The following is a 57,671-nucleotide window of genomic DNA, read 5'->3' as shown; positions in this document are numbered from 1 at the left end:
CGACAAGCCCGCCCGCCACATGAGCGAGTACCTGTCGGTGCTGCTGCCGCTGGTGCGCGACGGCGAGGTCAGCTTCCAGGGCGAGACGCTCAAGGCCGACGTGCGCCTGAGCACCCCCGGGCGTGGCCTGCAGGTCCTCATCGCCGCCCTGGCCCCCCGCATGCTCCACCTGGCAGGCGCCGTCGCCGACGGCACCGTCCTGTGGATGACCGGCCCCAAGACCGTCGTCGAGCACGTCGCGCCCGCCGTGACCGCCGCCGCCCGGGAGGCCGGCCGTCCCGCGCCGCGCATCGTCTGCGCCCTGCCCGTCTGCGTCACCGACGACCCCGCCGCCGCGCGGGCGCGCGCCGAGGAGGTCTTCTCGGTGTACGGTCAGCTGCCCTCCTACCGGGCGATGCTCGACAAGGAGGGCGCCGGCGGCCCCGGCGACGTGGCCGTGGTCGGCGACGAGGACTCCGTCCACGCCCAGATCCGGCAGCTCGCCGAGGCGGGCGTCACCGACTTCATCGCCTCGGAGTACTCCGGGCGGGAACGTACGCGACAGTTCCTCAAGGGCCTAGTTCAATAGGGCGTACGGCGCGGCGCAGGGTCGGCCGGAGTATGGCTCAATAAGATCCGGCAAGGTGAGCGGGCGAAGCGGCAGGCAGGGCAGGACGGGCTTCGCCGCGCCGACGAAAGGGGCGCGGTGAAGCGCTTGCTGCATGGGATCGACGTGTCCAACTGGCAGGGGACGGTGGACTGGGGCGCGCACGCCAAGTCGGGCGTCGCCTTCGCCTTCGCCAAGGCCACCGAGGGCGGAGACTGGAGCGACCGGTTCTTCCGCCGCAACTGGAACGGCATGCGCGAAAGCTGGATCGTCAGCGGCGCCTACCACTTCGGGCGGCCCAAGGGCGATCCGGCCGAGCACGCCCGGCACTTCCTGCGCACCGTCCAGGCCGCCGGCGGCCTGCGCAGGGGCGACCTGATCGCCCTCGACCTGGAGACCAACGACGGGCTGCCGCCCGACCGGGTGGCACGCTACGCGCGCCGCTGGTGCCGCTTCATCGAGCGCGAGGCGGGCGTGCGGCCGTTCATCTACACCTTCCTGTGGTTCGCCAAGTCGGGCAACTGCGCCGGCCTGGGCGAGTACCCGCTGTGGATCGCCTCGCCCCAGCAGCCGCGCGGCCAGCCGATCGTGCCGGGACCGTGGACCCAATGGACGATCCACCAGCACTCCAACAGCCCGCTCGACCGCAACGTCTTCCACGGCAGCCGGGAGGAGCTGACCAGGCTGGGCTTCGACCCGCGATAGCATTCGGTGCACCCGTTTCACCGTCATCCAAGGGAGTCACCGTGTCAGCCGAGCTACGCATCACCCTCGCCGGAGCCGAGCGTGTGGTCGCGGCCGGCACGACGTACGGCGACGCGCTGGAGGCCGACGGCCGCTCGGTCGTCGCCGCCCGGGTCAACGGCGAGCTGCGCGACCTGGCCGCCCACGCGGTGCCCGGCGACGTGGTCGAGCCGGTCGAGGTCGGCAGCGCCGACGGGCGGGCCATCGTCCGCCACTCCACCGCGCACGTCATGGCGCAGGCGGTGCAGGAGCTGTTCCCCGAGGCCAAGCTGGGCATCGGCCCGCCGGTCGAAAACGGCTTCTACTACGACTTCGACGTCCCGCAGGCCTTCCACCCCGACGACCTCAAGCGCGTGGAGAAGCGCATGCGGGAGATCGTCAAGCAGGGGCAGGTGTTCTCGCGCCGCGTGGTCTCCGACGACGAGGCGCGGGCCGAGCTGGCGGCTGAGCCGTACAAGCTGGAGCTCATCGGGCTCAAAGGAGCACGTGCGGCAGACACTGCCGACGAGCACGCGAGTGTCGAGGTCGGCGGCGCGGAGCTGACCATCTACGACAACCTCGACCCCAAGACGGGCGAGCTGTGCTGGAAGGACCTGTGCCGCGGGCCGCACGTGCCCTCCACCAAGTCGATCCCGGCCTTCAAGCTCATGCGCACCGGCGGCGCCTACTGGCGCGGCAGCGAGAAGAACCCGCAGCTCCAGCGCATCTACGGCACCGCCTGGGAGTCCCGCGACAAGCAGGACGACTACCTCAAGCTGCTGGAGGAGGCCGAGAAGCGCGACCACCGGCGGCTCGGCGCCGAGCTCGACCTGTACAGCTTCCCGCCGGAGCTCGGCTCCGGGCTGCCGGTCTTCCATCCCAAGGGCGGGATCATCCGCAAGGAGATGGAAGACTACATGCGCAAGCGGCAGCTGGAGGCGGGCTACGAGTTCGTCAACACGCCGCATCTGACCAAGTCATCGCTGTTCGAGACCTCCGGGCACCTGCCCTGGTATGGCGAGGACATGTTCCCGCCCTTCGAGCTCGACGGCACCGAGTACCGCGTCAAGCCGATGAACTGCCCGATGCACAACCTGATCTTCCGGGCCCGCGGGCGGTCCTACCGGGAGCTGCCGCTGCGGCTGTGCGAGTTCGGCTCGGTCTACCGGTATGAGAAGTCCGGTGTGGTCCACGGCCTGACCCGCGTACGGGGGATGACGCAGGACGACTCGCACATCTACACCACCAAGGAGCAGATGGGCGACGAGATCAAGTCGCTGCTGGCCTTCGTGCTGAGTGTGTTGCGCGACTTCGGCCTGGAGGAGTTCTACCTGGAGCTGTCCACCCGCGACGACTCCGACAAGTTCATCGGCGAGCAGGCCGACTGGGACGAGGCCACCGAGTCGCTGCGGCAGGCGGCCGAGGAGTCCGGCCTGGAGCTCGTGGCCGACCCCGGCGGCGCCGCCTTCTACGGGCCCAAGATCTCGGTGCAGGCCAAGGACGCCATCGGGCGCACCTGGCAGCTGTCGACCATCCAGCTCGACTTCAACCAGCCCAAGCGCTTCGGCCTCGAATACCAGGCCGCCGACGGTTCGCGGCAGACGCCGGTCATGATCCACCGGGCGCTGTTCGGGTCGGTCGAGCGGTTCATGGGCGTGCTCGTCGAGCACTACGCGGGCGCCTTCCCGGCGTGGCTGTCGCCGGTCCAGGTGGTCGGCATCCCGATCGCCGAGGCGCACATCGCCTACCTGCAGGACGTCGCCAAGAAGCTGCGCGAGCGCGGCATCCGGGTCGAGGTCGACAGCGCCGACGACCGCATGCAGAAGAAGATCAGGAACGCGCAGAAGGCCAAGGTGCCGTTCATGCTGCTGGCCGGTGACGAGGACATCGCCGCCGGCGCGGTCTCCTTCCGCTACCGCAGCGGCGAGCAGAAGAACGGCGTCCCGGTCGAGGTGGCCGTGGCCGAGATCGTCGACGCGGTGGAGCGCCGCATCCAGGTGTGACGGCGAGCTCCTGGGCCGCTGGACCCAGGAGCAGCTTCACCACGTGGCTGGTTACTCCGGGTGGCAGTGCCCCCCGGTCGAGCGGGGCACGTCCAGCGTCGGGTTGCGGTCGAAGAAGCCGGTCGGCTTGAGCGAGAACCCGATGTGGTCCACCGGCATGACCGGCCAGTCCTCGGTGCGCGGGAAGTGCGTCACGCCGAAGGTGTGCCACAACACGATGTCCTCGCCGTCCAGGCTCCGGTCGGCGGCGGTCCAGGCGGGCAGGCCACCGCCGCCCGGGTGCTGGTTGATCAGGTCGCCGGCCGGGAAGCGCTCGTCGTCGGCGTGCCGGGTGACCCACAGGTGGCGGGTGGCGAAGGCGGCGCGGGCGGCGATGGAGGAGGCCGGGTCGGCCAGCAGCGTCGGGCGCGGCTCCGGGATGAGCGTGTAGCCGACCGGCGCGCCCAGGCGGTTGGTGACCTGCGGGTTGACGACCTGCCAGACGCGGCCGCGCGACGGGTCGGCCAGGCGCTGGGCCTGGCTCTCCGTGGCCAGGCGGGTGACCTGGCGGGCGAAGGCGTTGCCGTACGGGTTGCCCTCGCCCATCGGCACGCTCACGGCGTCGATCTCGTCCACCGCGTTCGTGTGGCCGTCGACCGCCATGTCCAGGCGGGCGGAGAAAAGGTGCTGGTGGAAGGGGGCGGCCAGGCCGGGGGCGACCTGGGCGGCGTACTCGCGGCCCTCGGGCGGGTAGGCGGAGGTGAACAGCACGCCGGTGGCCTTGCACTCACAGCCGATCGTGCCGTCCAGGTAGAGGTACCAGTAGAAGCCGTAGTCGTAGTTGCCGACGGTGGTGAAGAACGAGATCACCAGGCGGCGCTGGCGGCGGGTCTCGTTCGAGCCGGCGAACATGTCGGAGTGCTTCCACAGCACGCCGTAGTCCTCTTCGTGCATGCAGATCGCGTTGCGGATCGTGGCGGGCTCACCCTGCTCGTCGGCGACGACGACGTCGGTGTAGTGGATCTCGCCGACGCAGTCGCAGCCCAGTTCGAGGGAGTTGGTGAAGCGGCCGAAGAGGTACTCGCCCTGGTCGAAGTAGTTCTGCCAGAACCGCACCGGTGACGGGTCGGCGTACGGGACGACCATCTCGGCGATCGAGGCGCGATGGATGACCGGCCGGTCGCGGCCCTGGTCGCGGAAGCTGATCTGGTGCAGCGTGAGGCCCTCGCGCACGTTGAAGCCGATGCGCAGGCTCCAGTTCTCCCAGTGCACGAGCCCGTCCTCGACGGTGAAGCTGGGGCCCTCCGGCTGGGTGATCTCGATGGGGCGCAGGCTGGTGCGGGCGGGGCCGGTGTAGCCGGCGTCCTGGAAGTTGCCGGGCTCGCGCGGCACCTCGGTCAGCTCCTCGTCGATCACCTTCATGACCGTGCCCGCGACGAGGTCCACGTAGGCGACCAGGCCGTCGACCGGGTGGGCCCACGGGTGGTCGTGCTCGTGGTCCTGGTGGAAGCCGAAGCTGCGGATGACGCGGCGGCCCGACTCCTCCGGGTAGGCGTAGTGCCCGGCCGACAGCGGGCAGGCGCGTACGGTCTCCGGAGTGAGGCCGCGCCTGGCCAGCGCCTTGCCCCACGCCGGGTCGTCGTCGAGGATGCGCTGCACCGCCTCGAACTCCTCGACCATGATGGGCGACTGGCCCGACACGGCCGGGTCGAGCTTCTCGACGTGGTCCACGACGCCGCGGGTGACGGAGACGAGCAGGGAGGAGGCGGCGCCGGTGGACCGGTCGAGCAGCAGCACGCGCAGCCGCCGGTCCACGAGGTCGCCCGGGTTGTGGGCCAGCAGGTCGGCTTTGGCGGGTTCTTCCGGGCCGAGGTAGGCGAAGCGCACGTCCGGGCCGAGGTGCCCCGCCGTACCCAGGATGCGGCGCGCGGCTTGGACCTCGTCGGCGGTGACCATCGCAAGCGGGTGCACGGCCATGGGGCACTCCTTACGTCAGAGGGACTTCCATCGTGCGCGAAATGATGTTCCCGGTGAAGTGCCGGATGCCCGGAAACCAAGGTTAAGGTCATTCGCACGGCATCCCGATCTACGGAGAGTGTGTGATCCCGCTCGTTCCCACCCCCCACCGGCTCAGCGCCGCGGGCGCCCGCCTGCGCCTCGGCCCGCACGCCACGATCAGCCCCGGCGCCGGGCCGCTGCTCGCCGAACTGCGCGCCGCGACCGGGCTGCCCCTTCCCGAGCGTGTACGCGGCGCCGACCTCGAACTCGCCACCGACCCCGCGATCCCGCCGCAGTCCTACGTCCTGGAGATCGCCGACCGGGTCCAGGTGCGCTCCTCGGACCCGGCCGGCGCCTTCTACGGCCTGCAGACCGTGCTGAAGCTGCTGTCGGGCCCGGAACTGCCCAAGCTCACGATCACCGACGGCCCTGCGGTCGCCGTCCGCGGCGTCATGCTCGACCTCGGCCGCCGCCACTGGGACCCCGCCTACCTGCGCCGCTTCGTACGCCGGATGGCCTGGCTCGGCTACAACCGCCTCCAGCTCCACCTCACCGAGTGGAACGGCTTCCGCGTCCGCCTGCCCGGCTACGAGGACCTGGCCACCGAGCCCGCGTACAGCATCGACGACCTGACCGAGCTGATCGGCTACGCCCGTTCGCTGCACATCGAGGCGGTGCCGGAGATCGACCTGCCCGCGCATGCCTCCCACCTCATTGCCCGCCGTCCCGAGCTGCGTCCGGCGGACTCCGCCCTCAACGACGGCGCCCACTGGACCGGGCACGCCACCGACGCCTGGACCATGGACGTCACCCGGCCGGCCAACCGCGAGTGGATCAAGGGCCTGCTGGCCGCGTTCTGCGCCGCCTTCGACACCCCCGCCGTCCACATCGGCGCCGACGAGTGGCCGGTCGAGCCCGCCCTGTCGGCCGCCCCCGCCCTGGTGGCGTACGCCCGCTCGATCCACCCCGACCACGGCCCCAGCGACGCGCTCATCGCCTTCGTCAACGAGCTCGCCCAGGTCGTCCGGGATCATGGCAAACGGCCGGAGATGTGGAACTGGTGGGAGTACGCCTCCGGCGGCACCCACCGGATCAGCCCCGACCGCGACATCCGCCTCACCGCCTGGCCGGACACCGAAGCCGAGGTCCGCGCCTTCTCCGACGCGGGCTACGACGTGATCGCCGCCCCGGCCGTCAGCCACTACATCACCCCACGCACCGCCCCGGGCAACCGCATGGGCGTCAACTACGTCACCGCCGACCCCCGCCACCTCTACCACGACTGGGCCCCCTCCCAGATCAGCGGCTACCAGCTGTGCGTGTGGGCCGACTGGGCCGAGGAACAACCCGACACCTACTTCGGCTGGTACGCCACCCGCCCGCTCGCCGTCCTGGCCGACCGCTTGTGGGGCGGACCCCGTCTGGCCGATGTGGACGACTACCTGTCGGTGGTGGACGCGCTGCCCTGCCCGGGAAACGCGCCGCAGCGGCCGGTTGGTGAGGTGGGGCCGAGCGGTGAGGTGCAGCCGGTCAGGGGGCTGCGGCCGGTCGGCGGGCTGGAGGCGGTCGGTGAGGTGGGGTGGGTCGGCGGGGTGGGGGCGGTTGTGGCGCTGGCCGAGCCCGTCCGTATCCGGCGGGTGCGTTTCCGGCCTGCGGTGCCCACCGGCGCGCGGGCGGTGGGCGGGAAGTGGCCGGAGCCGGTGTGGCGGGCGCTGGACGCGGTGCGGGGGACCAGGTTCCAGGGGGCTGGAGCGGCCGAGGGGCCCTGGGAGGATCTCGCGGTGGTCGAGTGGCTGCCCACCACCACCTGGAACGTGCTGGACATCGAGGCCGACGGGGCATACGCGTGCCTGCGGGTGGTCGACGCGCCCGACGGGCTGGACATCGAGTGGTGGAGCGAGTAGCGACCGGTGGTTCTCCGCGGCCGGTTCCGCGTGTGGGCAGGCGGGTGGTCGCGGGCGGTTGTGTATCTGGACAGGGGGTGGGTTGCGGCAGGTTGTGTGTGGGAATGGGGGCGCGGCCGGGTGGTGGTTAGCGGGGGTAGAGGCGGAAGGTGACGGCGGGGCGGTCGCCGAACTGGGGGGCGCTTTCCTTGGGGAAGCGTTCGACGATCGAGCGGGCGTAGGACTCGACGTCCTCGTCGGTCAGGGCTTCGATGTAGGCGCGGTGCTCCATGAGGGAGGCGACGCCGCGCTCCAGGCCCGTGGTGACGTCGACGGCGTGGGTGGCGTCGGGGGTGCCGTTGATGGCGACCCAGCGGACGCCGTCCCAGCGCTCACCGGCGTCCGGAAAAATCCATCGATTTCCGGCGTCACCGGCGGCGTCCAGGACCGCACGGCCGACGGCCCGGTGGTCGGGGGTGTTCCAGATCGTGCCGCCCCAGGTGTCGTCGGGGTTGAGCGTGATCACCAGCTCCGGACGATGCCGGCGGATCGCCGCCGCGATGTCCCGGCGCAGCGGGAGTCCGTACTCGATCACCCCGTCCTGGTAGCCCAGGAACTCCACGCTGGACACCCCGACCGCGGCCGCGCTGGCCCGCTCCTCCTGCTCGCGCAGCGGCCCCGACTTGGCCGGTTCGATCGAGTCGATCCCCGCCTCGCCGCTGGACACGATCACGTACGCGACCTCACGGCCGGCGTCGGTCCAGGTGGCGACGGCTGACGCACACCCGTACTCGAGGTCGTCGGGGTGGGCGACGATCGCGAGCGCACGGGTCCAGTCCTCGGGCATGGGCTCCAGCTGATCAACCATGCCCACACCTTAGACGCCCACCCCCACCCCCGCGCACCCCCGCGCATCCAGCCCACCGAAGACCCACCACCCGAGACCGCCCACCCCGCAGGTGGGTTCGACGTTCTGGGTGACGACTCGCCACGGCCGGGGGTTCCGTGCCGCGTTACGGCGGCGCGGCGTCATCACCGGAGGAGCGTGGTTCGGCAGAGCCCGGCCATGGTCGGCGGGAGGCGCCAGGGTGGCTTGCCGTAACGGATGGGCGGGACAGAGGGACTTACGGCGGCTTGGCGGGGCGGGCGGGGCGGAAACAAAGCGAAAGATCAGGAGGTAAAAGTGTCGGGGTCCGGGTCGGGGGCGGGGCGGGGCTCGCCGGGGAGGCGGACGTCGTCGACAGTGACGTTGACTTCGGTGACGCGCATGCCGAGCATGCGGCCGACCGTGCGGGCCACGTTGGTCTTGACCTCGGCGGCGACCTCCATGACCACGTGGCCGTACTCCACGACGATCACCAGGTTGACCGCCACCTGCCGGTCCTGGATCTCGGCGCTGACGCCCTGGTTGCCGCGACGCGAGCCGATGCCGATCCGGTCGCGTACCGACTCGAAGGCCCTGGCCAGGTCGCCGCCCATGTCGGCCACTCCGGGGACTTCCAGGGCGGCCAGGGCGGCGACCTTTTCCACGACCTCGTCGGCGACCTTGATCCGGCCCTTCACGACGGCGGGGGAGGAGGAGGGAGTGGGCTCCGTCTGTTCCGTCTGTTCCGCTAATACTTCGCTCATGGGGGGATTGTGGCGGATATGTGCCTCGGTTGTCCGGTAAGCCGGGGGCCTATGCTGCTACCTATGCACGATCAGGCTGGGGCCGGGGAGCCCGACAACTTCCAGCGGCTGTGGACCCCCCATCGCATGGCCTACATCAAGGGCGAGAACAAGCCGTCCGGCTCCGGACCGGGCGACGGCTGCCCGTTCTGCGAGATTCCCAAGATGAGCGACGAGGACGGCCTGATCGTGGCCCGCGGCACCGTCGTGTACGCGGTGCTGAACCTCTACCCCTACAACTCCGGTCACCTGATGGTGGTGCCGTTCCGGCACGTGTCCGACTACGACGAGCTCGACGTGACCGAGACGGCGGAGCTCGGTGACTTCACCCAGCGTTCGCTGCGCGCCCTGCGCAAGGCCAGCGGCGCCCAGGGCTTCAACGTCGGCATGAACCTCGGCCACGTCGCGGGGGCCGGCATCGCCGCCCATCTGCACCAGCACGTGGTGCCCCGGTGGGGCGGCGACACGAACTTCATGCCCGTCGTCGCGCAGACCAAGGTCCTGCCGCAGATGCTGCGCGACACCCGCGAACTGCTCGCCGACACCTGGAACGCCTGAAACCGGCCTCAGGTGCTGCTGGTGGCCAGGTGTTCGTCGGGGTCCTTCACGGGCTCGCGGGTCCCCGGCAGTACGGCGATGCCCACCGACAGCAGCAACGGGATCGCCATGGCCAGCGCCATCGACAGGATCGCCGCCCCCGAGTCGTTGACCAGCATGCCCACCACGCCGCTCACCAGCGTTCCGATCAGCCCGGCCTTCAGCGCGGGCGAGTAGGTGAAGGCCGCGGGCACCACGCCCGCCGACGCCTTCTCCGGGCGCAGGATCGCGTAGATCAGGAATCCCAGCGCGGCCAGCACGATCGGCACCAGGTTGGGGTTGATGAGCGTGCTGATCATCGCCTCGAACTTGCGCCAGACCACCTCGACGGCCTCGCCGTTGAGCACCTGGCCGACGAAGCGCCCGAGGTGTGACTGCTCGCTGGGCGGCCGCAGGTAGTTGGCGACCGCGAAGGCCGTGACCGCCAGCCCGCCCGCCACGCAGAACAGCGCCAGCTTCAGCACCGAGATCCGCTTGCCCAGGATGAGCAGGGCGGTCACCGCGATGCCGGGCACGAAGGCGATGACGCCGCCGAAGTCACTGCCGAGCCCCGAGCCGCCCAGCACCATGGCGAACGCGCCGAGTACCGCCACGACGGCGGCCCCGATCCTGCCGGGGAAGCGGTGGGCGATCACGGTCGTGGTCAGCAGCGTGCCGGTGGCCAGCAGCGCGAACGGGATGTTGCCGAGGCCGTAGTAGCGGGCGCCCTGCTCGGCGCTGAAGCCCATGAAGCTGTTGAGCTGCAGTGTCGTGCCGGTCAGCAGGTCTCCGGCGAGCGTCAGCGTCGTGGCGCCGGCGACGACGGCCAGCGGGCCCAGCGGGTGGCGGCGCCACGGGCCGGCCAGCGCCAGCACGGTCAGCGCCGCCCAGAAGGCGGCCATCCCGCCGAACAGCTCCACGTGCGACGACCACGGCAGCAGGTTGACCAGGAACGAGGTGACCGGGAGCGCGGCCAGGGCGACCGCGGCCAGCCGTACCCAGGGAAGGCCCTTGCGGCGGCGCAGCAGGAGGAAGGCGAGCACGTAGAACAGGACCTGCAGCACGGCCAGGACCGTGAAGTAAGGGCCCTTGACCGAGCGCATGGTCTGGGCGCTCTCGTCGGCGTCGGCCATGTGCCGCGGGGTCGCGCCCGTGGCGCCGGTCTCCCACAGCTGCCCGATGATCGTCGCAGGTACGGCCACGCCCAGCTTGGTCAGCACGGTGGTGGTCAGGTCGGGCAGGATCGAGATGTCGTCGCGCCGGGTGGAGGCGGCGCCCAGCGAGCGGCCCTGCGCGCCCGGCTCGCTCAGCATGGCCGCCCGCAGGTGCGGGACGCTGCCGTGGTCGGAGATGCCCGCCAGCATCACCGTGGTGCCGGGCGGGAGGATCGACAGGAGCGCCTCGGCCTTGGCGTCGGCCAGGTGGAGGGCGTTGCGGCGGTCCTCGGCGCTGAGCAGGTCGGGCACCCGCGCGATGCGGCCGCCGGGCAGGTAGGGGCGGATGAGGTCGTCGACGTCCATGGCGACGAGCTGGGCGCTCTGCAGGTCGGCCGTCTTCACCTGCAGCGGCGAGGAGCGGTAGACGGGCACCGCGCCGGTGGTGTCGGCGAGTGCCAGCGCGGCCCCGGGGCCGATCGCGATCGTCGAGGCGCCGGCCTTCTTCAGCGTCTCGCCCAGCGCGCCGGCGTTCTTCTGCTCGCCGACGTCGATGAGGGCGCGGAAGCCGGGGATGACCGCGCCGGCGCCGCGCTGCTCGGGCACGGGCGGGGCGCCGCAGCTACCGCCGGAGGCGGAGCGGATGCCCGCCGAGACGGTCAGCCAGCCGTCGTAGGGACAGGTGACGCTGCCCACGGTCCGCACGGACATCGACCCGATAGCGCTGCTCTGGGAGAGCTTGAACAGATTGGGGGTGTCCTGCGGGGTGATGTCGTTCCAGTGCAGGCCGGGGATCCCGATCAGCGCCACCCGCGCGGCGGGAGGTGGGGCCGCCAGCCCCGCGGGGGCGAGCGCCCCCGCCAGCAGCAGCTGACCCATCAGCATGGTCACGATGACCAGCGCCCGCCTCACCGTATGTCCTCCCGCGGTCGAGCCCGTGTGTGGCACGACATAGTCTCACGCATCGCCGGACCACGCGGGCTCACCGCGAGACCGGGAGGAGGTCAGACCGGGTTGACCGTGACCTTCACCGGCTTGGACTCGTTGTGCAGGCGGTCCAGCGAGGTGATCAGGTACGTGCCCGGCCGCGCCGCCGCGAAGGACGGGACGGTGACGACCGCGGCCAGGCTGCGGGCATCGGCGCCCTGGCAGGCCTCGCCCTTGTCCGGGACCCGGTAGACCGCGTAGGCACGGGCGCCGGGCGAGGCGGTCCAGGTCAGGGTGCCGCCGCTCGCCTTGACTCCGGCGGGCTTGGCCGGGGCCTCGCCGCCGCGCTCCTTGATGAGGGGCAGCAGGGCGGGGCGCGCGTAGTGGTCGGCGGCGACCTTGTCGATGGCCTTCAGCGGGTTGGTCAGGAACTGCTTGGCGCTGAAGTAGACGTCGCCGTCGATCTGGGGGTGCTTGCGGTTGAGCGTGAGGTGGGCCGACAACTCGCCGGGCCTGGTCCAGGCCTTGTCGTCCTTGGAGCCGACGCGGTAGAGGGCCTGGCCGATGTAGAGGTCGACGCCGGTGCCCTTGACCTCCTTGGCCCACCAGGGGGCCAGCGCCTTGTAGTCGGCGACCTTGAGCCCGCGCGGCCAGTAGAGCTGCGGCATCACGTAGTCGACCGTGCCGTTCTTGATCCAGTGTCGCGCGTCCGCATAAATCGAGTCATAGGCCGACATGCCGGAAGTGGCGGAGCCGGTCGGGTCCTGCGCCTTGTTGCGCCAGATGCCGAACGGGCTGATGCCGAACTTCACCGACGACCTGGTCTCGTGCACCGCCTTGTCGACCTGGGCGATGAGCTTGTTGACGTTGTCACGCCGCCAGTCGGCCAGGCTCTTGCCCGAACGGTACTTCGCGAAGGCGGCCTTGTCGTTGAACGTGCCGCCCTCGCCCGGATACGGGTAGAAGTAGTCGTCGAAGTGGACCCCGTCCACGTCGTAGCGCTTGACCACGTCGGTGATGACCCTGGTCACGTGCTCGCGCACCTGGGGCAGGCCCGGGTTGTAGTAGAGGCGGTCGCCGTACTTGACGATCCAGTCGGGGTGCACGCGCGCCGGGTGGCCGGCCGGAAGCTTGGCCGCGTTGGCGTCGTAGGAGGCGCGGTAGGGGTTGAACCAGGCGTGGAACTCCATGCCCCGCTTGCGCGCCTCGTCGATGAGGAACGGCAGCGGGTCCCAGCCCGGGTCCTTGCCCGCGGTGCCGGTCAGATATTGCGACCACGGCTCCAGCGAGGACTTGTAGAGCGCGTCGGAAGCCGGGCGGACCTGGACGAAGACCGCGTTGAGCCGCCGCTTGGCCGCCGCGTCGAGAATCTTCACGTACTCGGCCTTCTGCCGGTCCGGGCTCAGCCCGGTGCGCGAGGGCCAGTCGATGTTGCGCACGGTGGCGATCCAGACGCCCCGCAACTGCCGCTTGGGATAGCGCGCGTCAGGCGTGCAATCGGCGGGTGCGGCGGCCGTGGTGGCCTTCTTCGCCGCGCCACTGGCGGTCTTCTCCGCGGTCCCCGGCCCAAGGGCGTAGGCGGCGCCGGCGGTGACGACGGCGATCGTGACGGCGGCAAACAGAGGTCGTCCGGTTCGCATGGTTCCTCAGTCTGGCATCGCCACTGACGTGCTTTGGCCCAAAAAACGAAATGGATTCGTGATGATTGTGTGACTGTTGGTACGGCCGTGCCGCAGGTGACGTACGGCCGGCCGTACCAACAGACACACCGAGCCTCACTCGGCGGCGGCCAGTTTGCCCGCCAGGTGCGACGGCAGCGGCTCATAGCGCAGGAAGGTGCGCGTGAACATGCCGGTGCCATGGGACATCGACCGCAGGTCGATGGCGTAGCGGACGAGTTCGAGTTCGGGAACCTCCGCCTTGACCAGGGTGCGGCCGGTGCCCACGGGTTCGGTGCCGAGCACTCTGCCGCGCCGCGACGACAGATCGGACATGACGGAGCCGACGTAGTCGTCGGCCACCAGGACCGCGAGCTCGTCGACGGGTTCGAGCAGGAGGGTCGGCACCTTCGTCGCGGCCTCCTTGAGCGCCAGCTGCCCGGCGATCTGGAAGGCCATGTCGGAGGAGTCGACCGAGTGCGCCTTGCCGTCGTAGAGGGTGACGCGGACGTCGACCATCGGGTACCCGGCCACGACGCCCCGCTCCATCTGGGCCCGCACGCCCTTCTCGACGGAGGGGATGAACTGCCTGGGCACCACGCCGCCCACGATCTTGTCCACGAACTCGAAACCCCCGCCGGAGGGCAGGGGCTCGACCTGCAGGTGGCAGATGGCGTACTGGCCGTGGCCGCCGGTCTGCTTGACGTTGCGGCCCATGGCCTTGCACTCGCCGCCGAAGGTCTCGCGCAGCGGCACGCGTAGTTCTATCCGTTCGACCTCGACGCCGTGCCGCTTGGCGAGGCGGTCGAGCAGCACGTCGGTGTGGGCCTCTCCCATGCACCACAGGACGAGCTGGCGGGTCTCGGCGTTGTTCTCCAGTCTCAGCGTCGGGTCCTCGGCGACCAGGCGGCCCAGCGCCTGCGAGAGCTTGTCCTCGTCGGCCTTGGACTTGGCCTGGATGGCGACGGGCAGCAGCGGGTCGGGCATCGTCCAGGACGTCATGAGCAGCGGGTTGTCGACGTCGGAGAGCGTGTCGCCGGTCTCGGCGCGCGACAGCTTGGCGACCGCGACGATGTCTCCCGCGACGCCCTTGGCCACGCCGCGCTGCTGTTTGCCCAGCGGTGAGGTGAGCGTGCCGATGCGCTCGTCGACGTCGTGGTCCTCGTGCCCGCGCTCGGCCAGGCCGTGGCCGGAGACGTGGACGGTCATGTCCGGGCGCAGGGTGCCGGAGAAGACGCGGACGAGGCTGATGCGGCCCACGTAGGGGTCGGAGGTGGTTTTGACCACTTCGGCCACCAGCGGGCCGTCGGCGTTGCAGGTGATGTCCCTGACCTGCTTGCCGTCGAGGGTGGTGATCTCGGGCATCGGGTGCTCGGCCGGCGCGGGGAAGCCCTGGGTGATGATCTCCAGGACCTCGACGGCGCCGACGCCGGTCCCCGAGCACAGGACCGGGTAGAAGCTGCCGCGGGCGACCGCCTTCTCCAGGTCCTCGATGAGGACCTTGGTGTCGATCGGCTCGCCTTCGAGGTAGCGCTCCATGAGCGACTCGTCTTCGCTCTCCTGGATGATGCCCTCGATGAGCGAGTCGCGGTGCTCGGCGATCTGTGTCTCGTACTCCGGGCCCGGTTCCTTCTCCGAGCGGTTCCCGGTGGCGTAGTTGAAGAACTTCTGCGACAGCAGCCCGATGAGTCCGTTGACGTGCCCGTTGGTGATGACGGGCAGGTAGAGGGGGGCCACGCCGTCGCCGAAGACGTCCTGACAGGTGGCCAGGACCTCGTCGAAGTCGGCCCGCTGATGGTCGATCTTGGTGATGACCACCGCTCTCGGCATCCCGACCTGGGCGCACTCCTCCCAGAGCATCTGCGTCAGGCCGTCGACGCCCTCGGAGGCCGAGACCACGAACAAGGCCGCGTCGGCGGCGCGCAACCCGGCGCGCAGGTCCCCGACGAAGTCGGCGTATCCGGGGGTGTCCAGAAGGTTGATCTTGATGTCGTTGTAGACCAGGGGCGCCAGTGCGAGGTTCACCGAACGTTGCTGGCGTACCTCGACCTCGTCGAAGTCGGTGACCGTGTTGCCGTCCTCGACCCGGCCGGTGCGCTGGATGGTGCCCGTGGCCGCCAGCAAGTGCTCGACCAGGGTCGTCTTGCCCGCTCCTGAATGGCCGACCAGCACGACATTGCGTATGGCATCCGCACTGTCGGCCGTGGGTGCCCTGCCCGCGGCTCCCGCATGGCCGCCGGGATTCTTTTCTGCCACATTGCCTCCCGCGTCGTTGGGTGGGGGTTCCAACGCCGCGCCCGCGCGGAAGGGTTCAGAAACCGCATGGACGCGGTGTGTTCACCAAATACCCCTGTGGCGAATATCACAAGGGGGGTGAGGCAAAGAAAGTCCAGCGGGCTCTTATGGCCTACGATCGGAGCGCGATGCTGAAACTCCTGCGCCCGGCCATGACCCGGATCCTCACCCCGCTGGGCAGGGCCCTCGTCCGCCGCGGGATCGGCCCTGACGCCGTCACCGCGATCGGCACGTTCGGCACCGTGGTGTCGGCCCTGTTCTTCTTCCCGATGGGCATGCTCACCGTGGGCGCCCTGGTGATCACCGTGTTCGTGCTGTTCGACCTGCTCGACGGCGTGGTGGCGCGCCTGGGCGGCAGCGGCGGCACGAAGTGGGGGGCCTTCCTCGACTCCACGCTCGACCGGGTGGCCGACGCGGCCATTTTCGGTGGTTTGACGCTCTATTTCGCGATTGAGGGCAATATCACCATGGTGGCGGTCACGTTGTTCAACGTGGTCGCCGGCGTGCTGGTGTCCTACGCCAAGGCGCGGGCTGAGGGGCTCGGCATCGAGTGCGACGTCGGCCTCGCCGAGCGGCCGGAGCGGCTGGTCGTCGGTCTGGTGGCCGCGTGCTTCTGGTTCGTTCCCCATGTGCTGGCGATCGGCATGTGGGTGCTGGCCGTGGCCAGCGCGATCACCGTGGTGCAGCGGGTCGTCCACGTCTACCGACAGTCGGGGGTGTCATGAGCGAGAAGACGTCCGTCGCCGACCGGGCGGTCGCCGCCGGGTTCGCCGCGGGGTGGACGCTGGTGCCGTACCTGCCGCAGAAGCCGACGGCGGCGGCCTTCCGCCTTGCGGCCGACCGGGTGTGGCGCAAGCGCGGCAAGTCGGTGCGCCGCCTGGAGTCGAACCTGAGCCGGGTCACCGGCCTGCCCGTCGGCGGCGCGGAGCTGGGCGAGCTCACCCGACAGGGCATGCGCTCCTACTTCCGCTACTTCCACGAGATCTTCCGGCTCCCGAAGATGGACCGTGCCGAGGTGGTCAGGCGTACCCACGTGACCGGCGCCGAGCACGTCCACGACAACGTGGCCGCCGGGCGCGGCGTCGTGCTCGCGCTGCCGCACATGGGCAACTGGGACCAGGCGGGCGCGTGGCTGGTCGGGGTCGGGCATCCGTTCACGACCGTGGCCGAGCGACTCAAGCCCGAGTCGCTGTTCCGCCGCTATGTGGCCTTCCGTGAGGGACTGGGCATGGAGGTGCTGCCGCTCACGGGCGGTGACGGCCACAACTTCGGTACCCTGGCGACGCGGGTACGGCGGGGCGGGGTCGTCTGCCTGCCCGCCGAGCGCGACCTGACCAAGAGCGGCGTCGAGGTGCGCTTCTTCGGCGCCACCACCAAGGTGCCCGCCGGGCCGCCGCTGCTGGCCGTGCAGACCGGATGCGCCCTGCTGCCCGCGATCGTCTACTTCGACGGCGACGACTGGGGCATCGACATCCACCCCGAGGTGCCGGTGCCCGCCGAGGGCACCCGCCAGGAGAAGGTGGCCTCGGTCGCGCAGGGGCTGGCGGACGTGTTCGAGAAGGGCATCGCGCAGCACCCGGAGGACTGGCACATGCTGCAGCGGCTGTGGCTGGACGACCTGACCCCGGTGAAGGCCGCGACGGAAGCCGCCGCGAACGAGGAGCGGTGACGGGAGCGATGAGAATCGGCATCGTCTGCCCTTACTCGTGGGACATGCCGGGCGGCGTCAAGCAGCACATCGACGACCTGGCCCAGGCGCTGATCGCGCAGGACCACGAGGTGTCGGTGATCGCGCCGGCCGCCGACGACGACGAGCTGCCGCCCTATGTGACCGGGGCGGGCCGGGCGATCCCGGTGCCCTACAACGGGTCGGTGGCGCGGATGTCGTTCGGGTTCATCTCGGCGGCGCGGGTGCGCAGGTGGGTGCGCGACGGCGGGTTCGACGTGCTGCACATCCACGAGCCGCTGATCCCGAGCCTCGGGGTGCTGGCCTGCTGGGCGGCCAAGGGGCCGATCGTGGCCACGTTCCACGCCTCCTTCAGCCGCTCGCGGGCGATCGCGGTGGCCGAGCCGCTGCTGCGCAGCGCGCTGGAGAAGCTCCACGGGCGCATCGCGGTCTCCGACGCGGCGCGCAAGAGCCTGGTGGAGCAGTTCGGCGGGGACACGGTGCTGATTCCCAACGGGGTGACGGTCGCGCGCTACACCGAGGCGGAGCCGCTGGACGGCTGGGGCCCCGACGGCTCGACGATCGGCTTCCTCGGGCGGGTGGACGAGGAGCGCAAGGGCCTGCCGATCCTGCTGGAGGCGCTGAAGTCGATCCCGGACGCCAAGCTGCTCATCGCCGGGCCCGGCGAGGTCAAGGTGCCCAAGGAGCTGCGTGACCGGGTGACGGTGCTGGGCATGGTGAGCGAGGCCGACAAGATCCGCGCCTACCACTCGGTGGACGTCTTCTGCGCGCCCAACACCCGCGGGGAGAGCTTCGGCATCGTGCTGGCCGAGGCCATGGCCTCGGGGGCGACCGTGCTGGCCAGCGACATCCCGGCCTTCCGCCGGGTGCTGGGCGAGGGCCAGGCGGGCGCGCTCTTCAGGAACGGCGACCCGGCCTCGCTGGCCGAGGAGGCGCGGGCGCTGCTGGAGGCCCCGGAACGGCGGGCCAAGCTGGCCGCCGAGGCGCTGGTGGCGGTGCGCAAGTACGACTGGTCGACGGTGGCACGGGACGTGGTGCGGGTGTACGAGACGGTCACGGCGGGCGGCGCAGGCCGGGTGGAGGAGGACGCGTAGTGACCTCCACGGTGATCATCCTGGTCGTGGGCATCGTCGTGGTGCTCACGGCCGTCTACGTCTCCTGGCGGGCCGGACGGCTGGACCGCCTGCACATCCGGCTGGAACTGGCCGGGCAGGCGCTGGAGGCGGCGCTGCTGCAGCGCCGCTCGACGGTGCTGCTGATGGCCGGTTCGCGCATCCTCGACCCGGCCACCTCGCTCATGCTGGCCACCGCGGCGCAGGAGGCCAGGATCGCCGGGCCGGAGGAGCGGGAGCGGGCCGAGAGCGACCTGTCGCGCACGATCCGCGCGGTGGTGGACCAGGACCGTTTCCGGGAGAAACTGGCCGAGGCGCCGGGCGGCGCGGACCTGCTGGAGGAGCTCGACGCGGCGGTGACCAAGGTGGTTTACTCCCGCCGTTTTCACAACAACGCGGTCGGAGTCACGCGTACGGCGCAGCAGCGCTGGCTGGCCAAGACCCTGCGCCTCGCGGGTCACACCGATTTTCCCCAGTTTTTCGAGATTGATGATGATCCGCCGAAGAGTATGGCAACTGAATGACCGAATTTGTTCATCGCCGGTAAGCTTCGTCCGTTCTAGGAGCTAAAGGCGGAGGAGTGGACAGGTGCGGCTACCGCGGATGATCACCGTGACGCTGGCGGGTACGGCGGTCTTGCTGCCGGTCGCGGCGTGCTCGTCGGAAAAGCCCGCCCCTCCCGCGGCGCCACAGGCGGCCACGGCCAGCCCCAGTGCGACACCGGACGCCGGTCCCGGTCACCCGTTCACCGGGCTGCCGGACGACAAGCGCAAGCCCGTACTCGCGGTCAAGATCGAGAACACCGCGGCCGGAAAGCCGCAGATGGGCCTGAAGAGCGCGGACATCGTCTACGTCGAGCAGGTGGAGGCGGGGCTGACCCGGCTCATGGCCATCTTCTCCTCGAAGATCCCGGCCAAGGTGGGTCCCGTGCGCAGTGCCCGCATCTCCGACCTGCACATCGCGCCGCAGTTCGGCAAGCCCGCCTTCGCCTACTCCGGCGCGCAGACCAAGATGCTGCCGCTGATCGCCGAGGCGTCCCTGTTCGACGTCGGCGACACCAGGAACGGCGGCGCCTACTTCCGCCAGCCGGGCCGCTTCGCCCCCTACAACCTGTTCGCCAACACCAAGAAGCTGCTGTCGGCCGCGCCCAAGGCGTCCAAGGCCAAGGACATCGGCTTCACCTTCGGCGACGCCCCGGCCGAGGGCGGCGTGGACAAGACGTCGTGGACGGTGCGCTGGCCGGCTGCGCGCTTCACCTTCAACTGGTCCGACGCCAAGAAGCAGTGGATGATCTGGCAGGACGGCAAGAAGGACATGGCGGCCGAGGGCGGGCAGCTGAGCGCGCCGACCATCGTGATCCAGTACACCAAGACGGTCCGGTCGCAGTTCCACGACAAGAACCAGAGCTACACGCCGCTCGTGCACAGCACCGGCAAGGGTTCGGCGATCGTGCTGCGGGACGGCAAGGCGTACAAGGCCAAGTGGGAGCGGGAATCGGAGGAGTCGGGCACGACGTTCACCACTGCGGAGGGTGAGCCGATGAACTTCGCGCCGGGTCAGGTGTGGATCGCGCTGGCCAGCCGCAAGCCCGTCACTCCCTGACCGCCTGCCGACATTTGGGCGGGCCGTACAAAAGAGCGGACAAATCCTGACATGGTGGCATGTCGGGGGAGGGGCGCTCCAGGACCTACGATGGGCTTGATAGCTTACCGTTCGCCCAGGCGGGTGCGCCGGGGCGCGACCCGTCCGAGAGCCCGTATGTGTTCGCGCAGGCGGACCAGCCGAGAGAGCCCGTGAGGAAGACCGTGTCCAGCAGCACGCCAGAAACCACTGCCGTCACCGGAACCGCCCGCGTCAAGCGTGGCATGGCCGAGATGCTCAAGGGCGGCGTCATCATGGACGTCGTCACCCCTGAGCAGGCGAAGATCGCCGAGGACGCCGGCGCCGTCGCCGTGATGGCCCTCGAGCGCGTGCCCGCCGACATCCGCGCGCAGGGCGGCGTCTCCCGGATGAGCGACCCCGACATGATCGAGGGCATCATCAGCGCCGTCTCGATTCCCGTGATGGCCAAGGCCCGCATCGGCCACTTCGTGGAGGCGCAGCTCCTCCAGGCGCTCGGCGTGGACTACGTCGACGAGTCGGAGGTCCTGACCCCGGCCGACTACGCCAACCACATCGACAAGTTCCGCTTCACGGTCCCGTTCGTGTGCGGCGCCACCAACCTCGGCGAGGCCATGCGCCGCATCACCGAGGGCGCGGCCATGATCCGCTCCAAGGGCGAGGCCGGCACCGGCGACGTCTCCAACGCCGTCACCCACATGCGCACCATCCGCGGCGAGCTCCGGCGGCTGACCACGCTGCCCGAGGACGAGCTTTACGTGGCGGCCAAGGAACTGCAGGCCCCCTACGAGCTCGTCGCCGAGGTCGCCAAGACCGGCAAACTCCCCGTCGTGCTCTTCACCGCCGGCGGCATCGCGACCCCGGCAGACGCCGCCATGATGATGCAGCTCGGCGCCGAGGGCGTCTTCGTGGGCTCGGGCATCTTCAAGTCCGGCGACCCGGCCAAGCGCGCCGCCGCCATCGTGAAGGCCACCACCTTCTTCGACGACCCCGACGTCGTGGCCAAGGTCTCGCGCGGGCTTGGCGAGGCCATGGTCGGCATCAACGTCGACGAGATCCCGCAGCCGCACCGCCTGGCCGAGCGCGGCTGGTAGAGCGTTGCCGTAGCCCCGCCCCCGGCTTGGGGCGGGGCTACGCCGTGCCTACGAGGTCTGGCGCGCGAACTGGGTGATGGCCCCGCGCCAGTGCACGCCCAGGCTGTAGAGCACGCGTGAGCCGGGGGCGAGGAGCGGGCCGGCGTGGTTCATCACGCCTGTCGGCCCGATCTGCCGGCACATCGCCGGCAGGCCCTCTCCGACGCATCCGGCGTAGGTCAGGTCGCCGTTGGGTGAGCGGCGCAGGTGGGTGACGGCGCCCCACGCGTAGCCCGCGTCCTGGGCGTTGCCGTAGACGCTCGCGCCGTCCGGCGCCACCGCCACGTCCATGTACGTCCCCCGGGGCCCGTCGCCCCGGCAGCCGGTGGCGTACCCGATGCAGCCGTGGTGGGCGAGGTCCCCGCTGACGGTGTTGCGGCGCAGGTGGGTGACGCCGCCGGGCCCCGAGACGTACAGGCTGTCGCCGGCCGGGGTGATCGCGGCCCGGGTAGCGCGGTACAGGCCGTGGGTGGCGGGAACGTTGCAGCCGCCGGTGCCCGTCTCGGAGATGCACCCCACCTCGGCGAGCGAGCCGGTGGCGAGGTCACGGCGCAAGTGCGTCACCGAGCCGGGGTCGCTGCCGACGACGTAGAGGCTGCGGCCGTCGGCGCTGAGCACGGCGTCGCCCGGGGACTTCAGGACGCCGGTGCGGCCGATCGGGGCGCATCCCGGCATCGCCTCCCCGACGCAGCCGTGGAAGGCCAGGCGGCCGGTGGCGTTGTCGCGGCGCAGGTGGTAGACGGCTCCCTTGGAACCGCCCGCCGCGTGCATGTACAGGTCGCGGCCGTCGGCGGTCACGGCCATGGCGTGGTTCGAGGTGGCCCAGGGGGCGAGTCCGGGCAGGGCCGAGACGCCGCCGCAGTTGTCGTCCCAGACGCAGAAGCCGGTGTCGAGGTCGCCGCTCGCCGTGGTCCTGAAGCCGACCACGGCGGCGGGCGTGGCGGCGTACACGTGGGAGCCGGCGGACACCACCGAACTGGCGGCGTACAGGCGGCCGGGCAGCACCACGTCGCCCACCTTCGTGGGGCGGCAGCCCGTGAGACCGCCCATGCAGCCGGTGAGGGTCAGCGTGTCGTCGGCGGCCCGGCGGAAGGAGGAGATGGCGGGCATCGCCGTGCCCGACCCTCCGTCGCCGCCGGCCACGACGTAGACGGTGTCGCCGTTGGCGCGCATCGTCGCCGCGGCCGCCCAGTCGAGCGGGTTGACCGGGCCGATGTGCACGGCTCCGGGGACGTGGGAGGAGATCGTCCGCACGAAGCCGATATCGCCCACCGCCGCCTGCGCGCCGGTGGGATACGCCAGAACCAGGGCCAGTGCCGCGGCGATCACCGAGGTCCACCGTCGTGTACGGGCAGTTGCCAGCACGTTGCGCTCCTTTCGTCAGACCGACGATCGGCGACGCTCCGGCTGCGGGGGAACGCGTCCGGAGATATCCGGACAAGGCCGTACAGGTTGAGCCAGTAGATTGAGCCAGTAGATTGAGTCAGTAGATCGAGTCAGTATCGTCGGGGGTGGTGCGGCCACCGAGATCCTGAGGGTGCTTGATGCAGGTACGACCGCTTCGCTCGTCCGATCCCCGAGAAGTACGCGGGTACGCGCTGCGCGGCAGGCTGGGAGAGGGCGGCCAGGGCACGGTGTACCTCGGCGCCGCCGCTGACGGCTCGCCGGCGGCGGTCAAGGTGCTGCACGCCCGCCTCACCGAGGACGGTGAGGCCAGGCGCTACCTGCAACGCGAACTGAACGCCCTGCGGCGGGTCGCCTCCTTCTGCACAGCCCGCGTGCTGGCGGCCGACCCCGACGCCGACCCGCCGTACGTGATCAGCGAGTACATCGACGGCCCCTCCCTGCAGGAGGTGATCCGCGGGCGCGGCGTCATGGCGGGCGCCGACCTCGACCGGCTGGCCGTCGCGACCGCCACCGCGCTCGGCGCCATCCACGCGGCGGGCGTCGTGCACCGCGACTTCAAGCCGGCGAACGTGCTGCTGGCCGCCGACGGCCCGCGGGTCATCGACTTCGGCATCGCCCGGCCCATGGACGCCACCTCCGCGACCGTCAGCTCCGCCGTCGGCACCCCCGCCTACATGGCGCCCGAGCAGCTGTCCGGGCATCCGGCCGGGCCGCCGATGGACATGTTCGCGTGGGCGTGCACGATGGCGTACGCGGCCAACGGCCGGCCGCCGTTCGGTGACGAGACGCTGCCCGTGGTCATCAACCGGATCCTCAACGCCCAGCCCGACCTGGGGCGGATGGACGGGCGGCTGCGCGGGTTCGTGGCCGCGTGCCTGGAGAAGGACCCGGCGCGGCGGCCGTCGGCCAGGCAGGTGCTGTTCGGGCTGATGGAGCAGGCGCCGGGCGGAACGCCACCGCCACCGCCGCCCCGCGCCCAGCCGATCGCGGGCGGCCCGCCTCCACCCAGGCCGGGATACGGCCCATCCTCGCAACCGCCGAGGCAGGGACCGCCCCCGCCGATGCCGGTGCTGGGTACACCCTCGCTGCCGCCCCGGCCGGCCAACCAGACCAGGCCGGGCAACAGGGTGGCCCGTGTGACGGTCGGCGCGGCGGTGGCGGCGGTGCTCGTGCTAGGGTCGGCGACGGCGGTCTACGTCGCCACCAGGCCGGACGCCAAGGGCACCCCGGTGACCACCACCACCCCGGTCAACAGCCCCAGCCAGGCGCCGGTCGGCGACGTGACCCGTTCGCCCCGGCTGGGCCTGGAGGTCTGGCAGGACGACAAGCCGGTGGCCCTGTCGCTCGACGACCTCGACGCCCCGGTGACCGTGGCCCAGCTCAGGGCGGCGCCGTTCGAGCTGCGCTTCCCGAAGCTCGCCGAGGGGCGGGCGCTGCAGGTCTGCGCGTGGACCGGCAAGTCGGTCTTCTCCATCGAGGACGGGGCCAAGGTCGACAGCCATCCGTGCTTCCGCCCCGGCACCGGCGTGGCCGACTACGAGTACGGCTCGGGCACGCTCTACCTGAACAACAACGACGGCCACAACTACCTGGTCGGCAACCGGGTCGCCGCGCAGTCGCCCACCCAGGACAAGGTGTTCGTCGCCAAGATCTTCCGCGACGGGACGGACACGCCGCTGGCCGAGTTCAGCGGGACGCTGTACCTGGCCGCCTTCATCGACCTGAACGGCGACAAGGCGTTCAAGCGGGCGGGCGAGGGCGAGTACGACTACCTCACGCTCAAGATCACCCGCTGACCGGCAAGCTTGGGCAAAGACCGTGATTTGTCGGACTACGTCAACTGTTGTGGAGGAATGACCCCCAGGTGGACGGGGGTGGGCGATGACGGCCACGGAGACACAGGCGGCGTCCCAGAAGCTGTCGCTGCCGACGCTGACCGCGATGGTGGTCGGCTCGATGGTCGGCGCCGGCGTCTTCTCGCTGCCGCGCAACTTCGCGCAGGCCACCGGGGTGTTCGGGGCGCTCATCGCGTGGGCGGTGGCCGGGGTCGGCATGCTCATGCTGGCCTTCGTCTTCCAGGCGCTGGCCGTACGCAAGCCCGACCTGAACGCCGGCGTGTACGCCTACGCCAAGGCCGGGTTCGGCGAGTTCCCGGGGTTCCTGTCGGCGTTCGGCTACTGGGCCAGCGCCTGCGTGGGCAACGTCTCCTACTGGGTGCTGATCAAGTCCACGCTGGGCGCGGCCATCCCCGGCTTCGGTGAGGGCGACACGATCCTGGCCGTGGTCATCAGCGCGGTGGGCGTGTGGGCGTTCCACTTCATGATCGTGCGCGGGGTGCGCGAGGCGGCCGCGATCAACCGGATCGTCACCGTCGCCAAGCTCGTGCCGATCGTGCTGTTCATCGTGATCGTCGCCATCGCCCTGAAGTCCGGCACCTTCTCGGCGAACTTCTGGGGCACGTCCGGCGGCCTGTTCGACCAGGTCAAGGCGACCATGCTGGTGACCGTGTTCGTCTTCCTCGGCGTCGAGGGCGCCAGCGTCTACTCCCGCTACGCGCGCCGCCGCGAGGACGTCGGGCGGGCCACCGTGCTGGGCTTCGTCAGCGTGCTCGCGCTGTTCGCCGCGGTGTCGATCTTCTCGTACGGCGTGCTGCCCCAAGGCGAACTGGCCCAGATCCGCCAGCCGTCCATGGCCGGGGTGATGGAGTCGGTCGTGGGCCACTGGGGTTCGGTGTTCATCAGCGCCGGCCTGATCGTCTCGGTGCTCGGCGCGTACCTGGCCTGGACGCTGATGGCCGCCGAGGTGCTGTTCGTGGCGGCCAGGGACGACGACATGCCGCGCTTCCTGCGGCGGGAGAACCGGCACGGCGCCCCGGTGGCCGCCCTGGTCATGACCGGCATCCTGATCACCGCGGTGCTGGCGGTCACCCTGTGGTCGGACGACGCGTTCACGTTCACGCTGAAGCTGTGCAGTTCGCTCTCGCTGGTGCCGTACCTGCTCGCCGCCGGCTACGCGCTCAAGCTGCGCGGCACCGCCAGGCAGGTGGCCGTGTCGGCGCTGGCGGTCGTCTACACCGCCTTCCTGATCTTCGCCGCGGGGCTGGAGTTCCTGCTGCTGTCGTGCATCATCTACGCCCCCGGCACGATCCTGTTCGTCATGACCAGGCGCGAGCGGGGCCGGCGCGCGTTCACGCTGCCCGAGCTGCTGTTGTTCGTCCTGGTCGCCGCCGGGGCGGTCATCGGCGTCATCGGCCTGGCCGCGGGCTGGATCACCATCTGAGAAGGAGGAAGCCATGACGCTGGGTGTGCATTCCGAGGTCGGGATGCTGCGCAAGGTCATCGTGCACCGTCCGGAGCTGAGCATGAAACGCCTCACCCCGGCCAACAACGACCGGCTGCTGTTCGACGACATCCTCTGGGTCGAGCAGGCGCAGCGCGAGCACGACGCCTTCGTGGCGATGATGCGCGGGCGCGGCATCGAGGTCTACGACCACCAGCGGCTGCTGGCCGAGGCGCTGGAGTCGCGCTTCGACGCCAAGCAGCACGCCATCGAGCAGGCCGTCACCCACCTGACCGTCGGCCCGGCCCTGGTCGACACCATCCGCGAGACGCTGGCCGGGTGGAGCGGCGAGAAGCTGGCCACCCATCTCATCGGCGGCCTCACCAAGCAGGAGTACGGCACCGCCGCCCTGGACGAGAAGTCACTGGTGGCCGCCGCGGCGCGGCCGGGGGAGTTCATCCTGCCGCCGCTGCCGAACTCGTTGTACCAGCGCGACCCCTCGGCCTGGTTGTACGGCGGCGTCTCGCTGAACCCGATGTACTACCACGCCCGCCTGCTGGAGACGATGAACCAGTCGACGATCTACCACTACCACCCGATGTTCACCGAGGAGCGCTTCGCCTTCTGGTATCCGGACGCGGGCGAGGACGACCGCTTCCACGAGGAGGACTACGGCACCGCCGCCATGGAGGGCGGCGACATGATGCCCATCGGCAACAAGACCGTGGCCATCGGCCTGTCCGAGCGCACCACCGCCCGCACCGTCGAGCACATCGCGCTGTCGCTGTTCGCGGCGGGCGCCGCCGAGCGGGTGATCGCGGTCAACATCCCCAAGCGCCGCTCCTACATGCATCTCGACACCGTCTTCACCTTCCTGGACGCCGACAAGGCCACCGCCTATCCGCCGTTCCTGGAGACCGCCACCACGTACTCGCTGCGCCCCGGCGACAAGCCGGGCACGCTGGACGTGCGCCGCGACGCCTCCTTCGTGGGCGCTCTGGAGGAGTCGCTCGGGATCGGCCGGCTGGAGGTGATCCCGACCGGCGGCGACGACTATCAGCAGGCCCGCGAGCAGTGGGACTCGGGCAACAACTTCTTCGCCCTCGCGCCCGGGGTCGTGGTCGGCTACCACAAGAACCAGTTCACCAACCGCAAGCTGCGCGAGCACGGGGTCGACGTCATCGAGATCGAGGGCTTCGAACTCGGCAAGGGCCGCGGCGGCGCCCACTGCATGACCTGCCCGATCGAACGCGACGCCGTCTGAACCTCCCCCCGGGAGGAAAGCCATGAGAATCGTCCTGATCTGCACCACCTTGCTGCTGGCCACCGCCTGTTCCTCGGGCAACCAGCCCGACTGGTGGCGTACCAACCAGACCGACGGCCAGGTCGGCCCGGTCCGGCTCGTGCACGTCAACATCGAGGCGCCGCCCATGGACGAGCAGAAGCCCGGCGGCACGCTGCCGCTCTACCTGACGTTGTTCAACGACGCGGCCGTCGAGCAGGTCCTGGACGCGGTGAGCACGGTGGAGGCCAAGAAGGTCGTCTACCGCTCGGGCTCGGCGGCGCCGGTGGAGCGCATGCGGGTGGTCGTCCCGCCGAAGGGGGAGCTGTCCCTGCAGAAGGGGAACGGCCGGCCGTACCTGGAACTGGTGGGCATGGACCGGCAGCTCGGCAACACGACGATCCCCGTCACCTTCCGCTTCCCCACGGCGGGGACGGTCACCATCCGCGTGCCCGTGCGGGCGGGACGGCCTTCGCCGGCGCCGTCGTGAGACATTGAAGAACAAGATTCCAGAATGTCATTCTGGTTCCATGACCGTCGACAAGCACGCCCTCCGCGCCCGATACCGCCAGGAACGCGACAAGCGCCTCCGCCCCGACGGCAACGACCAGTACCAGCGGCTGACCGGCCGCTTCGCCTCCTACGCCGACGACCCCTACACCCCCAGGACGCCCCGGGAGCCGAAGAACGACCACGTCACGGTGGCGTTCGTCGGCGGCGGGTTCGCCGGGCTGGTCACCGGGGCGCGGCTGAAGGAGGCCGGGGTGGCCGACGTCAGGATCGTGGAGAAGGGCGGTGACTTCGGCGGGACCTGGTACTGGAACCGTTACCCCGGCGCCCAGTGCGACACCGCCTCCTTCGTCTACATGCCGCTGCTCGAAGAGCTCGGCCACATGCCGACCGAGAAGTACGCCCACGCGCCCGAGATCCTGGAACACTGCCGGCGCATCGGCAAGCACTACGGCCTCTACGACAACGCGCTCTTCCACACCGAGGTCACCGGCCTGGAATGGGACGACGAGCGGGCGCTGTGGACCGTCACCACCGACCGGGGCGACCGGTTCACCGCGCGCTTCGTGGCCATGGGCGTCGGGCCGCTGCACGTGCCCAAGCTGCCCGGCATCCCCGGGATCGACTCCTTCGCCGGGCACTCCTTCCACACCAGCCGCTGGGACTACGACTACACCGGCGGCGACCCTGCGGGCGCGCCCATGGACCGGCTGGCCGGCCGGCGGGTGGCGGTCATCGGCACCGGCGCGACAGCCGTGCAGTGCGTGCCGCACCTGGCGCGGTCCTGCGCCGAGCTGTACGTGTTCCAGCGCACGCCGTCCTCGGTGGACGTGCGCGACAACCGGCCGACCGACCCCGAGTGGTTCGCCGGGATCGCGACGCCCGGCTGGCAGCGGCGCTGGCTGGAGAACTTCACCGCCAACCAGGCGGGCGGCGGCGCCGACGAGGACCTGGTGATGGACGGCTGGACCGACATCGCCCGCCGGGTACGCGACCGGATCGAGGCCCTGCCCCAGGACGCGCGGACGGTCGAGCGGATGCTGGAGGCGTTCGAGGACTCCGACTTCGAGAAGATGGAGGAGATCCGGGCCCGCGTCGACGCCCTCGTGCGCGATCCGGAGACCGCCGGCCGGCTGAAGGCCTGGTACCGGCAGCTGTGCAAGCGGCCGTGCTTCCACGACGCGTACCTGCAGGCGTTCAACCTGCCGGGCGTCCACCTGGTCGACACCGACGGCAAGGGCGTCGAGCGGGTCACCGAGACGGGCGTGGTGGCCGCGGGCCGGGAGTACGAGGTGGACTGCGTGATCTACGCCTCCGGCTTCGAGGTGGGCACCGACTACACGCGGCGCGCCGGCTACGACGTGACCGGGCGGGACGGGGTCAGGCTGTCGGCGTACTGGGATGAGGGGATGCGCACGCTGCACGGCACCCACGTGCACGGCTTCCCGAACGTCTTCATCGTGCAGCCGACCCAGGGCGCCAACCTCCTCTCGAACATCCCGCACAACCTGACCGAGTCGGGCCGGACGATCGCGACGATCGTCAAGCACGCCCTCGACCACGGCCACGTCCGGGTGGAGGCGAGCGAGCAGGCCGAGGACGCCTGGATGGAGCTGCTCACGTCCTCTCCCGGCTCGTTGCTGGGCGGCGCCGACTGCACGCCCGGCTACTACAACAACGAAGGCCAGGACCCAGGCAGAAAGGGCTGGCTGAGCGTCGGCTATCCGCTCGGGGCCACCGCCTATTTCGCCTATCTGGAGCAATGGCGTACGTCGGGCGACTTCGCCGGCCTCGACTTCACCTAGCCTGATCTTTACCCCCGTGCCGGTGCCTTTGCCTGCGTCAGGGCAGCTCAACCCCTGTGAGCCGCGACAGCGACGACGTCACGGCCCGGATCAGGGAACGGCTGAGCGCCCTGCGTGCGCGCATGCGCCGCGAGGCCGTCCTGGACGAGGCCGTCAGCCGTACGGCCGCGCGCCTGAACATCCGCCCCGAGGAGGCGGCACGCCACCTCAGCAGGCAAGCCCACGGTTCCGGCGTGGAGCTCGAGGACCTGGCCGCCACGGTCGAGCCCGCGCCGCCCCCGGCCACGCTGCCGCCGGTGCCCGGGTGGGTGCTGGCGGTGCTGCAGGCCGTACACGTCTCGGCCGCCTACCTGGCGCCGGTCGTCGACGACGACGACCGGCCGGTCGACTTCGTGATCGCCGCGGCCAACGAGCAGGCCCGCGACGTGACCGGCCGCGGCGCGGCCGACCTCGTCGGTGAGCGCCTCGTCCAGGCCTGCCCGGGGGTGGTGAAGTCCGGGCTGCTGGAGGCGTACTTCCGGGTGCTCGCCGAAGGCCGCCCGCTCAAGCTCGACCCGGTGGAGTACGTGGAGGCGCGCGACCACAAGCTCTGGCCGGCGTCGCTGACCGTGCGGGCCGTACCGCTGCACGAGGGGGTGCTGGCGAGCTGGCGCGCGCTCGACGAGGACGAGCGGCTGATCAGCCGGTGGGACCGCGCCCAGCGCGAGGCCGAGCTCGGCTGGGCCGAGTGGACGCTCACCACCGGCCGCACCTACTGGACCGCCCAGATGTACGGGATCTTCGGCCGCGACCCCGCCGACGGCCCGATGCCGCTGGAGGAACTGCCCGGCACCGTCGTCGAGGCGGACGTGCCGCTGGTGGACGAGCTCATGTCCACGCTGCTCGAACACGGCGAGGCGGCCGACAGCGAGTTCAGGATCAGGCAGCGCCACGGCGTACGGCAGGTGCGCACGGTCAGCGAGCCCGTGCTCGACGACAGCGGCACCCCGGTGCTGGTCAGGATGCTCGTCCAGGACATCACCCGTGGCCGCCGCCGCGAACGCGCCCTGTCGGCGGCCCACGAGCAGGCGGTCAGCCAGCGCCGCCGGGCCGAGGAGGAGCAGCGCGTCGCCCATCGCCTGCAGGACGCCATCCAGCCCGGCCGCAGCGGCGTCCTCGACCTGCCCGGCGTCCGGATCGCCGTACGCTACCTGCCCGCCGAGGACGTCGGCCGGCTCGGCGGCGACTGGTTCAAGGCCAGGCGGCTGCCCGACGGACGGGTCCTGGTGGCGATCGGCGACGCGATGGGCCACGGCCTGGCCGCCGTCGGCCTGATGGCGCAGATGCGCTTCGGCCTGGCCGGGCTCGCCTACACCAAGGCCGACGCCGCCCAGCTCGCCACCTGGCTGAACGACCTCATCTACCACAACAGCGAGACCGTGGCCGCGACGGGCACCGCCGTCATCGGCCACTTCGACCCCGGCAGCAGGCTCCTGACCTGGACCAGCGCCGGTCACCCGCCGCCGCTGCTGGTGCGCGACGGGGTCGCGGCGCTGCTGGAGCCGCCGCCGGGACTGATGCTGGGCGCCCTGGAGTCGGTCGCCTACGAGCTGACCTCCACGCAGCTCCACCCCGGCGACATGCTGTTCCTCTACACCGACGGCGTCATCGAGCGCCGTGACCAGGATCTCGACGCGGGCCTGAAGTCCCTGCTGGAGGCGGCCGACGACTGCCCACTCGACGATCCGGAGGCCGCCATCGGCTGCGTCCTGGACCGCATCGGCCTCGACACCCACGACGACGTCTGCCTGCTGGCGCTGCGCATCCGCTGAATCCACGGGCTACACGCTTGTGTAGTCTCATACACAGGCGTACAGTCAGCTACACCCGTGGATAGGAAGAAGACGATGACCGCACCCGATCCGGAAGACCTCACCGCGCGCGCCCGCATCAGGGACGCCGCGATGCTCCACTTCGGCGAGCACGGCTTCGAGCGGGCCACCATCCGGGGCATCGCCGAGAGCGCGGGCGTCTCCTCCGGGCTGGTGCGCCACCACTTCGGCTCCAAGCAGGGGCTGCGCGAGGCCTGCGACGACTACCTGGTCAAGGCCATCCGCACGCTCAACGACGAGGTCCGCGCCGACGCCGGGCACAACTACGTCGCCGTCGCCCGCACCGTCTTCGGCCCCTACCAGCGCTACATGTCCCGCGCGCTGGCGGAGGGCTCGGCCGCCGAGGTCTTCGACGCGCTCGCAGAACTCAGCGAGCAATGGCTGATCGAGGCCGACAAGAGCCGCCCCGACCCGCCGAAGGTCCCGGTCAGGGCCCGCGCCACCGTCGGCACCGCGATGTCGCTGGCCGTCTCTGTGCTGCAGGAGCACATCTCCCGGCGGCTGGGCGTGCAGATCTTCAGCCCGGCCGGGGACGAACTGCTCGCCCGGGTGCTGCTCGACCTCTACTCCCACTCCTGGCTCACCCCCGAGGAGGGCGCCGCGTTGCAGGCGCGCCTCGACGAGAAAGAAGACGAACGATGACTGACGCCATCTCGGTGACCGGGCTGGTCAAAAGCTTCGGCCCGGCACGGGCGCTGGACGGGCTGAACCTGTCCGTGCGCACCGGGGAGGTCCACGGCTTCCTCGGGCCCAACGGCGCGGGCAAGAGCACCACGCTCAGAATCCTGCTGGGGCTGATGCGTGCCGACTCCGGCCAGGCCCGGCTGCTCGGCGGCGACCCCTGGACCGAGACCGCCGAGCTGCACCGGCGGCTGGCCTACGTGCCCGGCGACGTCACGCTGTGGCCGGGACTGTCCGGCGGCGAGGTGATCGACCTGCTCGGACGGTTGCGCGGCGGCATGAACCAGACCCGCAAGAAGGACCTCATCGACCGCTTCGCCCTCGATCCCCGCAAGAAGGGCCGCACCTACTCCAAGGGCAACCGGCAGAAGGTGGCGCTCGTGGCCGCCCTGGCCTCCGACGCCGAACTGCTGGTGCTCGACGAGCCCACCTCCGGCCTCGACCCCCTCATGGAGGAGGTCTTCCGCGAGGTGGTGCGCGAGGAGCAGCGCAGGGACGGCCGCACGGTGCTGCTGTCGAGCCACATCCTGGGCGAGGTCGAGTCCCTGTGCGAGCGGGTGACCATCATCCGCGAGGGCCGCACGGTCGAGGCCGGCAGCCTGGCCGAACTGCGCCACCTGAGCCGCACCTCCGTCCAGGCCGAGCTGGCGAGCCCGGCCGCCGGGCTGGAGGACCTGCCCGGCGTGCACGACCTGCGCGCCGACGGCGCCCGGGTCAGCTTCGACGTCGACGCCCCGGCGCTCGACGACGTGCTGCGCCACCTCACCGCGGCCGGCGTGCGCTCGCTCGTCAGCCGCCCGCCGACGCTGGAAGAGCTCTTCCTGCGCCACTACGACACCACGCCCGTGGGGGCCCTGCGATGAACACGCTCACCGGAACCGGCATGCTCCTGCGGCTGGCCCTGCGCCGCGACCGGTGGATGATCGCGGTCTGGACGGTGTTCACCTCGGTGGTGCCGCTGGGGTTCGTCTCGGCCTTCAACGCCACCGCGCCCACCGCCGCCGCCCGCCAGGACTTCGTCGACACCAGCGTGCACAACACGGCCTTCATCATCGCCTACGGCCCGCTGCACGGCTCCACCCTGGGCCAGCTGGTCACCTGGCGGGCCGGCTTCATCCCCGTGATCGTCGGTCTGGTCGCGCTCTTGCTGATGATCCGGCACACCCGCACCGAGGAGGAGGCCGGTCGCCTGGAACTGGTCGGCGCGACCGCCGTCGGACGGCACGCGGGCCTGGCCGCCGCGCTGATCTCGGTCCTCGTCGGCAGCGCCGTCGTTTCCGCGCTGTCGGCGCTGGCGCTGGTCAGCGCGGGCCTGGGCGCGGGCGGCGCGGTCGTCTTCGGTCTCGGCCTGCTCCTCACCGGCTGCGCCTTCGCCGCCGCCGGCGCGATCTTCGCCCAGCTCACCGCGGGCGCGGGCGGCGCGCGCGGCATCGCGATCGTCGTGCTGGGCGCCGCCTTCCTGGTACGCGGCATCGCCTCGGTCAGCCAGCAGTCGGGCGGCTCCCTGGGCTGGCTGGCCTGGTTGTCACCGGTCGCCTGGGCCGGTGAGTTCCGTCCCTACGCCGGCGACCGGTGGTGGATCGCCGTCCCGTGCCTGCTGGCGACGGCCGCGCTGGTCGCGCTGGCGGTGACGCTGGCCGGACGGCGCGACCTGGGCTCCGGGATGATCCAGCCCCGTCCCGGCCCGGCCGAGGCGGCGGCCGCGCTGCGCACACCGCTGGCGCTGGCCTGGCGGCTGCACCGGGGCGCGTTGTTCAGCAGGCTGGCGGGCTTCGCCGTGGTCGGCTACGCCCTGGGCGCCGTGGCCGAGAGCATCAGCCACCTGCTCGACAACAGCGGCGCCGCCGCCCGCGACCTGCTGGCCGGGCTGGGCCTGCGCGGCAGCCTCCTGCAGCAGTACGTGGACGGCATGATGACGCTGGCCGCGGTCGTCGCCGCCGCCTACGCCATCCAGGCCGCGCTGCGGCCGCGGGCCGAGGAGGTGGCCGGGCTGGCCGAGCCCATGCTGGCCACGCCCGTCCAGCGGCTGCGCTGGGCGTGGAGCCACTTCCTGTTCGCGCTGCTCGGGCCGACGCTCGGGCTGGCCGTCTTCGGCGCGGTGCTGGGCCTGGCGCACGGGATCAACGCCGGTGACGTGGCCGGGCAGGTGCCCGCGATGCTGGGCGCGGCCCTGGTGCAGCTGCCCGCGGTCTGGCTGTTCACCGGGGTGGCCGTCGCCCTGTTCGGCCTGCTTCCCCGGCTGGCGGCGTGGGCGTTCGCCGCGCTGCCGCTAAGCCTGTTCCTCGGCTGGCTCGGCGCGGAGCTGCAGCTGGGGGAGTTCGTGACGGGACTCTCCGCCTTCTCGCACATCCCGAAGCTGCCCGCCGAGCCGCTGAGCGTGCTCCCGCTGGCGGTGCTGACCGCGATGGCGGCGGCACTGATCGCCGCGGGCTCCGCCGGAATCCGGGGGCGCGACCTGCCGATCGGGTGAAAGCATCCCGGGTGCTCAGATAACGCTAAGGAAGATCCCCTTTAGCGCAAAACCAAGCTCACCACCGCAAGTTATGCCGAAAAGGACGACATCCGGCTGGATGTCGTCTTTTTCGTGTTAGGTGGCGTTCACCCGTGAGTCATGAGCCTGAGTCAGGCTACGGGCGTCCCTCACCCTTGATCGACAGGGAGCCACCCCCGTGCGCAACCTCAACCGCCGCCACTTCCTCGTCACCGGCCTGGCCGCGGGAGCCGCCGCCGGGCTGCCCGCCGGGGCCGAGGCCGCCACCCGTGGCAGGGAACCGGCCGCCAGCCCCTTCACCCTCGGCGTCGCCAGCGGCGACCCCGACCACCAGGGCTTCGTCATCTGGACCAGGCTCGCCGTCAACCCCATGGCCGAGGACGGCATGGGCGGCATGCCCGCGCGCCCGGTCACCGTCCAGTGGCAGATCTACGCCGACGAGCGCGCCAGGTTCCCCGTGCGGGTGGGCGTCACCCGCGCGGTCCCCGAGTGGGGCCACAGCGTGCACGTCGAGATCGCCGGCCTGGCCCCGGGCCGCGAGTACTGGTACCGCTTCAAGACCGGCCGCCACGTCTCCCCGCTCGGCCGCGCCCGCACCGCCCCGCACCCCTTCCAGTACGGCGGAGCCCTCTCGATGGCCTTCGTCTCCTGCGCCCAGTACGAGCACGGCTACTTCACCAGCTACCGCCGCCTGGCCGAGGAGAACCCCGACCTCGTCCTGCACCTGGGCGACTACCAGTACGAGTACACCAAGAACACCTACGTCATCCCCGGCGGCAACGTCCGCCACCACGACGGCCCGGAGACCGAGACGCTGGCCAACTACCGCCAGCGCCACGCCCAGTACAAGGCCGACGCCGACCTGCAGGCCGCCCACGCCGCCGCGCCCTGGCTGGTGGTGTGGGACGACCACGAACTGGACAACAACTGGGCCGACGAGATCCCGGAGAAGCCCGAGATCCCGCAGCCGAATTTCCGCCAGCGCCGCGAGGCCGCCTTCCGGGCCTACTACGAGAACATGCCGCTGCGCCGTTCGTCGGTCCCGCGCGGCATCGACATGCAGCTCTACCGGCGCGTGCGCTGGGGCCGCCTGGCCACCTTCCACATGCTCGACACCCGCCAGTACCGCGACGACCAGGGCTGCGGCGACGGCTACCGCGACTGCCCGGCGGCGATCGACCCGGCCCGCTCGATCACCGGCGGCGAGCAGGAGGCCTGGCTGCTGGACGGCTTCCGCCACTCCCGCGCCCAGTGGGACATCCTCGGCCAGCAGGTCTTCTTCGCCCAGCGCGACAACAACGCCGGACCCCAGAAGATCACCTCGCAGGACGCCTGGGACGGCTACGTCGCCTCGCGCAAGCGCATCACCCAGGGCTGGCTCGACGCCAAGGTGCGCAACCCCGTCGTGCTCACCGGCGACGTGCACGCGCACTGGGCCAGCGACCTGAAGCTCGACTACGACGACCCCACCGGCCCGTCGGTCGGCTCGGAACTGGTGGCCACCTCCATCAGCACCGGCGGCGACGGCAAGGACTCCGACCCGCAGACGCAGCCGTTCCTCAAGATCAACCCGCACCTGAAGTTCTACAACAACCAGCGCGGCTACGTGCTGACCAAGATCGAGCGGGACCTCATGACCGCCGACTTCCGGGTGGTGCCGCAGGTGCAGGTGCCCGGTTCGGGAGTCCACACCAAGTCCACGTTCGTCATCGAGGACCGCGTCCCCGGCGTGAAGCAGACCTACCTGCGCCCGGTCGACCCGGCGCTCAAGGCGCTCGGCGAGACGACCATCGAGGAGACGGTCCGCATGGAGACCGAGCGTCCCTGACCCCGCTGGCCCGCCCCGGTCCCCCAAGCCGCAAGGGGGCCGGGGCGTTTCGTTTTGGATACTTAGCTCAACTAAGTTAGTCTGGCTAAGTATGAGGGACGATCCTGACGCGCTGGCCGAGCAGATGTCCGTGGTGCTGCGCCACCTGGTCCTGCTGCTGCGCCGTACCGTCGCCGGCCAGCCCGTCACCAGCCAGCAGTACGCCGTCCTCGGCTCGCTCAAGCAGGGGCCGCGCCGGATGACCGAGCTGGCCGAGGAGCACGCCGTCCAGCTGCCGACCATGACGGTCCAGATCAACCGGCTCGAAGAGGCCGGCCTGGTGGCCAGGGGCGGCGACCCGGCCGACGCCAGGGTCAGGACGGTCGAGCTGACCGGCGAGGGCCGCACACGGCTGCTGGCCGTACAGCGTGCCAGGATCGCGCACCTCGCCCACGAACTGGCCGCGCTCACACCGGACGAGCGCGCCGCCCTCGCGGCGGCGCTCCCGGTGCTGGCCAAGCTCGGCTGAGACGCACGAAGGAGTGTCATGTCATCCGGTGGCGGCATACTGCGCCAGCCGATGTCCGTCTGGGCCACCGCGTTCGCCGCGGTCGTCGCCTTCATGGGCATCGGGCTCGTCGATCCGATCCTGCCCTCCATCGCCCAGGGGCTCCACGCCGGCCCCAGCCAGGTGTCGCTGCTGTTCACCAGCTACTTCCTGGTCACCGCCGTGGCGATGCTGGTCACCGGCTGGGTCTCCAGCCGGATCGGCGGCAAGAAGACGCTGATGGCCGGGCTCGCCCTGGTCGTCGTCTTCGCCGCGCTGGCCGGGACGTCCGGCAGCGTGGGCGAGCTGATCGGCTTCCGCGCCGGATGGGGCCTGGGCAACGCGCTGTTCGTCGCCACCGCGCTCGCGGTCATCGTGGGCTCGGCCAGCGGCGGCGCCGAGGCCGCGATCATCCTCTACGAGGCGGCGCTCGGCCTCGGCATCTCGCTCGGCCCGCTCGTCGGCGCCCTGCTCGGCGACTGGAACTGGCGGGCGCCGTTCTTCGGCACCGCCACGCTGATGGCCGTCGGATTCGTGCTCATCGCCACCCTGCTGAAGGACACGCCCAAGCCCGAGGTCAGAACCCGGCTCAGCGCACCCATCCGGGCCCTGGCCCACGGCGGGCTGTCCACCACCGCCTTCACCGCCCTGTTCTACAACTTCGCCTTCTTCACCGTGCTGGCGTTCACCCCGTTCATCCTGCACATGTCGGCCTACGGCATCGGCGCCGTCTTCTTCGGCTGGGGTGTGTGCGTGGCGCTGGCCTCGGTGTTCGGGGCGCCGCCGCTGCAGCGCAGGCTCGGCTCGGTCAACGTGCTGCACCTGGCGCTGGCCCTGCTCGCGCTGTGCCAGATCGGCATCGCGCTGTCCGGCCACGCGGGCATCATCGTGTTCACGATCCTGTCCGGCATCCCGATCGGGCTCAACAACACCGTCTTCACCGAGTCGGCCATGGAGGTCTCCGACGCGCCCCGGCCGGTCGCCTCCGCCGGCTACAACTTCGTGCGCTGGATGGGCGGCGCGCTGGCCCCGTTCCTGGCCACCAAGATGGGCGAGGAGCTCGGGATCGCGGTGCCGTACGTCGTCGGCGCCACCTGCTGCGTCGTCGCCATGGCCATCCTGTACGGCAGGCGTCACCACCTGCTCGCCCTGCGGCGCGTCGACACCGACCACGCCCTGGAGGACGCCGTGGTTGCATAGCGGGCATGATCGGACACGCCCTCGTGGCGGCGGGACTGGCGATCAGCCCTGCCGTCGCGTTACGCCCGGAAATATCGGTCATGACGTGGAACGTCTGCGCGGGCACGAACGCCTCCTGCTCCCTGTACCGCCGCACCGCCCCCGAGATCGCCCGCGCCGTCGGCACCCAGGCGGGGCGTGGCACCGACGTGCTGTTCCTGCAGGAGTTCTGCACCGGGGCCGACGCGGCGCTTGAGGGCTGGCTGGAGAACGCCACCGGCCGCGCCTGGACCGTGCGCTCGTGGGGACTCCTGTCCCGGCACGGCACGCCGTACGCCTGCCATCCCGACCTGCTCGGCCGCCCGCGCGGAACCCAGAGCGTCACCGTCGCCGTCGCCGGTCCGGCCACCTTCCAGACCCACGCCCTGAGCTCGCCGCCCTGGTCGGTGCGGCGGGCCGCGCTCTGCGCCGACCTGCCCCGGCAACGGGTGCGAGCCTGCACCGGCCACCTGTCCGTGGGACTGCCCTATGACGACCGGGGGCCCGGCGCGCCGTACCGGACGAAACAGGTGCGCGAGCTCTTCGCGCTCACCACGCCGGGCCGCACGCCCGTCTTCGGCGGCGACCTCAACCTGCGGCCGGACAGCCGCGCGCTCGCCCCCGTCTACGCCCGCTACCGGGAGTGCGACCCGCGGCGGCGGCCGACGATGCGGGCCAAGAAGCTCGACTACCTGTTCACCACGCGGGTCCTCGGCTGCCGCGTGGACACCCGCACCACCGTCTCCGACCACCAGCCGCTCCATCTCCGCGCCGCCCTGTAGGAAGACGTCGGGCCCTCGTGGTGTTGAATGATGCGAACTCCAGACCATGACGGAAGGACCAGCGTGCCCACGATCGGTGTACTCGCCCTCCAGGGAGACGTGCGCGAACATGTCGCGATGCTGGAGGCGGCCGGCGCCGGCGCGACCCCCGTGCGCCGCCCCGCGGAGCTTGAGGCGGTCGACGGGCTCGTGATCCCCGGCGGGGAATCCACCACGATGTGGAAGCTGGCCGAGATCTTCGAGATGCTCGAACCCCTGCGCCTGCGGATCAAGGACGGCCTGCCCGTCTACGGCTCCTGCGCCGGCATGATCATGCTCGCCGACCGGATCGAGGACGGCGTCGACGGCCAGCAGACCATCGGCGGTCTCGACATGGTCGTGCGGCGCAACGCCTTCGGCCGCCAGGTCGACTCCTTCGAGGCCGACCTGACCTTCGACGGCGGCCCCGTGCACGCCGTGTTCATCCGCGCGCCCTGGGTGGAATCGGTGGGTCCGGAGGTCGAGGTGCTGGCGACCGCGCCGCCGGGGGATAGGATCGTCGCGGTCCGCCAAGGGCCTCTGCTCGCGACATCGTTCCATCCCGAGCTGACCGGGGACACTCGCGTGCACCGCTACTTCGTGAACATGGTAAACACAGTGAGGGATCATTAGCTGATGTCCGGCCACTCCAAATGGGCGACGACGAAGCACAAGAAGGCCGCGCTCGACGCCAAGCGCGGCAAGCTTTTCGCGAAGCTCATCAAGAACATCGAGGTGGCGGCACGGACCGGTGGCCCTGACCCGGACGCCAACCCCACCCTCTTCGACGCCATCTTCAAGGCGAAGAAGAACTCGGTGCCCAACGACAACATCGAGCGGGCCCGCAAGCGCGGCGGCGGCCTGGAGGCCGGCGGCGCCGACTGGCAGACCATCATGTACGAGGGCTACGCGCCCGGCGGCGTCGCGGTGCTCATCGAGTGCCTCACCGACAACCGCAACCGCGCCGCCTCCGAGGTACGCGTCGCGCTGACCCGCAACGGCGGCTCGTTGGCCGACCCCGGATCGGTGTCGTACATGTTCAACCGCAAGGGCGTCGTGCTCGTCCCCAAGAACGGCCTGGACGAGGACGACGTGCTGACCGCGGTCCTGGACGCGGGCGCCGAGGAGGTCAACGACCTGGGCGAGTCCTTCGAGGTCGTCTCCGAGGCCGGCGACCTGGTCCCGGTGCGCAAGGCGCTGCAGGAGGCGGGCATCGACTACGACTCGGCCGAGTCCGGGTTCCTGCCGACCATGAGCGTGCAGCTCGACGAGGACGGCGCGCGCAAGGTCTTCCGCCTCATCGACGCGCTGGAGGACAGCGACGACGTGCAGAACGTCTTCGCCAACTTCGACGTCTCCGACGAGATCATGGAGAAGCTCGACGCTTAATGCGGAACGAACCTTTCCGCATTGGCCCGTAGCGTGACAGGCATGATGAAGCCTTTCACCATCGACGTCCCGCAGGCCGACCTCGACGACCTCCGCGAGCGCCTGGCCCGCACCCGCTGGCCCGCTCGGCTCCCCGGAGCCGAGTGGAACCGCGGCGTCCCCGTCGCCCACCTGCGCGAGCTCGCCGACTACTGGGCCGACGGCTACGACTGGCGCGCGTGGGAGGCGAAGATGAACACCTTCCCGCAGTTCACCACCGAGATCGACGGCCAGCGGATCCACTTCTTCCACGTGCGCTCCGCCAACCCGGACGCGCTGCCGCTGATCATCACCCACAGCTGGCCGAACTCCGTCTCCGAGTTCACCGAGTTGCTCGGGCCGCTGTCGGAGCACTTCCACGTGGTCGCGCCCTCGCTGCCCGGTTTCGGCTTCTCGCCGTTCCCCGAGCCCGCCGACGAGCGGCCGTGGAGCGTCGAGCGCGTCGCGCGTACCTGGGCCGAGCTGATGAGCCGCCTGGGATACGAGCGCTACGGCGCGCACGGCAACGACGCCGGCGCGCTGGTCTCCCCGCAACTGGCCGCGCTCTTCCCCGAGCACGTCGTCGGCGTGCACATCACCGGCGGGCTCGGCATGCCCACCGAGCCGGAAGACCAGGAGGGCATGGACACCTGGGTCCTCGACATGCTCAGCGGCGCCGGGGGCAGCGGGTACGCCCCCTACCTGGCCGCCCGCCCCCAGACGCTCTCCTACGGCTTCAGCGACTCGCCCGTCGCCCAGCTCGCCTACCTCGTCGAGCGCTTCAAGGAGTTCGACGGCTGGCACCAGGCCGGCTCCACCGACCCCATCGAGCGCGACCTCGTCCTCACCAACGCCAGCCTCTACTGGCTGACCGGCACCGGCGGCTCGTCGTCGTGGACGTACTACGAAGGCGCGGCCGGGATGCCGATCGACCAGGACGCGGTCCCCACCGGCGTCTCCCACGGCGGCCCCGACACCTTCCGCCGCATCGCCGAGCGCAAGAACACGATCGTCCACTGGAGCAACCTCGAAGGCACCAGCCACATGCTCGCCATGGCCGCGCCCGGCCCGCTGGCAGCCGACATCCGGGACTTCTTCGGAGGACTCACCCGTCGCTAGGGTGGTGGGCCATGATCCCGGCCCCGCCCGCTCCCCGCCCGCCCGCCGCGCTCGGCTGGTTACTCCTGGCGCCGGCGGCGTTCGCGGCGCTCGCCTGCCTGGTCGTGCCCAGCGTGTACACCGCCGTGATGAGCATGCGATCGGCGCGCCTGCTGTCGCGGCGGGACGAGCCCGTCGGCCTCGCCAACTACGTCACCGTCATCGGCGAGCCGGGGTTCTGGCGGGCGGTGGCGTTCTCGCTGCTCGTGACCCTGGTGCCGGTGCTGGTGGCCGTGGTCGTGGCGCCCCTGCTGGCGCTCGCGCTCGACCGCGGCGGCAGCCTGGTCCGGCGCGGCGGGCGGGTCGTGCTCTCGCTGGCGGTCATCACGTTCTCCCCGATCGCGGTGGTCGCCGCCTGGACGCGCGGCCTGCGTCCCGACGCCTCGGGCCTGGCCACGCTGGTCCGCGGGGTGGCGGGGGAGGAGGCCGCGCTGACGTTCCCGCTCGTCGTGGCGGCCATGACGTTCGGCGTGGTGTGCGCGCTGGCCACGCTGGCCTTCCTGCCCGCGTTGCGCGGCGGCACCGTGACGCCCGCGATGTTCGCCGTGGCCGCCCTGGCCGTGCTCACGCTGCTCGCCGTCGGGCTGCAGGCGTTCACCTTCAGCTCGGCCCTGTCGCGGGGCGGGTCCGGGGGTACGCGGACGCTGGGCGCGTACATGCTGTTCGAGGGGCTGGCAGCGGGACGGCTGGGAGCGGCAGCGGCGGCGGCGACGCTGACCGGCGTGCTGCTCGGCGCGCTCGGCCTCGCGGCGGTGGCCGTGGTGGTGCTGGGCGGGATGCGCCTGCACCTGTCGCCACGGCCCGCCGGGCCCGGACGGCCCGTGGTCGGCGTGCTCGCCCTGGTCGTGGTGGTCGCCGTCGGGCTCGTGCTCGCCTGGCCGTGGATCACCGCCCTGTTCGGCGGGGAGGAGACGCTGCCCGTCACCCTGGGCACGTACGTGCGGACGTGGCTGCCCGCCCTCGCCGGCGCGCTGGTGTCCGTGGCCGTCGCCTACGCCGCCGCGCTCGGCATCGGCGGCCTGCGGCCACTGGGGCGCAACAGCGAATGGCTGCTGCTGCCGTTCGCGCCGTGGGCGCTGGCCGGAGTCGGCCCGTTCAGCCTGGCCACCTGGACCTACATCCGCGACTTCGGGCTGATGGACACCATCGTCGCCCTCGTCCCGCCCATGCTCATCAGCGTGCCCGCCCTCGTCGTGCTCACCCTGCTCTGCCGCGGCCTGGCCGAACGCGCGCAGGCCGGATTCCTGCGCGGCGTCGTGCTGCCCTCGCTGCCCATGGCCGGCATCCTCACCGGCGGTCTCACCCTCGTGAACGCCCAGGACGGCCTCTGGCCGCTCATGGTCTCCCAGCGGCCGGACAACGCTCCCGCCACCATGCTCCTGAGCCAGAGCCTCAACTCCTACCGGAACACCACCGTCGACGTCGGCATCACGACACCGCTGCCCGTCATGCTGCTCGCCCTCGCCGCCGTGGTCGCCGCACAACTCCTCTACCTCGACCGGCTGGCGATCACGATGGGGAGGAGCGCGTAAGTTTGTCCGGTGGACATACGTGAGCTGACCCTGGACGACCTCGACGCCGTGCTCGACATCCGCAAGCGCTCCTTCGGCCTGCTGTCGCCCGGCGAGCGCGAGCTGTGGCTCAAGGCCATGCCGCCGGTCCTGGCCGAGGGCCGCTACCTGGGCGTCTTCGACGGCGAACGGCTGTCGGCCGCCGGCCGTATCCGGGCCTTCACCCAGTGGTGGCACGGACGCCCGCAGCCGATGGCCGGCGTCGCCGGCGTCACCGTCAACCCCGAGGACCGGGGCCGAGGCGTGGGCACACTCCTCATGACCGCCCTGATCAACCGCGCCGCGGCGCTCGGCGAAGCAGTCTCCGCCCTGTACCCGGCCACCACCCCCATCTACCGCTCGCTCGGCTACGAGCACGCCGGCGCCCAGAACCTCATCACCCTCCCCACCGAAGCGCTGCGCCGCATCCGCCACTCCGGGCAGGTGAAGCTGCGCCGCATGGGCCCCGACGACGCCCCCGAACTCCTGTCCGTCATAGGCCGCGCCCATGCGTCTGCCCGAGCCAGCGGCCCCATCACCTGGGACGAACGCACCTGGCGCGTCTGGCTGGCCGAGGAAAACGACTTCCTCTACCTCGCCGACGACGGCAACGCCATCTACCGCTGGTCCGACGGCGGCATCGAGGTCGACGCCGTGGTCGCCGCCTCCCCGGAGACCAGCAGGGCGCTGTGGTCCCTCATCGGCAGTTCCTCCTCCATCGCCGCCCACGTCACCGCCGCCATCGCCCCCGACGACCCGGTGCTGTGGCTGGTGGGCGAGCGCGCCAAGGAGACGGTCAAGCAGGTCCGCTGGATGCACCGCCTCATCGACCTGCCTCTGGCCGTGGCCCGCCGCGGCTACCCCGCCGCCGTCTCGGCCTCCGCCGTCGTCGAGGTCACCGACCCCCAGCGCCCGTCCAACTCGGGCGCGTGGCGCCTCGACGTCTCCTCAGGCTCCGGTACGGCTACCGCCATCACCTCCACCGCCGGCCCCCACCTGACGGCCAACGGCATCGCCGCCCTGTACGCCGGAGTCCCCACAGCCACTCTGCGCCGCTCCGGGCTGATGACCGGGCCGGACGCCTCTGACGACAGCCTGGATGCCGTTTTCGCTGGCCGGCCGTACATGCTGGACTACTTCTAACCCACCTCCCCGGCACGACCCGCACCCCCGGGTTCCCCACCTCCCCGGCACGACCCGCACCCCCGGGTTCCCCACACCCCGGGGGTTCCGCCACCCTGGGCTTTCCCGCGCTCCCAGGGTTCCTCCACTCCCAGGCTTTCCCGCGCTCCCAGGGTTCCTCCACTCCCAGGCTTCCCCGCGCTCCCCGGGTTCCTCCACTCCCAGGTTTCCCACGCTCCAGGCTTCCCCGCACCCTCGCCGCTTCCCGGACACCGCATCCCGCCTCGGTTCCTGCGACCGCGTGTTCGCGGTGCGCGGGCGGGGGAACACGGGTAGAGTTCCTTGCCGAACAGGTGTTCGGCGGTTGAGGGGGCGTGCGGGTGCGGGTGATGGGCGTCGATCCCGGGTTGACCAGATGCGGCCTTGGGGCCGTCGAGGGACGGCCGGGCACCGCGCTCTCCCTCTTGGCGGTGGGAGTGGTGCGCACCTCACCCGACGACGACCTGGGCACCCGACTGGTCGGGATCGAGGAGGGCATCGAGCAGTGGCTCGACGACGTCCGCCCCGACGCCGTGGCCGTGGAGCGCGTCTTCAGCCAGCACAACGTCCGCACCGTGATGGGCACCGCCCAGGCCGCCGGCATCGCCGTCCTGTGCGCCGCCCGCCGCGGACTGCCCGTGGCGCTGCACACCCCGTCCGAGGTCAAGGCCGCCATCACCGGCAGCGGCACCGCCGACAAGAAGCAGATCGGTGCCATGGTCACCCGCTTGCTGCGCCTGACCGAGATGCCCAAGCCCGCCGACGCCGCCGACGCCCTCGCCCTGGCCATCTGCCACATCTGGCGCGGCGGCAACCAGCAGCGCCTCGCCCAGGCCGTGGCCCGAGCCCAATCCCAACGCCGTACCCCCCACCCCTCCATCCCCCCACAGCCCCGCCGCACTACCTCCCCCCAACCCCCTCAACCCCGCACCACCCCAACCAGCCCCCCTGGCGCCCCCACCTCGGCTAACTCGCCTGCCACCCCCTCCGGCACGCCCACCGTCGCGGCCAACCCGCCTGCCACCGGCACCGGCATGCCCACCGCCCAGACCAGCTCGCCTGCCACCCCGACCGGGACACCCGCGAGCTCGACGGCCGCGCCCACCGAGGCGCCCCGCGCTGTCGGTGCCCGCAGCCGTACTTCCCGCGGCACGGCAGAGCCCCAGGTGCCTGGTCAGGCTCTAGGCTCGCCTTCCGGGCAACTGTCAGGCCCGGACGCCGGTCAGGGCTCCGGTGCCGAGGCGGGGTCCGGGGCTGGATCGGGTGTGGGCTCTGGGGCCGGGGCTGCCGGCCGTACCACTGGAAAGGGTGTGGGGTTGTGATCGCGTCCGTGGCGGGGAAGGTGGCGGCGCTCGCCCCAGACGGCGCTGTCGTCGAGGTCGGCGGGGTGGGGATTCTGGTGCACTGCACTCCCGGCACCCTGGCCGGGCTGCGGGTCGGGGAGGCGGCCAGGCTGGCGACGTCGCTGGTGGTGCGGGAGGAGTCGCTGACCCTGTTCGGGTTCGGGAGCGAGGACGAGCGGACCGTGTTCGAGATGCTGCAGACGGCCAGCGGCGTCGGTCCGAAGCTGGCGCTGGCGATGCTGGCCGTGCACACGCCCAACGCGCTGCGCGTGGCGGTCGCGAGCGCGGACCTCAAGGCGCTGACCCAGGTGCCGGGCATCGGGCAGAAGGGCGCCCAGCGCATCGTCCTGGAGCTCAAGGACCGGCTCGGCACCCCCGAGGAGGCCGTCAACGCCGCGATCGGCGGCAACGCGGGCAAGCCCGCCTGGCGTGAGCAGGTTCACTCCGGCCTGGTCGGGCTCGGCTACTCCAGCAAGGACGCCGACGAGGCGGTCGCCGTCGTGGCGCCCGAGGCCGACGTCGCGCTGGCCGAGGGACGACAGCCGCAGGTGGCCGCGCTGCTCAAGGCGGCGCTGAGGGCGTTGAGCGTGCGATGAGCGACTGGGACGACCTGGGCGACCTGGAGCGCGAGCTGGTCGCGCCGGAGGCGGGCGGGGACGAGCAGCAGATCGAGGCGGCGCTGCGGCCCAAGCGGCTGGCGGAGTTCATCGGTCAGGGGCGGGTGCGCGAGCAGCTCTCGCTGGTGCTGGAGAGCGCGCTCAGACGGCAGCGTCCGCCGGACCACGTGCTGATGAGCGGCTCGCCGGGCCTCGGGAAGACCACGCTCGCGATGATCATCGCGGCTGAGCTGGGCGCGCCGCTGCGCATCACCTCGGGTCCCGCGCTCGAACGCGCCGGCGACCTCGCGGCGATCCTGTCGACGCTGGCCGAGGGCGAGGTGCTGTTCATCGACGAGATCCACCGGATGGCCCGCCCCGCCGAGGAGATGCTCTATCTCGCGATGGAGGACTTCCGGGTCGACATCGTCGTCGGCAAGGGCCCGGGCGCGACCGCGATCCCGCTGGACATCGCGACGTTCACGCTGGTCGGCGCCACCACCAGGGCGGGGCTGCTGCCCGCGCCGCTGCGCGACCGCTTCGGCTTCACCGCCCACATGGACTTCTACGAGGTGCCCGAGCTCGAACAGGTGCTGGCCCGCTCGTCCCGCCTGCTCGGCGTGCACCTGCCGGACGACGCCGCGCACGAGATCGCCCGCCGTTCGCGCGGCACGCCCCGCATCGCCAACCGGCTGCTGCGCCGGGTGCGCGACTTCGCCGAGGTACGCGCCGACGGCGTCATCACGCGCGACCTGGCCGCCGCCGCGCTCAACCTCTACGAGGTCGACGCGTGGGGGCTCGACCGGCTCGACCGGGCGGTGCTCGGGGTACTGCTGCGCAAGTTCGGCGGCGGCCCGGTCGGGCTGTCCACGCTGGCCGTGGCGGTGGGGGAGGAGCCGGAGACGGTCGAGGTGGTGGCGGAGCCGTTCCTGGTGCGCCAAGGTCTGCTGGCCCGCACCCCGCGCGGACGTGTCGCGACCGCCGCGGCCTGGACCCACCTGGGTCTCACCCCGCCGCCGGACGCGTTCGGCGCCCCGCTGTTCGGACCCGCGGACCTATGACCCGGAACGGCACGCGCCCCGCCAAACCCCCGGGGTCACAGAACGGTTGCAACCATTGCAAATTGGGAACTTCCCCGCGCGCCGAATCGCTGCCTCGTTGCCGCGTTTCGCAACAACCGCCTACACTCCGTGGCTTGGCTGGCTGTGTAGGCTGACGGGCTGAGCGGCGCGGCCCCGACGCAACGCACGGAATTTCCGGCGCGAGGCCGGTGTCAACTTCTTGTACGACAATGGAAGGTCGCCCCTTATGGACATGGGATCACTCGGAAGCATCCTGCCGCTGGTACTTCTGGTGGTGGTGTTCTATTTCCTGCTCATCCGCCCGCAGCGCAAGCGGCAGCAGGAAGCCGTCAAAATGCAGAACTCGCTCACCCCCGGTACGCGAGTGATGACCACGACGGGGCTGTTCGCCACCGTGGTGACGGTCGACAATGAGGACGTGATCCTTGAGGTGGCGCCCGGCATCGAGACCCGCTGGGTCAAGGCGGCCATCGGCCGCGTCGTGACCCCGGGTGACGCCCCCGTCGAGGACGAGCCCGTCGCGGACGAGCCCGTCGCCGACGTGGCCGACGAGGTCAAGACCGAGGACGTCAAGGACGAAACGAAGAACGGCGACTCGAGCACGAAGCAGTCCTGACTAGGCTGCGACAGACACCTCTAATCCGAAAGAACTGACGACCCGTGGCCCGACCGACCAGCCGCCACAGCAATCCGGGGCGCACGCTCCTGATTCTCCTGGCGCTCATCCTCGCCCTGGGCGGGACGATGTTCCTGCAGAAGGCGTTCACGCCCAAGCTGGGCCTCGACCTCGCCGGCGGAACGACGGTGACCCTGTCACCCGTAACGCTCAGCGGCGCGGCTCCCTCCCAGGAGTCGCTCGACCGTGCCGTCAGCATCATCCGTGACCGGGTGAACGGCACAGGCATCTCCGACGCGGAGGTCGCAAAGTCCGGCGACAACATCATCATCTCCGTTCCCGGCAAGGGCCAGGAGGAGGTCATCAAGCTGGTCGGCACCACGGCGGAGCTGCGCTTCCGCCAGGTGCTCGCGGTCGAGGCCGCCGCCCCGGAGCAGCTCAGCACCGAGGCGCCCAAGCCGAGCACCAGCCCGAGCGGCACCGCGAAGCCGAGTGGATCGCCGTCGGCCAAGGAGCCGAGCGCGAAGCCGTCGGCCAACGCCCCGCAGGAGACCCCCAAGGCCTCGCCGACCGGCAAGGCCCTGTCCTCGGCGCTGACCTCGCCCACGACGCCGACCCCCTCGGCCAAGGACGACAAGAAGAAGGACCCGAAGGCCACCCCGACGCCGTCGGGCTCGCCCTCCGCCCAGCCTTCGCAGCCCCAGCAGGAGCAGCAGCCGCAGATCGACACGACGGGCGTCGACCCGGCCGTGCTGAAGCAGTACCAGGGTCTCAAGTGCGCCGACCCCAAGACCCGCGGCCAGGGCGTGCAGGACGACCCGAAGAAGCAGTTCGCGGCCTGTTCCGACGACGGCTCCGCCAAGTACATCCTGGACGTGGCCAAGGTCGTCGGCACCGACATCGACACCGCGTCCTCCGGCGTGCGTCCCGGCAGCACCGACTGGGTCGTCCAGCTCGACTTCAAGAGCGCCGGCGCCACGGAGTGGAGCAAGCTCACCTCCACCGCGTTCAACTCGCAGGCCCCGCGCAACCAGGTGGCGGTCGTCCTCGACGGCCTGGTCATCACCGCGCCGGTCATCCAGGGCCCGATCCCCGGCGGCCGCGCCGAGATCACCGGCGGCTTCAACCAGAAGACCTCGACCGACCTGGCCGACCAGCTCAAGTACGGCGCGCTGCCGCTGAAGTTCAACCGCAGCTCGGTGGAGACGATCTCCTCGACGCTCGGCTCGGACCAGCTCATGGGCGGTCTGATCGCCGGCGGCATCGGCCTGGCGCTCGTGGTGCTCTACTGCCTGTTCTACTACCGGGGCCTCGGCCTCGTCGCGGTGCTGAGCCTGGTGATCGCCACGGTGCTGACGTACGAGTCGGTGGTGGTCCTCGGCGCCAACGGAGGCTTCGCCCTCTCGCTGCCGCACATCATCGGCCTGGTGGTGTCGATCGGCATCACCGCCGACTCCTTCATCGTGTACTTCGAACGTATCCGTGATGAGATGAAGGAAGGTCGGCGGACGCTTCGCGCGGCCGTCGAGGTGGCCTGGGTCCGTGCCCGCCGCACGATCCTGATCGCCGACGCCGTGATGTTCATCGCCGCGGTCGTGCTCTACTTCCTGGCCGTGGGCGGTGTGGCCGGGTTCGCCTTCGCGATGGGCCTGACCACGCTGATCGACATCGTCGTGGTGTTCCTGTTCACGAAGCCGTTCATCGCCCTGCTGGCGAAGCTGAAGTTCTTCTCCAAGGGGCACCCGCTGTCCGGTCTCGACGCCGAGCGCATGGCATCCGAGCCCGCCCGCACCAACACCCCGCAGGAGGCCTGACATGGGACTCGGGCGTCGCCTCTACCGCGGCGAGATCGACGTCGACTTCGTCGGCAAGCAGAAGCTCTGGTATTCGCTGTCGGGCCTTCTGCTGGTGTTCTCGCTCGCCGGCCTGATCTTCAGCGCGGTGAACACGGGCAGTCCCCTCAACCTGGGCGTTGAGTTCAGGGGCGGGTCGGTCTTCTCCTTCAAGGCCCCCGCGGCCGACATCGAGCAGGTCCGCTCGACCTTCACCGACGAGGGCGTGCACCAGGCGATCGTGCAGACGGCCGGCGACCGGTGGCGCGTGACCACCGAGACGCTGTCGGAAGCCCAGGTCACCCAGGTGCAGAACGCCGTCGTCGCCGACTACAAGATCCCGGTCTCGCAGGTGGACATCCAGTCCATCGGCGCCTCCTGGGGCGGCGAGGTGTCGCAGAAGGCCCTGATCGGCCTAGGCGTCTTCATGCTGGCGATCATCCTATATCTCAGCATGGCGTTCGAGCCCAAGATGGCGCTGGCCGCCATCGTGGCGCTGGTGCACGACCTGGTCATCACCGCGGGCGTCTACGCCTGGTCGGGCTTCGAGGTCACCCCGGCGACCGTGCTGGGCTTCCTGACGATCCTCGGTTATTCGCTGTACGACGCGGTCGTCGTCTTCGACATGATCAAGGAAGTCACGGCCAAGCTGGGCACCACGTCGAAGAAGACCTACACCCAGGCGGCCAACGACGCGCTGAACCACACGCTGATCAGATCGCTGAACACCTCACTGGTGGCCATCCTCCCGGTGGCGGCGATCCTGTTCATCGGCACCACGCTGCTCGGCGCCGGCACGCTGAAGGACCTGGCGCTGGCCCTGTTCGTCGGCATGGTCGTCGGCACGTACTCCTCGCTGTGCGTCGCCACACCGCTGCTGGTGACGCTGAAGGAGCGCGAGCCGAAGTACCAGGCGATCGCCAGGAGACTGGCCTCCACCGGCGGCGGCAAGGGCGCCAAGAGGGCGGCCGCGGCCAAGGGCTGACGATTTTCCGGCATGGCCCCCGCTCCGCTTCGACGGGGCGGGGGCCTCGCTTGTCCCACACGAGGAGACTTCATGAACGAGCGGACCCTGGACCTGATCAGGGACGTGCAGGACTATCCCCAGCCGGGGGTGCTGTTCAAGGACATCACGCCGCTGCTGGGCGACCCTGACGGGTTCGCGGCCATGGTGGACGAGATCGCCGGGCTGTTCGAGGCTGACAAGATCGTCGGGATCGAGGCGCGGGGCTTCATTCTGGCGGCGCCGGTGGCGTACAAAGCTCGTGCCGGGTTCGTGCCAGTCAGAAAGAAGGGCAAACTGCCCGCCGAAACCCTGGAAGAGTCCTACGATCTGGAGTACGGCTCGGCCACCATCGAGGTGCACCGGGACGCCTTCGCACCGGGTGACCGGGTGCTGATCGTGGACGACGTGCTGGCCACGGGCGGCACCGCCGCGGCCACGGTGGAGCTGGTCCGGCGTGCCGGGGCCGACGTCGTGGGCGTGGCCGTACTGATGGAGCTTGCCTTTCTCGAGGGGCGTGCGCGCCTGCCGGGAGTAGAGGTACGCGCCCTGCTGACCGTCTGAGTTCGCCACCTGGATACACTGGGGGGCCTGGACTCACACGTAAAGGAGTCTGTGTGCCCCGTGATGTGGTCGTGCCCGACGTAACCGAGTCTTCGACGCGTCGGCGGCGGTTTGGGGGTGGGGCCATGAACCCGGTGCTGGAACCCTTGTTCCGGACGGTCAGGGCTACCCATCCCAAGGCTGACCTGCGCCTGATCGAGCGTGCCTACGACGTGGCCGCGTACCATCACCGCGATCAGAAGCGTAAGAGCGGCGACCCCTACATCACGCACCCGCTCGCCGTGGCCACGATCCTGGCCGAGCTCGGCACCGACGACGAGACCCTGTGCGCAGCGCTCCTCCACGACACCGTCGAGGACACCGCCTACGGCCTGGAGGAGCTGCGCGGCGACTTCGGCGACACGATCGGCTCGCTGGTCGACGGCGTCACCAAGCTGGACAAGGTCAAGTTCGGGGACGCGGCGCAGGCCGAGACCGTGCGCAAGATGGTCGTGGCCATGTCGCGCGACATCCGCGTGCTGATCATCAAGCTGGCCGACCGCCTCCACAACATGCGCACGATGCGCTATCTGCCCGAGCACAAGCGGCAGCAGAAGTCCCGCGAGACGCTGGAGATCTTCGCGCCGCTCGCCCACCGCCTGGGCATGAACACCATCAAGTGGGAGCTGGAAGACCTCGCCTTCGCGATGCTCTACCCCAAGCGCTACGACGAGATCGCCCGCATGGTGTCGGAGCGGGCGCCGCGGCGCGACCTGTTCCTGCAGGAGGTCATCGAGAAGGTCTCGGGCGACCTGCGCGAGGCCAAGATCCGCGCGGTGGTCAAGGGCCGGCCCAAGCACTACTACTCCGTCTACCAGAAGATGATCGCCAGGGACGTCGCCTTCGACGACATCTACGACCTGGTGGGCATCCGCGTGCTCGTCGACAGCGTGCGCGACTGCTATGCGGCTCTCGGAACGATCCACGCGCGATGGAACCCGGTGCCCGGCCGGTTCAAGGACTACATCGCGATGCCCAAGTTCAACATGTACCAGTCGCTGCACACCACGGTGATCGGCCCCGAGGGCAAGCCGGTGGAGCTGCAGATCCGCACGCACGCCATGCACCATCGCGCCGAGTACGGCGTGGCCGCCCACTGGAAGTACAAGGAGGAGGTCGGCGCCACCGCCCCGCCGGGCAAGGTCAAGCCGGGCAGCGACATGGCGTGGCTGCGCCAGCTCCTCGACTGGCAGAAGGAGACCTCCGACCCGGGCGAGTTCCTGGAGTCGCTCCGCTTCGACCTGTCGGTCTCCGAGGTCTACGTCTTCACCCCGCGCGGCCAGGTCGTGGCACTGCCCGAGGGCGCGACCCCGGTCGACTTCGCGTACGCCGTCCACACCGAGGTCGGCCACCGATGTATCGGCGCCCGCGTCAACGGCCGCCTCGTGCCGCTGGAGTCGCGGCTGGGCAACGGCGACACCGTCGAGATCTTCACCTCCAAGTCGCCCGACGCCGGGCCGTCGCGCGACTGGCTGAAGTTCGTCAAGTCCGGCCGGGCCCGCAACAAGATCCGGCAGTGGTTCTCCAAGGAGCGCCGCGAGACCGCGATCGAGGCCGGCAAGGAGGCCATCGGCCGGGCCATGCGCAAGCAGGGGCTGCCGCTGCAGCGCCTGATGTCCGGCGAGGCGCTGCTGGCCCTCTCCCGCGACCTGCGCTACCCCGACGTCTCCGCCCTCTACGCCGCCGTCGGCGAGGGCCACATCGCCGCCCAGTCGGTCGTGCAGAAGCTCGTGGCCTCCATCGGCGGCGTCGAGAGCGCCGAGGAGGACATCGCCGAGACCTCGCTGCCCACCCGCCTCAAGGGCCGCCCGCGCGGCGGCGGTGGGGCCGGTGTGGTCGTGGCGGGCGACGCCGACGTGTGGGTACGCCTGTCCAAATGCTGCACGCCGGTGCCGGGGGACGACATCGTCGGCTTCGTCACCCGCGGCCACGGCGTCTCGGTGCACCGGGCCGACTGCACCAACGTCCAGCAGCTGAAGGAGCAGCCCGACCGGCTCGTCGAGGTCAGCTGGTCGCCAAGTGAAGACTCGGTCTTCCTGGTGGCCATCCAGGTCGAGGCGCTCGACCGCCCCCGGCTGCTGTCCGACGTCACCCGCACCCTGTCCGACCAGCACGTCAACATCCTGTCCGCGTCGGTGACCACGTCGCGGGACCGGGTGGCGATCAGCAAGTTCACCTTCGAGATGGGCGACCCCAAGCACCTGGGGCACGTGCTGAAGGCGGTCCGCAGCATCCAGGGCGTCTTCGACGTCTACCGCGTCAGCGGCGCCGGCAGCTGACCCCTCTTCTGGTACGGCCCGCCGCCCGATAAGCCGGATCCCACACCTTCCCGTGGAACAGTGCTCGGGGCCTTTTGGCCGCTCCTGTAGCTCGACGCGGCGTTGTGTCGTCCTGGGCCGTGCCGGGGATGCTCGGGCCACTGCGGAGGGCAACGGGGGCGGGGCCGTACCTCCTAGTCGGGCAGGAGGGGGACGGTGGGGCCGTCGTCGCGGCCGAGCAGGACGGCGCGCGTCACGGCGGCGGAGCCGAAGCGCAGGCGGAGCGAGTCGACCGTGGTGTCCAGGGCGCGCGGCTCGTCGAAGGGGAGGGCGAGCTGCAGCGCGGTGGAGTCGCTGAGGTTGGTCAGCGCGAAGCCCACCAGCGTGATGCCGCGCTCGTCGATCAGGGGCGCGGCGGCGGCCAGGAGGCGGCGGGCGGTGGCCAGCAGGGCGGCGGTCTCGTCGGTGGCCTGTGGGACGGTGTGGGAGCGGGTCACCCGGGTGAAGTCCTCGAAGCGCAGCCGCAGGACCACCGTGCGGGCGCAGCGGCCGGCGGCGCGCAGGCGGCGGCAGACGCGGTCGATCAGGGCGATGGTGATGGCGTCGAGCTCCTGGCGGGTACGCCGGGTGCGGCCCAGGGCGCGCTGGGCGCCGATGGAGCGCCTCCGGCGGCCCGTTCGCACGGGGCGCGGGTCGCGGTTGAGCGCGAGGGCGAGCAGGTGGCGTCCGGCGGCGGGGCCGAGGCGGGCGGTCAGCGTGGACTCCTGCAGCGCGGCCACCTCGCCCACGGTGGTGATGCCCAGGGCGTGGAGCTTGCGGGCGGTGATCGGGCCGACGCCCCACAGCCGCTCGACCGGCAGCGGGTGGAGGAAGTCGAGCTCTCCGTCCGGCGGGACGACGAGCAGGCCGTCGGGCTTGGCGACGCCGCTGGCCACCTTGGCCAGGAACTTGGTGCGGGCCACCCCGACGGTGATGGGCAGGCCCACCTGCTCGCGTACGTCGCGGCGGAGCTTGGCGGCGATGCGGCCGGGCGGGCCGGAGATCTCGCGCAGGCCGCCGACGTCGAGGAAGGCCTCGTCGATGGACAGGCCCTCGACCAGCGGCGTGGTGCGCTCGAAGACGTCGAAGACGGCCTTGCTGGCCTCGGAGTAGGCGGACATGCGGGGCTCGACCACGATCGCGCGCGGGCACAGGCGGCGGGCCTGGCCGCCGCTCATCGCGGTGCGGACCCCGCAGGCCTTGGCCTCGTAGCTGGCCGCCAGGACCACGCCGCCGCCGACGATGACCGGACGGCCGCGCAGGCGCGGGTCGTCACGCTGCTCGACGGAGGCGTAGAAGGCGTCGAGGTCGGCGTGGAGGATCGTCGCTTCGCTCACGAACACATGTTCGCATGGATGGCAAGATCAGGGCTAGCGCAGGCCGGGGAGGTTGACGACGATGGCCTCCTGGGTGCTGCGGGCGATGACCACGACGGCCTCCCGCGTGGGGTCGGGGTTCTCCTCGCGGTGCGGGACGAACGGCGGCACGTAGACGTAGTCACCGGCCTTGGCCTCGATGCGCACCTCCTCGCCGCCCTCGGGGTCGATGAAGACGAAGCGCGGGGTGCCGCTGACGACGTAGATGGCGGTCTCGGACTCGCCGTGGTGGTGGTCGGCCGAGGCCGTGGACGGGGCGACGTGCGTCTGCCCCATCCACAGGCGGCTGGAGCCCACGGAGGCGCCGCTGATGGCGGCCAGGCGGCGCATGCCCCCGGTCTGCGCGGTGTCGGCCGTCAGCAGGCCGGGGGCGATGTGGTGGAGCTTGCGGTGGAAGGCGTCCATGGCGGCCACCTTCTCACGCGCTCAGACCTCGACGCCGTTGACGAAGACCTTGCGCAGCCGCAGGCCGTCGGTGAAGGCGATCTTGTCGGGCCCGGTGATCCCGGTGAACCGGCACCTGTCCAGGCGTACGTCCGTCAGGTGGTCGGTTTCGAGGCCGACGAGGTTGAGCACGGCGTCGGCGCCGTCGATGCGGGTGTCGCGCATGGTGATGTTCCGGACGGACACCGGCAGGGTGCCCGGCTCGGTGCTCGCGTAGTTCATGTTGACGAAGATGATCTCCCGGTCCACCCCTGAGCCGGTGAAGCCGCGCACGTGGACGCCGTCGACGTACGCGCCGCGCTTCTTGCCGGCCTTGATGTAGACGGGGTACTTGACCGGGTAGTTGCCGGGGAAGGCGGGGGAGTTGATGACGCAGCGCTCGGCGAAGACGTCGCGCACGCCGCCGGACATCTCGCTGCCGACGGTGATCCCGCCCCAGCGCCCGGAGAACAGGCAGTCCTGGACGACGATGTTCCGGCTGGGCACGCCGACCCGCCGGCCGTCGGCGTCGCGGCCGGACTTGACGGCCACGCAGTCGTCGTTGGTGTTGAAGCGGCAGTCGTGGATGTGCACGTAGGAGGAGGCCTCGGGGTCGCAGCCGTCGGTGTTGTAGAGCGTGCTGACGACAGTGATCCGGCGGATGGTGATATTTCGGGAAAGAACCGGGTTTACCGTCCACATCGCCGGTTCCAGGATCGTCACCTCCGAGACCAGGACGTTCTCGCACTCGACGAACTGGATCATCGCCGGGCGTAAGTAGTGCCCGGCGCCGAAGACCCGCTGCTCCACCGGCACGCCGTCGTCGCCCATCTTCCGCAGCGCGCGCTGGTCGGCGCCCTGGGGGCCGCCGTTGGCGTACCAGCTCTCCCAGGGGCCTTGGCGGGCCTGGCCGTCCAGCGTGCCCTTGCCGGTGATGGCGACGTCGCGCTGTCCTCGGGCGTAGACGAAGGGGGAGTAGTTGTAGCACTCGGTGCCCTCCCAGCGGGTGAAGACCACCGGCAGGTAGGCGTTCGGATCGGTGCTGAAGGCGATCGTGGCGCCCTCCGAGACGTGCAGCTCCACGCCGCTGCGCAGGTGGATGGCCCCGGTCAGGAACCTTCCCCGGGGTACGAGCACGCGCCCGCCGCCCGCCCGGGAGCACGCGGCGATGGCCTGACGGAAGGCGGCGGTGCAGTCGGTGACGCCGTCGCCGACGGCGCCGAAGGCGGTGATGTCCCACTTCCTGGCGGGGAAGCGCGGTGGTCGGATCCTGCGGAGAATGTGAGGGACTCGGTGCCAGGGATCATCCGATGAATCGGCGTGTGCCGTACCGGGCATCATGCTGGCGGCAGCGAGAAGCAGAACAGAGCGCCGTGAAGGCATCAGTCCTCCACCAGAAGGGGTCGGATGTCTGGAGCCTAAATCACATTCGCTTCGCTAGGAAGTTAATTCGGCGGACGCACGAAAAGCGCCGGCCGGTGGGAACCGGCCGGCGTTCGTCGTCGCGGTGGTCAGCTGAACTCGGCGAGCGTGCGCTCGGCCTCCTCCAGCCAGGAACGGCGGGCCGTCAGGGCCTCCTCGGCCTCCTTGACGTCCTTGGCCCGGCCCGCGGCCTCGGCCTTGGCCAGGCGCTTCTCCAGCTGCTCGATGGAGGTGCGGAGCTGGTCGACGGTGCTCTGGGCACGGGCGCGGGCCTCGGGGTTGGAGCGCTTCCACTCCGCGTCCTCGGCCTTGCGCACGGCCTCGTCGATCTTGCGCAGCCCGCCTTCGAGCCGGTCGCGCTGCTCGCGCGGCACGGGACCGACGGCCTCCCAGCGCTCCAGAAGCACGCGCAGCGAGCCGCGGGCGGCCCGCGCGTCGGTGACCGGGAGGATCTTCTCGGCCTCGACGAGCAGCACCTCCTTGGCCTCCGCGTTGGCCGCCAGCGACGCGTCCCGCTCGGCGAAGACGGTGGAGCGGGCCTGGAAGAACACGTCCTGCGCGGCCTTGAAGCGGGCCCACAGCTCGTCCTCGGCGTCGCGGGAGGCGCGTCCCGCCGCCTTCCAGCGCTGCATCAGCTCGCGGTAGACCGAGGCGGTGGGGCCCCAGTCGGTGGACTTCGCCAGCGCCTCGGCCTCGTCGACGATGCGCTCCTTCTCGGCGCGCACGCCTTCGCGCTGCTCGTCGAGCCCGGCGAAGTAGGTCTTGCGGCGCTTGGCGAAGGCCGTGCGGGCGGCGGACAGCCGCTTCCACAGGCCCGCCTCGGTGGCGCGGTCGATGCGGTCGGCGGCCTTCCACTCCTCGACGAGCTGGCGGAGCCGCTCGCCGCCGGACTTCCAGTGGGTGGTCTCCTCGGCGATGCGCTCGGCCTCGGCGACGATGCGCTCCTTGACCGCCTTGGCCTCGACGCGCGCGTGCTCGCGGGCGGCCTTGACCTCCTCGCGGCGGTGCGCGACCAGCTCCGACAGCCCGTCGAGGCGCGCCGTCAGCGCGGCCAGGTCGCCGATGGCATGGGCGTCCGCGACGGCCTCGCGCAGCTTGACGA

At 70.9% G+C, this 57,671-nt stretch carries 47 protein-coding genes and 1 pseudogene (2 of these 48 running past the window's edge); 37 read left to right on the top strand and 11 right to left on the bottom strand.

Annotation, left to right across the window (positions count from 1 at the left end):
* The 3 genes from HNR40_RS15990 to thrS all read left to right on the top strand — a co-directional run.
* Positions 1 to 568, top strand: partial view of a TIGR03564 family F420-dependent LLM class oxidoreductase gene (locus HNR40_RS15990; protein WP_184961923.1) — the 3' portion only. The gene continues 329 nt to the left of window position 1, outside the view; 568 of the gene's 897 nt are visible here — the last part of the coding sequence; its start codon lies off the left edge, out of view; it ends in the stop codon at positions 566 to 568.
* A gap of 117 nt (positions 569 to 685) precedes the next feature.
* On the top strand, positions 686 to 1,291 hold the full coding sequence (locus tag HNR40_RS15985) for a glycoside hydrolase family 25 protein (protein ID WP_184961921.1): 606 nt from the start codon (positions 686 to 688) through the stop codon (positions 1,289 to 1,291).
* A 41-nt stretch (positions 1,292 to 1,332) separates the two neighbouring features.
* Positions 1,333 to 3,312: a threonine--tRNA ligase gene (gene thrS, locus HNR40_RS15980; protein WP_312896376.1), complete on the top strand. Its 1,980-nt coding sequence runs from the start codon at positions 1,333 to 1,335 to the stop codon at positions 3,310 to 3,312.
* Positions 3,313 to 3,363: 51 nt separating this feature from the next.
* Here thrS and HNR40_RS15975 read toward each other — a convergent pair whose 3' ends face one another.
* Positions 3,364 to 5,268, bottom strand: a complete 1,905-nt coding sequence (locus HNR40_RS15975; protein WP_184961917.1) for a primary-amine oxidase — start codon at positions 5,266 to 5,268, stop codon at positions 3,364 to 3,366.
* 122 nt (positions 5,269 to 5,390) lie between these two features.
* On the opposite strand from HNR40_RS15975, the gene HNR40_RS56290 reads away from it, so the two are divergent.
* Positions 5,391 to 7,193, top strand: a complete 1,803-nt coding sequence (locus HNR40_RS56290; RefSeq protein WP_184961915.1) for a family 20 glycosylhydrolase — start codon at positions 5,391 to 5,393, stop codon at positions 7,191 to 7,193.
* A gap of 127 nt (positions 7,194 to 7,320) precedes the next feature.
* On the opposite strand, the gene HNR40_RS15965 is transcribed toward HNR40_RS56290, so the two are convergent.
* Positions 7,321 to 8,040, bottom strand: a complete 720-nt coding sequence (locus HNR40_RS15965) for a PIG-L deacetylase family protein (protein ID WP_184961913.1) — start codon at positions 8,038 to 8,040, stop codon at positions 7,321 to 7,323.
* A gap of 302 nt (positions 8,041 to 8,342) precedes the next feature.
* Complete coding sequence (locus tag HNR40_RS15960; RefSeq protein ID WP_184961911.1) at positions 8,343 to 8,801, bottom strand: Asp23/Gls24 family envelope stress response protein; 459 nt, start codon at positions 8,799 to 8,801, stop codon at positions 8,343 to 8,345.
* Between the two features lie 63 nt (positions 8,802 to 8,864).
* On the opposite strand from HNR40_RS15960, the gene HNR40_RS15955 reads away from it, so the two are divergent.
* Positions 8,865 to 9,398, top strand: a complete 534-nt coding sequence (locus HNR40_RS15955) for an HIT family protein (protein ID WP_246509155.1) — start codon at positions 8,865 to 8,867, stop codon at positions 9,396 to 9,398.
* A gap of 8 nt (positions 9,399 to 9,406) precedes the next feature.
* Here the strand turns inward: HNR40_RS15955 and HNR40_RS15950 are convergent, their stop codons facing one another.
* The 3 genes from HNR40_RS15950 to HNR40_RS15940 form a co-directional block, all read right to left on the bottom strand.
* Entirely contained in the window at positions 9,407 to 11,482 is a 2,076-nt protein-coding gene (locus HNR40_RS15950; RefSeq protein ID WP_312896375.1) for a hypothetical protein, read from the bottom strand.
* Positions 11,483 to 11,574: 92 nt separating this feature from the next.
* Positions 11,575 to 13,137, bottom strand: a complete 1,563-nt coding sequence (locus HNR40_RS15945; protein WP_184961905.1) for a glycoside hydrolase family 10-like protein — start codon at positions 13,135 to 13,137, stop codon at positions 11,575 to 11,577.
* Positions 13,138 to 13,272: 135 nt separating this feature from the next.
* Positions 13,273 to 15,411 (bottom strand): elongation factor G-like protein EF-G2, encoded by a 2,139-nt coding sequence (locus tag HNR40_RS15940; protein WP_184961903.1) that lies wholly within the window; start codon positions 15,409 to 15,411, stop codon positions 13,273 to 13,275.
* Positions 15,412 to 15,578: 167 nt separating this feature from the next.
* On the opposite strand from HNR40_RS15940, the gene pgsA reads away from it, so the two are divergent.
* The 6 genes from pgsA (at position 15,579) to pdxS (ending at position 20,963) form a co-directional block, all read left to right on the top strand.
* Positions 15,579 to 16,175, top strand: a complete 597-nt coding sequence (pgsA, locus tag HNR40_RS15935) for a phosphatidylinositol phosphate synthase (RefSeq protein WP_184961901.1) — start codon at positions 15,579 to 15,581, stop codon at positions 16,173 to 16,175.
* Positions 16,172 to 17,119, top strand: a complete 948-nt coding sequence (locus HNR40_RS15930) for a phosphatidylinositol mannoside acyltransferase (RefSeq protein ID WP_184961899.1) — start codon at positions 16,172 to 16,174, stop codon at positions 17,117 to 17,119. The genes pgsA and HNR40_RS15930 overlap by 4 nt, the downstream gene beginning before the upstream one ends.
* Before the next feature lie 8 nt (positions 17,120 to 17,127).
* Positions 17,128 to 18,231 (top strand): glycosyltransferase family 4 protein, encoded by a 1,104-nt coding sequence (locus HNR40_RS15925; protein WP_184961897.1) that lies wholly within the window; start codon positions 17,128 to 17,130, stop codon positions 18,229 to 18,231.
* Positions 18,231 to 18,773 (top strand): hypothetical protein, encoded by a 543-nt coding sequence (locus tag HNR40_RS15920; RefSeq protein ID WP_184961895.1) that lies wholly within the window; start codon positions 18,231 to 18,233, stop codon positions 18,771 to 18,773. Before HNR40_RS15925 ends, HNR40_RS15920 begins: the two co-directional genes overlap by 1 nt.
* A 64-nt stretch (positions 18,774 to 18,837) precedes the next feature.
* A complete protein-coding gene (locus HNR40_RS15915) occupies positions 18,838 to 19,851 on the top strand; it encodes a DUF3048 domain-containing protein (protein ID WP_312896374.1) in 1,014 nt (337 codons plus the stop codon).
* Positions 19,852 to 20,042: 191 nt separating this feature from the next.
* The gene (pdxS, locus tag HNR40_RS15910; RefSeq protein ID WP_184961893.1) at positions 20,043 to 20,963 is read left to right on the top strand and encodes a pyridoxal 5'-phosphate synthase lyase subunit PdxS; all 921 of its coding nucleotides are present in this window, start codon (positions 20,043 to 20,045) and stop codon (positions 20,961 to 20,963) included.
* Between the two features lie 48 nt (positions 20,964 to 21,011).
* On the opposite strand, the gene HNR40_RS15905 is transcribed toward pdxS, so the two are convergent.
* On the bottom strand, positions 21,012 to 22,367 hold the full coding sequence (locus HNR40_RS15905; RefSeq protein ID WP_184961891.1) for a lactonase family protein: 1,356 nt from the start codon (positions 22,365 to 22,367) through the stop codon (positions 21,012 to 21,014).
* 179 nt (positions 22,368 to 22,546) lie between these two features.
* On the opposite strand from HNR40_RS15905, the gene HNR40_RS15900 reads away from it, so the two are divergent.
* From HNR40_RS15900 to HNR40_RS15775, 26 genes and pseudogenes are all read left to right on the top strand, one after another.
* Positions 22,547 to 24,205 carry a serine/threonine-protein kinase gene (locus tag HNR40_RS15900; RefSeq protein ID WP_184961889.1) on the top strand — a complete coding sequence of 553 codons (1,659 nt, stop codon included), beginning with the start codon at positions 22,547 to 22,549 and terminating at the stop codon, positions 24,203 to 24,205.
* Between the two features lie 85 nt (positions 24,206 to 24,290).
* A complete protein-coding gene (locus HNR40_RS15895) occupies positions 24,291 to 25,688 on the top strand; it encodes a basic amino acid/polyamine antiporter (RefSeq protein ID WP_184961887.1) in 1,398 nt (465 codons plus the stop codon).
* Positions 25,689 to 25,701: 13 nt separating this feature from the next.
* A complete protein-coding gene (locus tag HNR40_RS15890; RefSeq protein WP_184961885.1) occupies positions 25,702 to 26,952 on the top strand; it encodes an arginine deiminase in 1,251 nt (416 codons plus the stop codon).
* Positions 26,953 to 26,974: 22 nt separating this feature from the next.
* Entirely contained in the window at positions 26,975 to 27,460 is a 486-nt protein-coding gene (locus tag HNR40_RS15885) for a copper chaperone PCu(A)C domain-containing protein (RefSeq protein WP_184961883.1), read from the top strand.
* A gap of 40 nt (positions 27,461 to 27,500) precedes the next feature.
* Positions 27,501 to 29,285 carry a flavin-containing monooxygenase gene (locus HNR40_RS15880; RefSeq protein WP_184961881.1) on the top strand — a complete coding sequence of 595 codons (1,785 nt, stop codon included), beginning with the start codon at positions 27,501 to 27,503 and terminating at the stop codon, positions 29,283 to 29,285.
* A 56-nt stretch (positions 29,286 to 29,341) separates the two neighbouring features.
* Positions 29,342 to 31,096 carry a PP2C family protein-serine/threonine phosphatase gene (locus HNR40_RS56285; protein WP_184961879.1) on the top strand — a complete coding sequence of 585 codons (1,755 nt, stop codon included), beginning with the start codon at positions 29,342 to 29,344 and terminating at the stop codon, positions 31,094 to 31,096.
* 75 nt (positions 31,097 to 31,171) lie between these two features.
* Positions 31,172 to 31,798, top strand: coding sequence for a TetR/AcrR family transcriptional regulator (locus HNR40_RS56280; RefSeq protein ID WP_184961877.1), 627 nt, complete (start codon positions 31,172 to 31,174; stop codon positions 31,796 to 31,798).
* Positions 31,795 to 32,700: an ABC transporter ATP-binding protein gene (locus HNR40_RS15865; protein ID WP_184961875.1), complete on the top strand. Its 906-nt coding sequence runs from the start codon at positions 31,795 to 31,797 to the stop codon at positions 32,698 to 32,700. The genes HNR40_RS56280 and HNR40_RS15865 overlap by 4 nt, the downstream gene beginning before the upstream one ends.
* Positions 32,697 to 34,307: an ABC transporter permease gene (locus tag HNR40_RS15860; protein ID WP_184961873.1), complete on the top strand. Its 1,611-nt coding sequence runs from the start codon at positions 32,697 to 32,699 to the stop codon at positions 34,305 to 34,307. Before HNR40_RS15865 ends, HNR40_RS15860 begins: the two co-directional genes overlap by 4 nt.
* Positions 34,308 to 34,506: 199 nt before the next feature.
* Positions 34,507 to 36,156 carry an alkaline phosphatase D family protein gene (locus tag HNR40_RS15855; protein WP_184961871.1) on the top strand — a complete coding sequence of 550 codons (1,650 nt, stop codon included), beginning with the start codon at positions 34,507 to 34,509 and terminating at the stop codon, positions 36,154 to 36,156.
* Positions 36,157 to 36,247: 91 nt separating this feature from the next.
* Positions 36,248 to 36,664: a MarR family winged helix-turn-helix transcriptional regulator gene (locus HNR40_RS15850; RefSeq protein WP_184961869.1), complete on the top strand. Its 417-nt coding sequence runs from the start codon at positions 36,248 to 36,250 to the stop codon at positions 36,662 to 36,664.
* Between the two features lie 18 nt (positions 36,665 to 36,682).
* Positions 36,683 to 37,882, top strand: coding sequence for an MFS transporter (locus HNR40_RS15845; RefSeq protein WP_184961867.1), 1,200 nt, complete (start codon positions 36,683 to 36,685; stop codon positions 37,880 to 37,882).
* A 5-nt stretch (positions 37,883 to 37,887) separates the two neighbouring features.
* Positions 37,888 to 38,682: an endonuclease/exonuclease/phosphatase family protein gene (locus tag HNR40_RS15840; RefSeq protein ID WP_184961865.1), complete on the top strand. Its 795-nt coding sequence runs from the start codon at positions 37,888 to 37,890 to the stop codon at positions 38,680 to 38,682.
* A gap of 30 nt (positions 38,683 to 38,712) precedes the next feature.
* The gene (pdxT, locus tag HNR40_RS15835; RefSeq protein ID WP_221340524.1) at positions 38,713 to 39,333 is read left to right on the top strand and encodes a pyridoxal 5'-phosphate synthase glutaminase subunit PdxT; all 621 of its coding nucleotides are present in this window, start codon (positions 38,713 to 38,715) and stop codon (positions 39,331 to 39,333) included.
* Positions 39,334 to 39,336: 3 nt separating this feature from the next.
* Complete coding sequence (locus HNR40_RS15830) at positions 39,337 to 40,089, top strand: YebC/PmpR family DNA-binding transcriptional regulator (RefSeq protein ID WP_184961861.1); 753 nt, start codon at positions 39,337 to 39,339, stop codon at positions 40,087 to 40,089.
* 42 nt (positions 40,090 to 40,131) lie between these two features.
* On the top strand, positions 40,132 to 41,226 hold the full coding sequence (locus HNR40_RS15825) for an epoxide hydrolase family protein (RefSeq protein ID WP_184961859.1): 1,095 nt from the start codon (positions 40,132 to 40,134) through the stop codon (positions 41,224 to 41,226).
* Between the two features lie 11 nt (positions 41,227 to 41,237).
* Positions 41,238 to 42,797 carry a hypothetical protein gene (locus HNR40_RS15820; protein WP_184961857.1) on the top strand — a complete coding sequence of 520 codons (1,560 nt, stop codon included), beginning with the start codon at positions 41,238 to 41,240 and terminating at the stop codon, positions 42,795 to 42,797.
* A 9-nt stretch (positions 42,798 to 42,806) separates the two neighbouring features.
* Positions 42,807 to 43,958: a GNAT family N-acetyltransferase gene (locus tag HNR40_RS15815; protein ID WP_312896373.1), complete on the top strand. Its 1,152-nt coding sequence runs from the start codon at positions 42,807 to 42,809 to the stop codon at positions 43,956 to 43,958.
* 359 nt (positions 43,959 to 44,317) lie between these two features.
* Positions 44,318 to 44,812: pseudogene (ruvC, locus tag HNR40_RS15810) on the top strand (crossover junction endodeoxyribonuclease RuvC); the annotation flags it as partial.
* A gap of 482 nt (positions 44,813 to 45,294) precedes the next feature.
* Entirely contained in the window at positions 45,295 to 45,915 is a 621-nt protein-coding gene (ruvA, locus tag HNR40_RS15805) for a Holliday junction branch migration protein RuvA (RefSeq protein ID WP_184961855.1), read from the top strand.
* Positions 45,912 to 46,976, top strand: coding sequence for a Holliday junction branch migration DNA helicase RuvB (gene ruvB / locus HNR40_RS15800; protein ID WP_376773474.1), 1,065 nt, complete (start codon positions 45,912 to 45,914; stop codon positions 46,974 to 46,976). The genes ruvA and ruvB overlap by 4 nt, the downstream gene beginning before the upstream one ends.
* Positions 46,977 to 47,229: 253 nt before the next feature.
* On the top strand, positions 47,230 to 47,613 hold the full coding sequence (yajC, locus tag HNR40_RS15795) for a preprotein translocase subunit YajC (protein ID WP_246509154.1): 384 nt from the start codon (positions 47,230 to 47,232) through the stop codon (positions 47,611 to 47,613).
* Positions 47,614 to 47,657: 44 nt separating this feature from the next.
* On the top strand, positions 47,658 to 49,427 hold the full coding sequence (gene secD, locus HNR40_RS15790; protein ID WP_312896372.1) for a protein translocase subunit SecD: 1,770 nt from the start codon (positions 47,658 to 47,660) through the stop codon (positions 49,425 to 49,427).
* Between the two features lies 1 nt (position 49,428).
* Positions 49,429 to 50,430, top strand: coding sequence for a protein translocase subunit SecF (gene secF, locus HNR40_RS15785; RefSeq protein WP_184961851.1), 1,002 nt, complete (start codon positions 49,429 to 49,431; stop codon positions 50,428 to 50,430).
* 72 nt (positions 50,431 to 50,502) lie between these two features.
* Positions 50,503 to 51,012 carry an adenine phosphoribosyltransferase gene (locus tag HNR40_RS15780; RefSeq protein WP_184961849.1) on the top strand — a complete coding sequence of 170 codons (510 nt, stop codon included), beginning with the start codon at positions 50,503 to 50,505 and terminating at the stop codon, positions 51,010 to 51,012.
* A gap of 125 nt (positions 51,013 to 51,137) precedes the next feature.
* A complete protein-coding gene (locus tag HNR40_RS15775; RefSeq protein ID WP_184961847.1) occupies positions 51,138 to 53,330 on the top strand; it encodes a RelA/SpoT family protein in 2,193 nt (730 codons plus the stop codon).
* Positions 53,331 to 53,503: 173 nt separating this feature from the next.
* Here HNR40_RS15775 and dinB read toward each other — a convergent pair whose 3' ends face one another.
* From dinB to HNR40_RS15755, 4 genes are all read right to left on the bottom strand, one after another.
* Positions 53,504 to 54,685 (bottom strand): DNA polymerase IV, encoded by a 1,182-nt coding sequence (dinB, locus tag HNR40_RS15770; protein ID WP_221340453.1) that lies wholly within the window; start codon positions 54,683 to 54,685, stop codon positions 53,504 to 53,506.
* A gap of 33 nt (positions 54,686 to 54,718) precedes the next feature.
* Positions 54,719 to 55,129, bottom strand: coding sequence for a cupin domain-containing protein (locus HNR40_RS15765; protein ID WP_184961843.1), 411 nt, complete (start codon positions 55,127 to 55,129; stop codon positions 54,719 to 54,721).
* A gap of 21 nt (positions 55,130 to 55,150) precedes the next feature.
* Complete coding sequence (locus HNR40_RS15760) at positions 55,151 to 56,530, bottom strand: glycoside hydrolase family 28 protein (protein ID WP_184961841.1); 1,380 nt, start codon at positions 56,528 to 56,530, stop codon at positions 55,151 to 55,153.
* Positions 56,531 to 56,658: 128 nt separating this feature from the next.
* A protein-coding gene (locus HNR40_RS15755) for a DUF349 domain-containing protein (protein ID WP_184961839.1) crosses the window boundary here: on the bottom strand, positions 56,659 to 57,671 show its 3' portion. It continues 217 nt past the right edge of the window; 1,013 of the gene's 1,230 nt are visible here — the last part of the coding sequence; the start codon falls outside the window, past its right edge — the gene reads right to left on this strand; its stop codon occupies positions 56,659 to 56,661.

Origin of the sequence: Nonomuraea endophytica, from assembly GCF_014203235.1 — a bacterium.
Lineage (GTDB): Bacteria > Actinomycetota > Actinomycetes > Streptosporangiales > Streptosporangiaceae > Nonomuraea > Nonomuraea endophytica.
Note: the sequence above shows the minus strand (reverse complement) of the source record. Positions and strands in the feature narration are given on the sequence as shown.

Bases quoted from the DNA above. Each gene is read 5' to 3' on its own strand.
- yajC (WP_246509154.1), top strand. From the start codon at position 47,230: ATGGGATCACTCGGAAGCATCCTGCCGCTGGTACTTCTGGTGGTGGTG.
- HNR40_RS15965 (WP_184961913.1), bottom strand. From the start codon at position 8,040: ATGGTTGATCAGCTGGAGCCCATGCCCGAGGACTGGACCCGTGCGCTC.
- HNR40_RS15765 (WP_184961843.1), bottom strand. From the start codon at position 55,129: ATGGACGCCTTCCACCGCAAGCTCCACCACATCGCCCCCGGCCTGCTG.
- pdxT (WP_221340524.1), top strand. From the start codon at position 38,713: ATGCGAACTCCAGACCATGACGGAAGGACCAGCGTGCCCACGATCGGT.
- HNR40_RS15775 (WP_184961847.1), top strand. From the start codon at position 51,138: ATGAACCCGGTGCTGGAACCCTTGTTCCGGACGGTCAGGGCTACCCAT.
- HNR40_RS15880 (WP_184961881.1), top strand. From the start codon at position 27,501: ATGACCGTCGACAAGCACGCCCTCCGCGCCCGATACCGCCAGGAACGC.
- HNR40_RS15900 (WP_184961889.1), top strand. From the start codon at position 22,547: ATGCAGGTACGACCGCTTCGCTCGTCCGATCCCCGAGAAGTACGCGGG.
- HNR40_RS56280 (WP_184961877.1), top strand. From the start codon at position 31,172: ATGACCGCACCCGATCCGGAAGACCTCACCGCGCGCGCCCGCATCAGG.
- HNR40_RS15955 (WP_246509155.1), top strand. From the start codon at position 8,865: ATGCACGATCAGGCTGGGGCCGGGGAGCCCGACAACTTCCAGCGGCTG.
- HNR40_RS15945 (WP_184961905.1), bottom strand. From the start codon at position 13,137: ATGCGAACCGGACGACCTCTGTTTGCCGCCGTCACGATCGCCGTCGTC.
- HNR40_RS15860 (WP_184961873.1), top strand. From the start codon at position 32,697: ATGAACACGCTCACCGGAACCGGCATGCTCCTGCGGCTGGCCCTGCGC.
- secF (WP_184961851.1), top strand. From the start codon at position 49,429: ATGGGACTCGGGCGTCGCCTCTACCGCGGCGAGATCGACGTCGACTTC.
- HNR40_RS15865 (WP_184961875.1), top strand. From the start codon at position 31,795: ATGACTGACGCCATCTCGGTGACCGGGCTGGTCAAAAGCTTCGGCCCG.
- ruvB (WP_376773474.1), top strand. From the start codon at position 45,912: ATGAGCGACTGGGACGACCTGGGCGACCTGGAGCGCGAGCTGGTCGCG.
- HNR40_RS15830 (WP_184961861.1), top strand. From the start codon at position 39,337: ATGTCCGGCCACTCCAAATGGGCGACGACGAAGCACAAGAAGGCCGCG.
- HNR40_RS15760 (WP_184961841.1), bottom strand. From the start codon at position 56,530: ATGCCTTCACGGCGCTCTGTTCTGCTTCTCGCTGCCGCCAGCATGATG.
- HNR40_RS15850 (WP_184961869.1), top strand. From the start codon at position 36,248: ATGAGGGACGATCCTGACGCGCTGGCCGAGCAGATGTCCGTGGTGCTG.
- HNR40_RS15890 (WP_184961885.1), top strand. From the start codon at position 25,702: ATGACGCTGGGTGTGCATTCCGAGGTCGGGATGCTGCGCAAGGTCATC.
- HNR40_RS15930 (WP_184961899.1), top strand. From the start codon at position 16,172: ATGAGCGAGAAGACGTCCGTCGCCGACCGGGCGGTCGCCGCCGGGTTC.
- HNR40_RS15960 (WP_184961911.1), bottom strand. From the start codon at position 8,801: ATGAGCGAAGTATTAGCGGAACAGACGGAACAGACGGAGCCCACTCCC.
- HNR40_RS15925 (WP_184961897.1), top strand. From the start codon at position 17,128: ATGAGAATCGGCATCGTCTGCCCTTACTCGTGGGACATGCCGGGCGGC.
- HNR40_RS15975 (WP_184961917.1), bottom strand. From the start codon at position 5,268: ATGGCCGTGCACCCGCTTGCGATGGTCACCGCCGACGAGGTCCAAGCC.
- pgsA (WP_184961901.1), top strand. From the start codon at position 15,579: ATGCTGAAACTCCTGCGCCCGGCCATGACCCGGATCCTCACCCCGCTG.
- HNR40_RS15820 (WP_184961857.1), top strand. From the start codon at position 41,238: ATGATCCCGGCCCCGCCCGCTCCCCGCCCGCCCGCCGCGCTCGGCTGG.
- HNR40_RS15780 (WP_184961849.1), top strand. From the start codon at position 50,503: ATGAACGAGCGGACCCTGGACCTGATCAGGGACGTGCAGGACTATCCC.
- HNR40_RS15885 (WP_184961883.1), top strand. From the start codon at position 26,975: ATGAGAATCGTCCTGATCTGCACCACCTTGCTGCTGGCCACCGCCTGT.
- HNR40_RS15845 (WP_184961867.1), top strand. From the start codon at position 36,683: ATGTCATCCGGTGGCGGCATACTGCGCCAGCCGATGTCCGTCTGGGCC.
- HNR40_RS15895 (WP_184961887.1), top strand. From the start codon at position 24,291: ATGACGGCCACGGAGACACAGGCGGCGTCCCAGAAGCTGTCGCTGCCG.
- HNR40_RS15840 (WP_184961865.1), top strand. From the start codon at position 37,888: ATGATCGGACACGCCCTCGTGGCGGCGGGACTGGCGATCAGCCCTGCC.
- HNR40_RS15825 (WP_184961859.1), top strand. From the start codon at position 40,132: ATGATGAAGCCTTTCACCATCGACGTCCCGCAGGCCGACCTCGACGAC.